The sequence below is a fragment of the SAR202 cluster bacterium genome (assembly GCA_009392515.1).
In the GTDB taxonomy this organism is placed as follows: domain Bacteria; phylum Chloroflexota; class Dehalococcoidia; order Lucifugimonadales; family UBA6952; genus UBA6952.
Genome location: VFGE01000020.1, coordinates 57672 through 105657, shown reverse-complemented (window position 1 = coordinate 105657; position 47986 = coordinate 57672). Strand labels below are relative to the sequence as shown.

Sequence of the window (47986 nt, the reverse complement as noted above, 5' to 3'; positions counted from 1 at the left end):
TTACTCAGTGAATTTATAAGACTCGTCAGTTTTACATTCCGTTTGTTTGGGAATATGACAGCTGGAGAAATACTATTGCTTATGACATCGTTTTTAATTCCTTTTGCGTTTTCATTACCGTTTTATGGTCTTGAATTGCTTGTAGGAGTAATACAGTCATTGATTTTCTCAGCATTAACTTTAGTTTTCGTATCGATGGCTATTGAGCCTCATCATGGTGAGGGTGAAGACCATTGAAAATAGTGTAATTGAAACTTTGTATACATAATTTAACTAGGGGGTTTTTAATGGAAGGTACAATTGCAGAAATGATTACATATTCAAAATACATAGGTGCAGGTCTTGCTGTAGGTATTGGCATGATAGGTCCTGGTATTGGAATTGGTATGATAGGTTCAGGAGCTTTGAATGCTTTGAGCAGAAATCCTGAAGCAAGAGGTCCTATTGCTACAAATATGATTTTAGCAATTGCTTTTGCTGAGGCTCTTGGTATCTATGCCTTGATTATTGGTGTAATACTAGCCATAGTTGCTTAGTTCATAAGCATAGTTTTACTAATATAGAATACTGGAGTAACTTATGGCAGATTTAGGTTTTCACTGGCCAAGTTTAATAGCTTATTTGTTAAACTTTACTATCTTGTTGATAGTTTTATCTAAGTTCGCTTACAAACCAATATTAAAGATTCTTGATGAGCGATCATCGAATATCAAAGATAGTTTGGAGTTAGCTGATAAAGTGCGTGAAGAAAGTGCACAGCAACAAGCTCAACTAGACGATCAACTTGTAGAAGCTAGGAAACAAGGCCAAGCAATTATTGAGGATGCTCGTTCTGCTGCTGAAAAGCTTAGTGATCAGGAACGAGAAAAATCCAAGAAAGAAGCCGAAGAATTTTTAGTAAAAGCTAAAAGTGATATAGAGCGCGAGCGTGATTCTGCAATGGATGAACTTCGTGCTAATTTTGGTGGTTTAGCAGTTTCAGCTGCTGAACAGATTATTCAACGATCTCTTGATGAGAATACGCATAAAGATATTATTGATAATGTTCTTGAAAATGCATTTACTGATAAAACTGAGGAGTCATAGAATAAATGGCTAAAGGACCCAAGGCAAAAAGGTACGCAGAAGCTGCTTTTCAAATTGCAGAGAACTCAGGTGATTTGCAAGAATGGGCTTCTCAACTATCTGATTTATCTCAATTGATGGCAGATGAATCAGTATATTCTTTTGTGAGTTCTGCAAAAGTTCCATTACAAGATAAACTTTCTGTATTGAACACTACAATGAAAGGTTTTAATCCTTTAATAGGTAACCTTGTTTGTTTACTTGCTATAAGAAATTCAATTGGTTTAATTGGAACTATAACAGAAGAATTTAACAAATTAGTTGATGCTGCAAGTGGTGTGGCGAGAGCAGAAATTTATACGGCAGTTGACTTGAATAAAGAACAACAATCCAAAATCGAAGAGAGTATATCAAAAGGGTTAAACTCTGAACTTCAGGTATCGTATAACAAAGATCCTGAGTTATTAGGTGGGTTAGTTGTCCGAGTTAATGATTTAGTCATTGATGGAAGTATACAAGAAAAATTAGTTGGTCTGAAAAGACAAATTGGTAAATAGTTTTAATTTAAATAACGATAAGAAGATTATTTGAGGTGAATTTATGACGACTAGGGGACAGGATATAGCGTCAGTTATAAAAAAACAAATAGAGGAGTATGGTTCTTCTGCTAGTATGGTAAATGTTGGCGTTGTCACTGAAGTAGGTGATGCAATCGCGAACATTCATGGTCTATCAGGAGTTCAATTAACAGAACTTCTAGAGTTTCCTGGTGGTGTTATCGGGATGGCTATGAACTTAGAAGAGGATTCAGTCTCTGCAGTTATTTTGGGTGACGATAAAGAAATTGCTGAAGGAAACGAAGTTCGATCTACTGGAAGAATAGCTGAGGTTCCAGTAGGAGATACGGTTATTGGTCGAGTGATGAATGCACTTGGAGAACCAATCGATGGTCGAGGAGCTATAACAAGTTCAGAATCTAGACCAGTTGAGAAAGTAGCACCAAACGTGGTAAGTCGTCAGGCTGTTAATACCCCTATGCAGACCGGAATTAAAGCAATAGATAGTATGATTCCTATAGGTCGAGGCCAAAGAGAATTGATTATTGGGGATAGATCTACAGGTAAAAGTGCAATCGCTATTGATACTATAATTAATCAAAAAGGTGGAGACCTTATTTGTATATATGTTTCTATTGGTCAGCGTGTTGCTAAAGTAGCAGCTACTGTTGCTCAGTTAGAAGAGTACGGTGCTATGGATCATACTATAGTTGTAGCAGCAAATGCTTCTGACCCTGTAGCACTTCAATATCTTGCGCCTTATACTGGCTGTGCAATTGGCGAATACTTTATGGACCAGGGGAAAGATGTTTTGATTATTTATGATGATCTATCAAAACATGCTTGGGCTTATCGTCAACTTTCCTTATTATTAAAGAGACCTCCAGGTCGTGAGGCATATCCTGGTGACGTTTTTTATTTACACAGTCGTTTGTTAGAACGGGCAGCACGACTTAGCCCCGAATTAGGGGGAGGTTCGATTACAGCTTTACCAATTATTGAAACTCAAGCAGGTGACGTTTCTGCATATATTCCAACAAACGTTATTTCTATTACTGATGGGCAAATTTATCTTGAAACTGATTTGTTTAACTCCGGAACTAGACCAGCCGTAAACGTAGGTTTGTCTGTTTCAAGAGTAGGCGGTTCAGCTCAAACAAGAGCTATGCGTAAAGTTGCAGGACAATTAAGACTTGATTTAGCTCAATATAGAGAATTAGTAACATTTGCTCAATTTGGTACAGATGATCTTGATGATGCTACAAGAACAAGATTAGAACGAGGACAAAGGATTAGTGAAGTATTAAAGCAACCACAATATGTGCCACTGGCAATGAACAACCAAGTAGTGGTTTTATATGCTGCAATTAACGGATTTATGGATCAAGTTCCGGTTGACACAGTTAAAAAATGGGAAAATGATTTTCTCGCATTTATGGCAGCTAGTCATAATGATATTTTAGAAAGCATTACCACAAATGCAGATATAGATGAAGAAACTGAAACTAAACTTAAGGAAGCTATTGAGGCATTTAATAAAGTCAATCTAGCTTAATATACAGTAGGAATCATATGGCAAATGTAAGAACAATTAGAAGAAGAATTAGAAGCGTTCAAAGTACAGCAAAAATTACTAAAGCTATGCAGATGATAGCAGCATCTAAAATGCGATTTGCTCAACTTGCTACACTTGCTGGTAGACCTTATGCTGAAAAAATAGAGCACGTATTATCTGATCTTGCAGCACAACCTATTGAAGGAGAAGAAGTTCACCCATTGTTGGTCGAGCGTGATATTACAAACACAGCTGTAATTCATATGACCCCTGATAGAGGGCTTTGTGGAGGGTTGCCAGGTAACCTTAATAGGTCATGTGGCGATTATATTCTTGGTGAAAGTTCAATAATAACTACTGTGGCAGTTGGTAAAAAAGGAAGAGATTTCCTTACTAGGACAGGTAATCAACCTATGGCCGTATTCACCGATTTACCTGACAGAGCAACTGTTGAAGATATTATGCCAATTGCTAAGCTCGTCATAGATGGATATATGGATGGGAGTATAGATAAAGTAGTATTGAGCTACCCTCAATTTGTTAATGTAACATTACAAACTCCTATTATTAAACAACTTTTACCAGTGATACCATCAGAATTATCAAGCAATGAAACAGTTGGGTATATATATGAGCCATCAAGTATAGATTTAATGGAATTGCTATTACCCAGATATATTGAGACGGAAATTTATCATGCATTATTAGAATCTAGAGCATGTGAACATTCTTCAAGAATGGTTGCTATGAGAAATGCTACTGACAGTGCTAATGATATGATTGATTCATTAACATTACTTATGAATAAAGTAAGGCAAGAAGCTATTACTACAGAACTATTAGATATAGTGGGCGGAGTTGCTGCTCTAAATTAATTAAAAAGGCGGAATGAAATGGCAGAAAATAAAGGTAAAATAGTACAAATTATTGGTACGGTTGTTGACGTAGAGTTCCCTCCTGACAATCTTCCTGAAGTCTACAATGCTTTGACTCTCGAGCACAATGGTGAAGAATTAGTTCTCGAAGTTGAACAGCATGTAGGTAATAATTGGGTTCGTTGTTTAGCAATGGGTGCAACTGAAGGCCTTGCTAGAGGTATGGAAGTTAATGATACTGGACAACCTATTGCTGTTCCTGTTGGAGATGGGTCATTAGGACGATTATTTAATGTAACCGGTAAGGCACTTGATAATATTGGAGAGGTTGCTGCTGAAGAACATTGGCCTATTCATAGGCCTGCTCCTAGCTTTGAAGATCAAAGTTCAAGTACAGAAATGTTAGAAACAGGAGTAAAAGTTATTGATTTGATTGCTCCTTTTACAAAAGGCGGCAAAATTGGAGCCTTTGGTGGAGCGGGTACAGGCAAAACAGTTATTATCATGGAATTAATTCGAAATATTGCTCAAGTTCATAAAGGTTATTCTGTATTTGCAGGTGTTGGAGAAAGATCTAGAGAAGGAAACGACCTTTGGAATGAAATGGAAGAATCAGGAGTATTACAAAATACAGCACTGGTTTTTGGACAAATGAATGAACCACCTGGCGTTAGATATCGAATTAGCCTAACAGGTTTGACTATGGCGGAATATTTTAGAGACCAACAAAATCAAGATGTTTTATTATTTATAGATAACATATTTAGATATACATTAGCAGGTATGGAAGTATCAGCTCTTTTAGGTAGAATGCCGTCGGCTGTAGGATACCAACCAACTTTAGCAACAGAAATGGGTGCTTTACAAGAACGAATTACATCAACAAAGAATGGTTCAATTACTTCATTTCAAGCAGTCTATGTGCCTGCTGACGATTATACTGATCCAGGTGTCGCTACTACATTTGGACATTTAGATGCCAATATTTCTCTTGATAGGGCAATTTCAGAACAGGGAATATATCCAGCTGTTGACCCATTAGCATCTAACTCAAGAATTCTTGACCCATTAATTGTTGGAGAGGAACATTATCAAGTAGCACGAGGTGTACAGGAATACTTGCAGAGATATAAAGATTTGCAAGATGTTATCGCTATTTTAGGTATGGAAGAATTATCTGAAGAGGACAAATTAACTGTATCAAGAGCAAGAAAACTACAAAGATTTTTCTCGCAACCATTTTTCGTTGCAACTCAATTTACTGGTAGAGAAGGTAGGTACGTTCCAATTCAAGATACTATACGAGGATTCAAGGAAATCTTGGAAGGAAAGCACGACGATTTACCTGAGCAAGCTTTTTATATGGTAGGTGATATTGAAGAAGCTAGAGCTTCAGCTAATAGTTAATTATTTATAGGAGAATTTTTCTCAATGAAATTAGAGATTGTTTCAGCAGAAAAAAATATTTATTCTGATGATGTGCGTGGTGTTGTAGCACCAAGTATAGAAGGCGAAATTGCCATACTTGATAACCATGCTCCTTTATTAACGTCGCTTCAACCAGGAGAAGTTCGCATTATTCAAGATGGATCTGAAGATACTTATCTATATCTTTCAGGTGGGTTTATTGAAGTATTAGGCAACCATGTTACTATTTTAGCTGATGCTGCTGAACGCGTGGAAGAAATAGATGAAGCAAAGGTTCAAGAAGCAATAAAACAAGCTGAAGAAAAGATAAGTACTAGTCAGTCTGATATAGACTTGGCGAACGCTGTCGCTTCAATGCGAAGAGCTCAAGTTCGTCTTAAAATAGTTCAAAAAAGAAGATCATCAAATAGACCACCTTCTGTTTCTTAAGAGTTAATAACTTTCAAGTGGTAAGTTAATGATTGTAGGGAGGCTACAGGGTCAATATTCCTTATAATCATATCTTTGTGATCTAGTGGTGTAAATGGTGCATAATTTAAAACAGCCTTGATGCCCGAATCGTAAAGTAGGTTTAATATATCTTTAGTTACATGAGCTGGTACTGCTACAATCGCAATTTTAATTTTACTACTTTGTAAAAAATTAGCTAATTCTACAATATCCTTTATTTTTATTTTGCCGATCTGTTGGCCAATTTGGTCAACATCTGAATCAAATGCTGCAATTATATTAAATCCTTCAGGTGCAAATCCTGGATAACTTAATAAAGCTTTTCCTAGTCTACCAACACCAATTAAGCAAACCTCCCATTGCAAATTCACTCCAAGTATTTCTCTTAATCTTTTTACAAGAATATTTACAGAATAACCTTTGCCTTGTTTGCCAAATTTTCCGAAATAGCTTAAGTCTTTTCTAATTTGAGCAGGCGTGATTTGAGCTAAGTATCCAAGTTGCTCTGAGCTTACAATTTTTGTTTTATCTAATTGTAGAATACTTAATATATTAAGGTAGTGAGGTAATCTTTGAACAACTACCTCAGGAACGATTATTGAATCTCCTTCGATGCTATAGTTCAATATAATATCCTTCATTAAATTTAAGAATAAAAATAATTGACCTGAAATAATACTTCAATAAAAATACACTATTTTGTTAAAAAAATCACTTTAACTTTTTAATTTAATACTATTTTCTATAAGTTTTGTTGATTCTAATTCTTGTATTATAGATTGAACTTCATTTATCTTTTTTTGAGATCCTAAGTTTCCTTTAAGGGCAATTGTATTGTTGAAAATTTTAATCGATACAAATCCGTCGTGATAAATATTGGCATCAGCTAATTTTTTTGCAAGAGCTATTTCAAGCTCAGAATCAGACACAATATTATTTTCTACTGATAAAATGCCATCAAGAGTTTTTATAAAATCTTCTATAGAAATACTTTGCTCATTAAATTGGCAAGTACCAGATAAATCTGCTACTCCTGAATTCACTTCTACTTTTACATTTGATATTGAAGAATAGTTAGCTTCGTAAAATTTTTTTAATGAGTGATTAGCTTCTTTTGTAGCTAATTCATCTGATAAGTAAATTGGAATTTCGTTTATTGTTATATTTGAATCCAAAGTGGGAGCACCTGAGGTTATATTACTTAACAGTTCATGTTCGACACTTATAATTTTTCTCCCTACTTTTACCAAAAAATAACTTGGTCTGAAAGTATTTTGGTCTATTATCAAACCATAAAGTTGAGATTTAATATTATCTTTGGTTCGAATAATCGTTTTTTTCGAAAAATGGATCATTCCTTTTTGGTTAGATTTTTTATTATCAATTGATCTATTTAATGGTATAAATAAATTTGGTGTCGAGTTATTAATCCTAACATTAATTCCGACTATTGATTTGTCTTTTGTTGAAAACAGTATTTCATTTATCTTGGAGTTTTCTCCAGATTCAGTTTGGTAATTCTCACCAAGTATAAGAGTTTTCATTACCATAATGGCTCCTTTTAGATATTCCTAAACTTCTCTATACTCACCTTCTACAGTTTCATCGTCATCAGATTTTGTATCTTCTTGGTTTTCATTTTCAGGATTTGCAGGTTCTTGACTATAAACGGCATTCCCTAATTCCTGTAAAGTTTGTTGTAAATCATCTAATGAAGATTTGATAGATTCATCATTGTTGCTCTCTAGGGCATCCTTTAATGCAGTTACTTTTGATTCAATTTGTGATTTAAGTTCTTCTGGTACTTTATCACTGTTTTCAGCAAGTGTTTTTTCTGTTGTATAGATTAGATTATCTGCTAGATTTCTTGTTTCAACTGATTCTTTTTTCTTTCTATCATCATCAGCATTTGCTTCCGCTTCTTGCACTAACTTTTCAACATCTTCTTGTGATAGCCCTGAACTAGCGGTAATAGTAATTTTTTGTTCTTTTCCAGTACCTTTATCTTTTGCAGAAACATTTAATATTCCGTTTGCATCAAGATCAAAAGTGACTTCAATTTGAGGTATTCCTCTTGGAGCAGGTAAGATTCCATCCAGAACAAATTTACCGATAGAGTTATTTTCTGTAGCCATACTTCTCTCGCCTTGTAAAACATGTATTTCAACTTTATCTTGATTATCTGCAGCTGTACTGAATACTTCACTCTTAGCAGTTGGAATCGTAGTATTTCTAGGTATTAATGGAGTCATTACTCCACCCAAAGTCTCTATCCCAAGTGAAAGAGGTGTTACATCTAAAAGAAGTACATCTCTAACATCTCCTTGTAAAACACCTGCTTGTATTGCTGCACCAATAGCAACTACTTCGTCTGGGTTTACACCTTTATGAGGTTCTTTTGCAAACAGTTCTTTTACTTTATCTTGTACAGATGGCATACGCGTCATTCCGCCTACTAATATAACTTCGTTAATATCACTAGCTTTAATTCCTGCGTCTTCAATAGCTTTTTTACAGGGTTCAACAGTTTTTGTTATCAAATCGTCAACTAGTTGCTCTAATTTAGCTCTAGTTAGACTCATCGCTAAATGTTTAGGACCAGAGGAGTCTGCTGTGATAAATGGAAGATTGATTTCGCTTTGCATCACATTGGATAATTCTATTTTTGCTTTTTCTGCAGCCTCTTTTAGTCGTTGCAAAGCCATATTGTCATTTTGTAAATCAATTCCTTGGTCTTTTTTAAATTCTTCAATTATCCAGTCAATAATTCTTTGATCAAAATCATCACCACCCAAATGTGTATCTCCATTAGTGGCTTTTACTTCAAAAACGCCCTCCCCAATTTGTAATATCGAAATATCAAAGGTACCGCCACCAAGGTCATATACTGCAATAGTTTGATCTCCCTGTTTATCTAAACCATAGGCTAGTGCCGCAGCAGTAGGCTCGTTTATAATCCTCAATACTTCCAAACCGGCTATTTTACCGGCATCTTTTGTTGCATTTCTTTGACTATCATTAAAATATGCTGGTACTGTAATTACAGCTTGTGTGATTGTTTCTCCTAATTTTGATTCTGCATCTTCTTTTATTTTTCTTAACACCATTGCAGAAACTTCTGGTGGCGACATGGCTTTTTCTCCGAGTACTACAGATACATCACCATTTTTAGAAGCTTTTAATTCATATGGGTATTGATTTGATTCAGATTTAGTTTCTGTATGTTTTCTACCCATAAACCTTTTTATTGAAAATACCGTATTCTCTGGGTTGGTTACTGCCTGTCTTTTTGCAGCTTGTCCGACATATCTTTCATCACTTTTTACATTAACACCAACCACTGAAGGAGTGGTTCTCCCTCCTTCGCTATTTTCTAGAACAGTAGGCTCGCCACCCTCCATAACTGCTGCACATGAGTTAGTTGTTCCAAGGTCGATTCCTATAATTTTAGCCATTGTTTTCTCCTTCGTTTTCGCTAGAATTATTTTCATTTTCTATATTTGTATTATCTTTTTCTTTATTAACATTTCTAATTACAGTTACTTGTGCTGGTCTAATAATTCTATCCTTTAATTCATATCCTTGAGCAATTATATCAGCTATAGTCCCTTCATTCTTTGTGTCATCTTCAATCGCCATTATTGCTTCGTGGTATTTGGGGTCAAAATCCATGCCAGTTTTTGCTGTTTGTGTAATGCCTTCAGATTCTATAAGCTGATTCAAACTTTTTTCTATCATCGATAATCCTTGGTACCAAGAATTATCGTCTGGCATACTACTAATTGCTCTATTAAAGTTGTCGATAATTGGCAGTAAGCTTGATACAAATCTAGATACTATCATTACATAAGTTGCTTCTCGTTCTTCAGTTACTCGGTTTTTGTAATTAATGAGATCTGCTTGAGCCCTTTGTGCAATATTTTTATATTGATCTCTTTCATTGATAATGGTATCTATGTCATCAGTTATAGTTTTTCCATTATCTATTTCAGAGATTTCTGCACTATTTTCATCAGAATTTTCATTTGCTTTATTCATAATACTTACCAGTTTTGTATTTGATGTTAATAAGCGGCTTATTTATCAAAGTGTATATTTGTTTAAGATGAGATTCAAATTCAGTTTTGTGAAAAGATCCAACAATATTATTGATATAGCCTTTAGCTTTTTCTAATTCTTCAAGCGTATGTAAAATAAATTCTACTCCAGATAAATTCATTCCAATATCATCCACTAGGTATTTTATTAATCTAATTTTATTAATATCCTGGATAGAATATAATCTTAGCATTCCTATCGTTCTTGATGGTGAAATAAGACCTGCTCGTTCATATTTGCGCAATGTTTGTGGATGCATAGCTAAAATTTTTGCAGCGACACTGATTATATAAACACCTTCTGTGTCGTGTATCTCGTTAGGATTAATGTTTTTTATGGATAGCTTTTTTTTAACTCTACGTGTTTCTGCTTTATTTATATCACGTAAATCAAGACGAGCAATTTTAGAATTATTTTTGATAGAATTTGTCATAATATTACATATGTTTTATATATAATACATAATAGTTCTTGATATAGACCATGTCAAGGTGGTGCTAGTCTAGAATTCTGATTTTTATTGATTGTGATAAAGGTTCTGAACCAGAGATTTCCCAAGAGCCTTTTAGTGTTATATCCCCATTATATTCAGGAGCCTGTTTTGAATCATATAAGCTAATGTTTTCAACTTCATTTGGATCTACTACTATTGTAGTATTGGATCCAGGAAGTTTTGGGGTGACTTCTATAGAAAGCACTACTGAACTGATATTATTGATTTTTAGTGTAAATTCTGAGGTTCCATAAATTAGTTTTGTATAGAAACCATCTTCATCAAAAGTAACTGACAATGGTTCATTGACCGGGTTATTGCTACATTTACCAGGAGCACATTTGTCTGGTTCAGGAGTTGGGGTAGGTGTAGCTGTATCCTCAGGCTTAGCAGTAGCTTTGGGTTCAGGTGTAGGTTCAGGTGTAGCAATAGATTCGTTAGTTTGAATAGATTCTGGCAAAGCTGTTGGGGTAGCAGTAACATCACCTGCAATAGCATCTCCTACTTTTTGACGTATGTTTTGTACAGCTTCTTTACTTTCGTTTGAGCATGCGGAGAATGTACTGACTATCATAAGAGATATTAGTAACAATTTCATTTTCATAGTAATTTCCATATATTTTCTATATTTCTAATTCTAATAATTATAACTGGGATGATTTAAAATTTAAATCTCTGCTCTTTCCATGGGTCGCCATAGGAGTGGTATCCTAAATTTTCCCAAAATCCCAATTCCTCTGTTTCCATAAAATTAATACCTTTAACCCATTTGGCACTTTTCCATGCATATAATTTAGGGACTATTAATCGCATAGGTCCACCATGCTCTGGAGATAGAGGGTTTCCATCATGTTTATGTGCTAATAATACGTCTTCTTCCAGCAATACTTCAGATGGAAGATTTGTAGTATATCCACCATAGCAATAAATTAAAGCGTGTTTAGCATTAGATTTTAAATTATTATGACCTATAAGCTCTTTTACTCTAATTCCTTCCCATAAATTGTCTAATCGGCTCCACTGAGTTACGCAATGAAAATCTTTAGTTAGTAATGTTTGTTTAAGGGACATTATTTCTTCCCAGTTATAGGAAATTTTTTTATTAACTAATCCATCAATCGTAAAGATCCATTCTGATAAGGGGATATGAGGTATATCTCCATAAGTTAGGACAGGGAATTTATCAGTTAATTTTTGCCCTGGAGGTGTTCTGCTAAGTATATTATGATCTTGTGTTTGCATATCAGCTTGTTGATTATTTTGATACATTTATAATTGTCCTTTGATAGAATAGGATGTAATGATTTATTGTTTTAGTCTATTTATTATTTAAATTCTAGAAAGTATAGCAATTGATAGAGAAAAATTCGATCGAAATTAACAATGTAAGTAAATCATTTGGTTCTAATCCTATTTTAAAGGCTTGTTCTCTAACAATAAAAATGTCCGAAAGATATGTGCTTTTAGGATCCAACGGCTCAGGTAAGACAACTTTAGTTAAATTATTAACAACTTTGTATTCTCCAGATGAAGGAGAAGTTATTATAAATGGATATAATTCATCTAATGATCCCGAAAAAATTCGCGAAACTATTGGATATGTAGGACACAACTCTTTACTTTATGGTGATTTAACTGGATATCAAAATTTAAAATTTTTCAGTAAATTTTATCAAAATACTGATTTTGACACACAATTTGAATATCTTACTAGAATTTTAAACTTTTCAGGTCTGATCAACCAAAAAGTAGCAAAATTATCTCATGGGGAAAAAAAGAGACTTTCTATTATGAAAGCAATGATGAGTAATCCTTCTTTATTGATTATGGATGAACCAGATTCTGGATTAGATGTTGGTTCTATAAATAATTTAACTGATAATTTTTTTCCAAACGCCATTAATGGAAATATGACAGTATTTTTGACGACACACAATTCTGATTTTGCATTATCTGTAGCAAGTACCATTGGTGTTTTGCAGTCAGGAAAAGTGAAATTTCAAGTACAAGATGAAGATCAGTTCCCAAATTTAATAGAAAAATATGAATCAATAAATGAAAGTGTATTATGAAAAATTACATCTTATACATATGGTATATTGCAATAAAAGATATCAGAGCTGAATTGCAACGTAAAGATTTACTTGTTCTTACTACAATTTTTTCGTTTACATGTGTTGTGATCTTTAATATATCCATTGATGTAGCAAATGATTCGTATATTCGTGTTCTTCCAGGAATCTTATGGGTTACAATCTTTTTTACAGCCGTTTTAGGACTTAACCGATTTTTATCTACAGAAAGGGATAGTGGTAATTTTGAATCATTATTACTTCTTCCCATTTCGAGAGATATCTTATTTTTAGGTAAAGTTACTACTCTTTTCTTGTTTATGATAGTTTTGGAAATATTAATTTTTCCTATTTTTACTATCATTTTTAATTTAAATATTATTTACACTCCTATTATTTTAGTTGCAGTATTAACAACTCTAGGAATTTCAGTTATCGGCACAATTATTGGGTCAATGACTTCAAATACAGGAGTTAGAGAAACTCTTTTACCAATATTATTATTCCCTTTAATATTTCCTATGCTACTTGGTGCAATTGAGGTAACAACTTCGGTTTTAAGAGGAGAAACATGGGCTGAGTATAATAAATGGATACAATTATTGGCAGTTATTGATATAATATTTACTATAGTATGTTCGTTTTTGTTTACACACGTCATGAAAGATTATTAATTTAATATTTGAATACACATGAAAATTAAATCTATTTATTTTTTAATAATTACCGCTGCAATAATTATATTTGATGTTGCATTAATCACTTTGTTTGCGCCTACAGAAGTTATTATGGGGCATGTTCAGAAGATTTTGTATATTCACGTTCCAAATGCTTGGGTGGGTTTTCTGTTTTTCTTTTTTGTTTTTATTTCTTCAATAATGTATTTAATAACAAAAAATATTCGTTGGGATTATTTTGGTCAATCAGCAGGAGAAATTGGAGTAATCACAACAACTATTATGGTTATTAGCGGTGCTATTTGGGCTAAGCCTGTTTGGGGGGTATGGTGGACTTGGGACCCTAAGCTTACTACTTCATTAATTATGTGGTTGATGTATATTGGTTATCTAATGTTACGAGCCTATTCTTCTAATATAAGGCAAGGCGCAACATATGCCTCTGTTTTGGGTATTATTTCATTTATTAATGTACCCATAGTTTACATGGCATCAGTGTGGTGGAGAACTGTTCATCCAGAAATGATAATTGGTCCTTTAAAAGAATCAGATGCAGGCCTAACAGCTTCTATGGGATTTATACTCATATATTCAACTTTTGCCTTTACTGTTCTTGGGGTATTTTTACTTGTCAGAAGATTTCAATTAAGGATATTAGAAGAATTGAAAAATTAACTAATACTAGAGGTTAAAATGAATTATTTATTTGCGGTTTTTGCTATAACTTGGGTTGTGTACTTTGCATATTTATTTGTTCTTAATAGAAAGATTGAAGATATTAAAGATGAATTGGATAAAGATAGCTCTATTTAATTTTAAATAAATCATTCCAATTTTGTGCTTGATCAGGGTATTTAGCTCCGAATAAATTAATATGATGATCATCTAAAAGCGGTACGGGGTATTTATCTTTTAAATCTTTTAGTTGGGATTCAAAATTAAGCTTGCTAAGCTTTATATTTTTTGAATGTATTAGTGTTTTAAAGTTACCTAACCCATTTGGGTCAACAAGACTTAACATACCCATCCTGTTTGAATTGATTTCATGTTGATTAAGAGATAAGTTTCTCAATTTACTTAATAAGTACTCAAAACCTTGTTGGTATAAAAATTCTCGCTGTGATATTAAACTACTTGATTCTAAATTGTTTTGTGTAGCTTCGCTTATCAATGCTGAAAAATTGACATGGCAGGTTATGTCTTGTTTACCAGGACTTAAAAAAGGGTTTTGTGACATGGTGTGTTCGAAATAACAAGAAAGGGACCCTTTTTTAAATTTAGACAGTAAATTTTCTGATGTATCTCCATAATCGATATTTACAATAACTCCAGTATCCAAAATAGAGGATAAGTTTTTTAGATATTCAGTGCTTTTTAAAGATATTTCATTAATTTGATTTTCGTCTAGTGAAATACTGTGCTCTTGAAGAAATTCAAAAATCTTATTTGAAGAAACAGGTCCATATGTTTCAAAAAAATCCCCGTCTTTATAATCTACATATATTTCTTTTATTTGATTATTAATCTTTATGATGCGGTGGAATGGGAAAGCATCAAAAACCTCGTTGAGGATGATAATACCCGTGAATTTATTGAAAGGTATGGTGTTACTAATAATTGGACTGAAATTGTTATTAGGTTTTTGGGGTTTTCTAATGTCTATTGTGATGTAATCTATTGAATTGTAAAAATCAGTTGATAAATTTTTTGAATAGTTTGTAATATCGTTTGCTAATTGGTAATTTCCTGCTCCAATTTCCATTATGAATAATTTGTTGTTAAATTGCCTACTTTTCCATAGAGATTCTAAATATAAGGATAGTAGGGCTCCAAATGCGGGATGTGCCATAGGCGAAGTGTAATAGTCATCATGAATAATGATGTCATTTCCCGTATAAAACCCGCCTTTTGGCCAATAGAGACAAAGATCCATATAATTTTCAAATGTTATTGGACCATGTTCTTTAATTCTAGATATTAATTCAGATTTTAAATTTTTCATAAATAGAAAAAAATACCAATTTATATATGTGTTTTAATCAATCTCATATTGACAGTAAATAGATTACAGTGCTAAAGTTTTTATGGTCAATATAGTAGCTCAGATAAGTCCATTTTGTCCTAGAAAATTAAAGCTAATTATAAGACTATTTAATAAATTACAACGTGTTCCTATGGGGAGATACATGTCTAAAAGACAAGATTTTGTTGTTCGATTTGCAGGAGAAGGTGGTCAAGGAGTAGTAACGGCTTCAGAAGCATTAGCAAGAATTGCTTCAGAGGTTGGGTATCATTCTCTTACTTTTGCGACTTTTCCTTCACAAATTATGGGAGGTCCAACTTATACTCAAGCAAGAATTTCGACCTCACCTGTGTTAAGTCCAGGAGATGAATTAAATGTTTTAGTAGCTTTGAATGAAGAAGCTTATGAAAATCATAGAGGAGAGGTGGCATCTGATGGAATCATCTTATACGATTCTTCATTTACACCATCAGGTGACGAAAAAGCCATTGGTATGCCTTTCGATGATCTAGCCAAAGAAGCAGGAGATGCAAGAACTGCTAATATGGTAATGATGGGTGCCTTAGCATCTTTAGTTGATATGCCGGTTAAATATTTACAAGAATTTATCGAGAAAAGATATTTATCGAGAGGACAAGAAATTGTTGATGCTAACTTTAGAGCCATTGATTTTGGTATAGAAAAAGCCTCTGAAAGTCCCTTTAATCTAGGAGAATTAGATGCCCCGACACCACCAGATTATAAACAATCTATGATGAAGGGTAATGATGCAATTTCTTTAGGTGCAATAAAAGCTGGATTGAATTTTTATGTTGGTTATCCAATTTCACCAGCTACAACAATTTTGCTCTATATGGAGAGAAATTTGGTACAAGATGGCAAATTTGTTTACCAAGCAAGTTCAGAAATAGAATCAATAAATGCTATTCTTGGTGGGGGGTATGCCGGGAAAAAATCAATGACTGCTACAGCTGGTCCTGGATTTTCATTAATGAGTGAAGGTCTTGGCTTAGCATGGATGGCAGAAATACCGTTAGTTGTTGTTGATGTTCAAAGAGGTGGCCCAGCTACTGGACTGCCTACAAAAACTGAACAATCTGATTTATTTTCTGCAATAAATCCTGCTCATGGAGATGTGTCTTTACCTGTCATTGCACCTGGGAATGTTGAAGAATGCTTTACAGCAGGAGTCATGTCACTTAATTGGGCAGAAAGATATCAAGGTCCAGTTATATTATTAACTGAAATGTCTTTAGCTGAAAGAGTTCAAAATATAAGAAAACCTGATTTGGAATCAGTCAAAGTGGAAAATAGAATTGTATATGAAGGTAACAATGGTTACTTGAGATATGATGGTTTTGAATTATCACCTATGCCTATTCCAGGCAAACCTGGTTCATATATAGCTAATGGAAGTGAGCACGATGCAATGGGTGACACTACCCATTTACCCAGTAGACATATACAGATGACAGAACGACGTTTTAGTAAATTAGATTTGCTAAGAAATGGCGATTATGAAGAAGAAAACCCTAATTCCTCTATTGTCTTGATGCCATGGGGCGGTTCAAAAGGCTCAGTACGTGAAGCATATAATCAGTTAAAAGAATCAGGTTTAGATATTGGGTGGCTTTACACGATGTATCTTAATCCTCTTCCTGAAGATTTATTAGAGAAATTACGAACAAAAGATTTGGTTATCGTTCCAGAATTGAATTACCAAGGTCAATTTTCTTCAATTTTGCGATCTCATGGAGTTAAAGCAAAATCTATAACACAATATACAGGATTACCATTTAAGGTTGGTGATCTGGTTTCAAATATTAATGATTTAGTAAATCAAGAGAATAAGGCGGTGATAAATTGAGTAAGAAAAATCCTGAATATGATTTTGCGTGGTGTCCAGGGTGTGGCGACTTCGGTGTACGAAGAGCTGTAGAGTTTGCTCTAAATGATCGACTTAAAGAGACAGAAGAAATAATAGAAAACACTGTTGTAGTGGCTGGTATAGGCTGCTCAGGAAATTTAGTTCATTTGTTAGAAGATCCGCAACCATATGGTTTGCACGGTATTCATGGTAGGTCATTACCAATTGCTTTTGGCGTAAAAATGGCTAATCCTGACCTTAATGTAATAACTGTTGCAGGTGACGGAGATTTCCTAAGCATTGGTATGGAACATATAGCACCCCAGGCAACTAGAAATTTAGATATCTGTTCTGTAGTAATGGATAATGGCGTATATGGGTTAACTAAAGGCCAGAGTTCTCCAACAACAGATTATGGAGTAAAAACAACTTCAACACCTTACGGTAAAATTGAAGATAAGATACATCCATTAAAATACTATTTGACAATAGGTGCTAGTTTTATAGCTTCTGGTTATTCTAGTAAACCTAGGGATTTAGCAAAATTAATACAAGCAGGTATGGAACACCCTGGATTTGCAGTAGTCCATGTTCAATCTCCATGCACAACCTATAATGATACATATGAAATTCTTAAAGGAAATGCTAAAAAAGGTGTACCTGGTCTTATTTATGATATACCTGAGGAATATGATAGAACAGATAGATTAGCAGCCGAGGAGCTTATTAATTCTCCTGGGATTCCTGTTGGAATAATATATGAAGATAAAACTCGTGCTTCTCTTACGGCAGAAACAAAAAGGATTACAGAAAGTGTGAAATCTCGTGATGTAGCACAATTGCTTTCAGATTACGATTTTTAATAATTATTAAAAATTATAAAACCTGAGTTTTTTCTGTTTCAGCCTCTTCGTATTTTGAGGGACATTTAACAATAATGTTCTCAGCATCAAAAATTGCTTCGTTTAAATTAGTGTATTGTAGTAGGTTTCCTTCAAGAACTATCTCGGATTGTTCATTGAAAAATAGCTCAGGTACCACACCTTCATAGTGAGCAGTTAACATATTAGAACCGTCTTCACTTTGAATCCGAAAAACAGCGGTGGTTGAATCTTTTTCACGATCGAATGAATCATCAACTAATGTACCTACTACTCGTATAGTTTCTGTAGATTTAATATTTGCTTTTGATAACTCATCAATCTTATAGTAAAACACTGTAGAACTATCAAAAGCTAATATAACAAAATATATAATAGTTAAAATTAAAACTATAACTGAAAAATAAATCTTTTTATTTGTGGTAATCATTTTTTATCCTTCAAATATATTTTAACAAATACAATACATATAGGAAAGTTACTCATTAATCTTAGTCAAATCTTTTTGGTCAGCTTCAATTGCATTTTCCATGGCATCTATTGCTATTTCTATTTGATCATCATCAGGTTCTTTTGTAGTAAGTTTTTGCAAAGCCATATTGGGAATAATTAACCATTTCACGAAAATGTTATCGCTGTGTTTTCCTGTAAATCGCAACGTTTCATATGCTATACCTGCAATAACAGGTATTAAAATTACTCTAGAAATTATTCTGAGCCATAAATCAGGTCTACCAAGGAATGCAAAAGTTATAACCGAGATGATCATAACTAGTAATAAAAATGCTGTTCCACACCTCGGGTGTGCGGTAGAAAATTGACGTATATTAGTTATTTCTAGAGGAAGATTAGCTTCATAAGCCTTTACAGTCATATGTTCAGCACCATGATATTGAAATACTCTTTTGATATCGGGCATAAATCCAATCAACCATATATATAAAATGAAGAAAGTCAGCCTGATTATTCCTTCAATTAAATTACTTGTAAATGATATTATTGGTGTTTGGGCACTTAAAATAGTACTGTCTAAAAAATGAACAACTAATAACGGTAAAACAAAAAAAACAAGGATTGTAAACGTTAATGATATACTTAAACTTATTGCAACACCAAGGTTACCAATTTCTTCTTCTTCTTCTCCAGCACTCACATTAGCTGAGTAAATTAAAGACTTTATTCCAAGAAACATTGTTTCTATTAAAACTAATGATCCTCTTATAAAAGGAATTTTTTTTACTGGTCCTGTAAAAATTTGACTAATGACAGTTGTTTTCGACTCAATGTTCCCATCGGGTTTTCTGACAGATACAGACAAATTGTTATTTCCGCGAATCATTACCCCTTCAATAAGAGCTTGTCCGCCATAGAAAAAATTTTGTTCTGGAGGTTTTGTACCGACTTGTTTTGGATTCATATTATACTAGACACGACACGATAATTGGGATTAAATACCGTACCTTCTCTTAAGTCTTTCAACTCGTCCTTCAGTGTCGACAATACGTTGTTCCCCGGTATAAAAGGGGTGACAAGAACTACATATTTCAACTCGGACTTCTTCTTTAGTGCTACCAGTTACTATGGTGACACCACAAGCACAGATAATTTTGGCATTGTTATAATATGTTGGGTGAATATCTTGTTTCATAATAATTTATTTAGCTTGTATATTAACTCTTTTTCGTAATTTTGTAGCATGATCATATACTACTTCACCATCAATTTTTGCATATAGTGTAAAATCTTTTCCCATACCTACATTTACTCCAGGTCTGATTTTTGTACCTCTTTGGCGTACTAAAATTGTTCCTGCAGATACCTGATTGCCACCATATTTTTTTACACCTAATCGTTGTGAATTACTATCACGACCATTTTTACTACTACCGCCACCTTTTTTATGTGCCATTTTAGTTCTCCGATGTTGATTCTGTCTTAGGTTTTGTCTTACGTGTTCGTGGTTTGGAAGAAGCTTCTCCGGCTTCTTCTGCTTTAGGTTTTTGTGCTCTTGTTTGGCGTTTAGCCAATTTATCAATTTTGATTCGGGTTAATTCTTGTCTATGTCCTGTTTTTGTACCCGCACGGGTTTTATTTTTGAATCGAAATACAATGATTTTATCACCGCGCAAATGTTTTTCAACAGTACCAGTGACTTTGGCACCTTTTATTACAGGATCTCCATACGTTAATTGTCCTTTAGAATCACACATTAACAAAACATTATCTAAAGTAATATTTTCTCCTTCAGATATTTCATTAATACGGTCTACATCTAAAATATCACCTGGTGATACTTTGTATTGTTTCCCGCCTGTTTTTATTACTGCATATTCCATTTTTCTTGTTTCCTCCAAAAGAAGAAGCTCTTGCATTAAATCATAGGATTGAAGATATCAGAGCCACAAAGGTAATATTCTAATACATTTTTGTCAATAGGTCGAGTGTTTTTATAAATTAATGAACTGGTTGCTTTATTCGGTTTGTTTTTTGCGTTTTGTCAGCACCATATTTTTTGAATGTCAGAGATCCGTTTTTAATATCAATCTTTATTTGATCACCTTTGTTATAATTATGTAAAAGTATTTCTTTTGACAATGGATTTTCTATTTTACGTTGAATAATTCTTCTTAATGGCCTAGCTCCATAATCTTTATCAAATCCATTTTCGACTAACCATCTTGTTGCTGATTTGGATAATATAATAGAAATCTCCTGTTCTTTGAGTCGATAATTAACTTCGTTTATGATCAATTGTATTATCTCAGCCATTTGGTCTTCTTTAAGTTTGTTAAATATGACAATTTCATCAATTCTATTAATTAATTCAGGACGAAATGTGGCTTTTAAAGCAGATTCTATAGAGGCTGTTAATTTTTCTCTATCACTGATAGTATCAGTAAATGATTTGAAACCAATATTATCCTTAGGATTTTCTGTTGTCCCTAAATTACTAGTCATAATAATTATTGTATTGGTGAAATTCACAGTTCTCCCACTTCCATCGGTAAGTCGGCCATCTTCAAGTATTTGTAATAAAATATTAAAGACATCGGGATGAGCTTTTTCAATTTCATCAAAAAGAATTAGTTGATATGGTCTTCTTCTTACTAATTCTGTGAGTTGACCGCCATCGTCATAACCAATATATCCTGGAGGAGATCCAATTAGTCTTGATACAGAATGTTTCTCCATGTATTCAGACATATCAATTCGAACCATATTTTCCTTATCATCAAACATGAATTCTGCAAGTGTTTTAGCAAGTTCAGTTTTTCCAACTCCTGTTGGTCCTAAAAAGATAAAACTTCCTATAGGTCGTTTAGGGTCTTGTATTCCAGATCTAGATCGGCGAATAGCATCAGATATGGTAGTAATTGCATTATCTTGTCCAATTACTTTTGTTTTCATTATTTGTTCCATATCTAATAACTTATTAGCTTCATCTTGAACAATCTGGGAAACAGGTATACCTGTCCAGCCTGCAATAATTTCAGCAATCGTTTCTCTTTCTACATTTGTAGTAATTTTTTCTTTTTTTAGCCAAATCTTTCGTTGTTTGTTGTAGTTTTCCTCAGACTGAAGTCGTTCCATTTTTAATTGTGCAACTTTTTCATAATCTGCGGTCTCTGCAGCAGCTAGTTCTTCGTCATTTAATTGGCGTATTTTTTCTTCTAATATACGCAAATCTTTTGGCATGCTTTGTGTATCAATACGAACTTTACTTGCAGCTTCATCGATTAAATCTATTGCTTTATCTGGGAGATTACGTTCTGTTAAATATCTATCACCAAGTTTACTAGCAGCTATTATAGCTTCATCATAAATTTTGACCTTATGGTGAGCTTCATATTTAGGACGTAAAATTTTAAGCATTTCTATGGTTGTTTCTACATCAGGTTCTTCAACCCAAACTGGATGAAATCTGCGTTCTAGAGCAGCATTTTGCTCTATATTAGACCTATATTCCTCTGGGGTGGTAGCTCCAATACATTGTAATTCACCTCTTGCTAATGCTGGTTTCATTAAATTACTTGCATCTATAGCACCTTCCGCTGCTCCGGCGCCTACAACATTATGTAATTCATCGATGAATAATATTACTTCTCCCTTTGCATTTTTTACTTCATCCATTACGGTTTTTAATCTTTCTTCAAATTCTCCTCTAAACTTAGCTCCAGCTACCAATGAGCCCATATCTAAAGAAAGTATTTTTTTGTTTTTTAAAGTGTCTGGAACATCATTTGAAATTATTCTTTGTGCTAATCCTTCTGCGATTGCAGTTTTTCCGACACCTGCATTTCCTATTAAAACAGGATTGTTTTTTGTTCTTCTGGTGATAGTCTGAATTACGCGTCTAATTTCGCTATCTCTTCCAATAACTGGATCTAATTTATTTATATGTGCTAGGTGAGTTAAATCAACAGTGTATTTTTCTAAGGATCGATACTTGGATTCTGCTCTTTGGTCAGTAACGCGCGCATTGCCTCGAATTTGTGCGAGTGCAATATAAATATTTTCTTGATTAATATTAAATTGTTGGAAAATTTTATAAGAATCACCATCTTCTACAGATAATATTCCAATAAGTACATGTTCTGTACCAATAAATTCATCGTGTAATCTTTTAGTTTCTTCATGGGCTTTTTCAATTGCGTCAATAGCTCTTGGAGTGGCATATATTTGTGAGTTTCCATTATTCTTTGATGTTAAATGGATTCTTTTATCTAGAGATTTTTCTATTTCACGTCGTATATTGTCTATATCAACCCCTAGAGAATCTAAAATTGTTGATGTGAGTCCTTCTTCCATGTTTATCAAGGCTAAAAGTATATGTTCCACATCCCAGTTTGAATGTTTGTACTTTCGTACTAAATCTTGACTTTCTGTAAGCATTTCTTGAGCTTGCTCTGTGAAATTTTCTGGTTTTAACATTACTATATTCTCCTAATATAATACCTAGAATTGTGTTGAGTTTGTTCCATCACCTAATGCTCGTGGATTGGATCTAGATTCGAGCATATTTAATTGATAGCGCATTTGTGACATGGAATCTTCAAGTTTTTCAATTTTATCCATAAGTTTTAAGGCTATTTCAGCCCCAGCAAGGTTGACACCTAAATCATCGATTAGAGTTTTAATTTGTTTTAATCTTTCTAAATCTCTCTGGGAGTAGTATCTCCTATTTCCATCCGAACGACTCGGGTCTACCAGTCCAGCTCTTTCATAGTATCGTAAGGTTTGTGCATGAACTCCAATCATTTTAGCTGCAACACTTATTACGAATATTGGTTCATCTATTCTTTCATTCATTATTAACTCCAGGTTTTTCTCTGAGAGATTTTAAGGATATAAATATTTCTTTTTCTGATTCGGATAAACTTGTGGGGAGTATGGATTTTAATTGCACAAAACAATCTCCATATTTTTGTTGTTCTCCTAATATAGGCATACCCAATCCTTGTAGCTTGAAAATTTGGTCATTTTGACTTTCTGGAGGGATTTTAAGCATCACTTTTTTTGATAAAGTTGTAACTTCTTTTTCAGAACCGATTATTGCATCATAGTAGGGGACTGCTAAATCGATATATATGTTATTACCTTTTCTGAGATATTGATGATGAGGAGTAACTTTTATGTTCAGATAAACATCTGTTCCTGATAAATTGATATGTATTTTTGAGCCATTATCAACTCCCGGTGGAATTTTAACTTCAACTGATTTTGCATTCGAAGGAGTTTTTACAATTCTTTGGCATCCAGTAAAAGCTTCTAAAAGGCTTACCTCTACAGATACTTCAGAAGGTTTTGGTTTTGTTTGATTATAAGAGGATTGCCGGTTTTGTGTTCGGCCTCCAAAGAATCCATCAAACATATTTCCTAAGTTAATATTTTGAAATCCTCCAAAATTAAAACCCATATTGCTATGAGTGAATGGGTTAAATCCATCACCATTTATACCCTCAGCTTGTTTCCAATTTGGTCCATATGAATCATAAAGTTTTCTTTTATTTTTGTCAGAAAGGACTTCATATGCTTCATTGATTTGTTTGAATTTTTCTTCTGCACTTTTGTCATTTTTATTAACATCAGGATGATATTGGCGAGCTAAACGTCGGTAAGCTTGCTTAATTTCTTTGTCAGTAGATGATCCCTGAATGCCTAGTATTTCATAAAATCCTTTTTCCATAAGATAAATATACTTTAATTTATATTTGTTGTCAATAATAATAATTATCTTTGTATCATAAAACTTGACAATATCATGTTAACTTATATAATGTGTTTATGTTACTTAGTTAAAAATAATTATTAAAGGAGAATATTATGTTGAGAAATATTTCTTTATTAAGAGGGCAATTGTTTGATAATACTCCCAATCCTACATACTTATCCGCAGATAAGTTTTGGTCAAATATTCAAAACTACCCAATAAAGTATCAAGAGCATGACGATGAGTTGTCGATTGAACTTTTAGTTCCTGGGATTACCATGGAAGAATTATCTGTCACAACGAAAGATAATACTTTAAAAATTGAATCTACAAAAGACGAAATAATATCTGATTTTCGTAAAGTTATAAATATACCATCCACATATGATATATCAACTGCAGATGCTTTGTTACTTAATGGAATACTTACCGTTTCATTTCAAAAACTAAAATCAGCATTACCTAATAAGGTTAAAATTCGTAATAAACAAATAACAAAATAAATAGAATCCTTATATATTCTACATTTAAGCGTGAGACTGTAACTTTCTTTGTTAAGAAAGGTAGGCCGAAAAATGTTTTTAGAACAGCTTAAGGAATTTTTAGATAGATTTATTGAACTGTACGCAAAAAATTCTTCTTATGATGATTGGTGGATGTAAGATGTAATAAGTTATAATCTCGGATTTAGATTACGCATCTAAATCCGAGATTGCTTGTTGAACTATTAGGGGTATTATTTGATCTAGCAGCAATTCTATATCTATTACAATATGATTTGTGACACAAATATGACCCACCTTTTATTACTTTTGATTCTCCTGAGCTTGGACCCAAAGGATTATTATTATCTCTAATTTTAGGATATGAGGCACTAAACCAGTCTTGTGTCCATTCCCATACATTACCTACTATGTTGTAAAGACCATATCCATTTGGCTTGTATGAATTTACGGGAGCTGTAGATAAATATCCATCCTCTAACGAATTATCTTCAGGAAATACTCCTTGCCAAATATTACACTGATGTTCATTATTTGGTGTTAGTTCATTCCCCCATGGATATATAGAATTCTCTAAACCCCCTTTTGCTGCATATTCCCATTCCGCTTCTGTGGGTAATCGTTTATTTGCCCATGTACAATAGTTCATGGCGTCATTCCATGATATGTGTACTACAGGGTGATTTCCTCTATTTTTTATATTAGACCCAGGTCCTTCGGGCCTACGCCAGTATGCATTTTTAACAACACACCACCATGGAGTAGAGGTTACTTTGTATTCAGTTTTGGATAAATTTATTTTGGATAATAATTTATAAAAGACAAACGACCATCCATACTGTTCAGCTTCAGTTCTATATTTGGTTTCAGTGACAAATTTTTCAAATTCTGAATTTGTTACTGAATATATATCAATATTAAAATCTTCTAAGGAGATATTTTTTTCTGGTCCTTCTCCATCTTGAGGAAATCCAATATTTGAATTTGTCCCCATGATAAACGAGCCAGCTGGTATTGAAACCATATTATTAAAAATTGAACTTTTCTGCCTGGGAGTAATAAGTTGATTATTAAAATTTGTATTCTTATCTGTATTTTCGGGTGTACAGCAATTCATAGTATTTTAATATTTACCTTCCATCAAATCTGGGTACATTTTCGATTGCTTTTCTCCAGTTTAATGCTTCAGTTTTTAGATCTTTTACAATTTCAGGATATTCATCTTTCAAATTATTTGATTCAGAGAAGTCATCTGTTAAATTACTTAAATAAATATCTGCTATAGGGTTTTCAAATTCAACTAATCTACCATTCAGTACTAATTTCCAATTATCTTTCAAAATGGCTGTTTGGTTACTAGGACTACTCATAAAACTATCTTGTTCCCAATATAGACTACGATTTAAAACGGGAGTTTTATTCTCTAAATGTGACTTTATACTGATACCGTCAAGTTTATATAGATTTAGATCGACATTTAAAAAATCAAGAATTGTTGGTAGAAAATCCATTGCTATACATGATTCATCAGATACCCAGTTACCAGAAATTTTATTAGGGAAACTTATTATATTTGGCACTTTGATACCTCCATCAAAAAGACTAAATTTATGACCTTTTAGTTTTCCAGATGTACCCCCATAATAGGGGTCTAATGTTCCATCAAGCCAGTTTCTTGTTTCTCTTGAAGGTCCGTTATCAGAAGTAAACATAATTATTGTATTCTCAAATAAGTTATTCTTTTTTAGAAAGGTAATTATTTCTCCCACAGAGTCATCAACAGCACTAATCATTGCAGCCATAATTTGTTTATCCCAAGGTAAATCAGGATATCTGTCTACATACTTTTGTGGTGCATGCATAGGGTAATGTGGTGCATTGTAAGGAATATAAAGAAAAAAAGGATTCGATTTCTGTATCGAGGAATAAAGGTATTCCATAGATTTTTTTGTAATGAGTTCAGTGAAATATTCTCCATTTTTCCAGACTTCAACATTATTTTCCCAAAGATCATGAACTGGATTTAAACGTTGATTGTTTTCATTTCTACCACTTGCGTAGTACCAAATGTGAGAATAATAATCTATACATCCAGCTAAGTGGCCGAACCATTTGTCAAAACCGTGATTGTGCGGACGATTTTCTTCTGATACTCCAAGATGCCATTTCCCAGCCATATAAGTATCATACCCGATATTTTTTAAGATAGACGCTATAGTTAAATTGGTCGTAGGAAGCCCCGGAGAAGTTCTATGACCTCTAAGAATAGATCGGACTCCTGTATTACCAGGATATTTACCGGTTAATAATGATGCTCTTGATGGACTACATACAGGACTATTTGAATACCAATTATTGAATATTATTCCTTGTGATCCTAAAGAATCAATATTGGGAGTTTTGATATATTCAGATCCTAGACAACCTAGGTCACCATATCCTAGATCATCAGTCGAAAAAATAATTATGTTTGGTTTATCTGACATTCAAATTATATTTGATTTAGTATGGAGTTCAGAGTACTACTTGGGCGCATTGATTTCGAAGTTAGTTTTTCGTCTGGTTGATAATATCCTCCAATATCTACAGATTTCCCTTGGATATCAATTAATTCCGAAACAATTTTATCTTCATTATTTGAAATTTGGTCTGCAACTTTTACAAATATGCTTTGGAGTTCAGAATCTTCTGTTTGTTTAGCAAGTGCTTTTGCCCAATAATATGCTAGATAAAAGTGACTTCCTCTGGTATCTAATTCATTTACGCGTCTTGATGGTTCCCGTTGGTTTTCTAAATGTTCTCCTATAGCCTCATCTAAAGTTTTGGCTATTATTTTTGCTCGTTCATTGTTGTGAACTTGTGCATAATGTTCAAAAGAGGCGACTAAGGCACAGAATTCGCCAAGCGAATCCCATCTTAAGTGCCCTTCTTCTACAAATTGTTGCACATGCCTTGGGGCTGATCCGCCAGCGCCGGTCTCAAAAAGACCTCCACCCGCTAGTAATGGAACTACGGAGAGCATTTTTGCACTAGTACCTAGCTCTAATATAGGGAAAAGATCTGTAAGATAATCTCGAAGTACGTTACCGGTAACAGATATTGTATCTTTATCTTGTCTACTTCGTGCCAATGTATAATTCATAGCTTCGATAGGTGACATAATTTGTATGTCTAATCCATTTGTATTATGGTTAGGTAAATATTTATTAACTTTTTTTATTTCTTCTGCATCATGTGGTCTTTTTGAGTCAAGCCAGAATATTGCTGGAGAACCAGTAATTCTTGCTCTATTCACTGCTAATTTTACCCAATCTTGAATAGCAATATCTTTTGTTTGACACATTCGAAAAATATCATTTTCTTCAACTTGTTGCTCCATTAACGTGGCACCATTTGCATCTTTTACTCTAATAAGGCCATTACCTGGAGCCTTGAATGTTTTATTGTGGGAACCATATTCTTCAGCTTGCGCTGCCATTAAACCAACGTTTGATACACTTCCTATTGTTGCAGGGTTAAATGCACCATGTTTTTGACAATCTTCAATTGCTGTTTGATAAATAGTTGCATAAGATCGATCTGGAATCATTGCAATAGTATCGTGTTGTTCATTATCTGGGCCCCACATTTGGCCTCCATCACGAACGATAACAGGCATTGTTGCATCGATGATCATGTCGCTTGGGACATGGAAATTTGTGATACCTCTGCTTGAATTAACCATAGCTAGTTCTGGTCGTAGACTATATGTGTTTTCTATATCTGATTCAATTTCTTTACGTTTGTCGTCAGGTAATGTTTGTATCCTAGAATATAATTCAGCTATACCGTTGTCTGGATTAACACCTAGTTCATTAAAGGTTTTTTCATATTTTTTTAATAGGTCTTCAAAGTAGACTGAAACACAATGTCCAAAAATAATTGGATCTGATATTCGCATCATTGTAGTTTTCACGTGTAGTGAAAGAAGTATACCTTCTTCTTTAGCTTTACTCATTTCTTCTGCATAAAATTGCCTTAATGCTTTTACATTCATTACAGAACAATCGATGATTTCATCAGCAACTAACTTAATGTCGTCTTTTAAAATAGTTTTATTTCCACTATTAGATTCAAATTCAATTATTCCAGTCCCTGAATTAGAAATAGTGATTGATTTTTCGCTTCCATAAAAGTCACCTTCTCGCATATGTGCAACACGAGTTTTAGAAATTTCTGGCCATTCCCTCATCATTTTATGGGGATTGCGTTTCCCGTGTTCTTTTACGGCAGTTGATGATCTTCTATCTGAATTTCCTTCACGAAGTACAGGATTTACGGCACTTCCCAATACCTTTGAATATGTATTAAATATAGCTCTTTCTTCATCATTTTGCGGTTCATCCGGATAATCTGGGATGTCGTATCCTTTATCTTGTAATTCCTTTATAGCTGATTTTAGCTGTGGAATAGATGCACTTATGTTTGGAAGCTTTATTATATTAGCTACTGGATCCAAACATAGTTCACCAGCCATTGTTAAATAATCTGGAATCTTCTGATCAGTAGTAAGTTTATCAGGAAAATTTGCGATAATTCTTCCGGATAGGGAAATATCCCATTCCTTTAATTCAATACCAGCGTGCTTTGTAAATGCTTGGACTATCGGCAATAAAGAATATGTGCCAAGAGCTGGTGCTTCATCTGTTTTGGTATAAATAATATAGGATCCTTCTGCCATTACTTTTCTCCTAATTTATATTCAATCTTAATGTTTTTGTATTTATTTTTGCCAGAATAATACGACTTGAATCCTTACATCAAGCATTTTTAAGCTTGGTATAGAATATTTCTATAGATATTTTTGTTTATCTGACGAACTTTTAACATTTAGAAAAACTTTTTCGAAAAATGATATAGTATTCAAATATATTAAAACATGTAAATTATGAAATCAGATTTACCCAAATTACTACTAGATATCAAAGATGGAGTTATAGACCTTGGATGGGGGCATCCTTCAGCAAGGTTACATCCATTGCAAAAAATAAAACAATCTACACTTAGCATGCTTGGTTATGATCATGCTGAATCATTACAATACGGTGCTTCCCAAGGATATGGTCCATTCATAGAAACATTGGCAAGATTTTTGTCTCAGCAAAAAGGGTATTCTAAAAATAAAGTATTCTCCAACCAATTATTCATTACAAGCGGAGCTTCGCAAGCTATAGATTTTATCTGTACCTTACTTACTGTTGCTGGAGACAGTGTTCTCGTTGAAAACCCAACTTATTTTGTAGTTGAAGGAATGCTTAATACTCATAAATTAAATGTTATAGGTGTTAATTGTAATGAGAATGGACTAGATTTAGACGATCTTGAACATAAATTAAAGTCAGGTTTAAAACCAAAATTTTTATATACAATACCCACTTTTCATAATCCAACAGGAACAACTATGCCGTCACAAAATAGGCAACGGTTAGTTAGTTTAGCAAATAAGTATAATTTTCACATTGTTGCTGATGAAGTTTACCAATTTATTTATTTCAATGAACCTCCTCCGACATCATTATTGGATTATGATACACAAGGAAAGGTGATTTCATTGGGATCCTTTTCAAAAATATTAGCTCCTGGATTAAGGCTTGGTTGGATTTATTCTAACCCTCAATTAATCAAAACCTTTACAGATTCTCCATTAGCCTTTAGCGGGGGGGGCTTGAATCACTTTACCTCAACAATTGTAAATGAATTGATTGGAATGAATCTTTTAGAGTCTCATATTCATGAATTACAACATGAATATTTACGTAGGGCTACAGTAATGGATAATTCTCTCAAACAGTATTTTGATAATTCAATAGAATATATATTTCCAAAGGGCGGATACTATTTTTGGATAAAATTTATTGAAAAATTAAACACATCAAACTTTTTAGATAAAGCAGAAGAACTAGGGGTTTCATTTAGACCAGGGAATTTTTTTACTCATACTAGTGATTACGACAACTTTTTAAGGCTTACTTATACATTATACGAGCCATATGATTTAGTAGAAGGTGTTAAAAGGCTAAGTAAAGTTTTTTCTAAATAGCCATCCTTTAGGATATGTTAAACTGCTGCTGTTGCTTCAATTTCTACCTTTACTTCAGGTTTGAATAGTTTAGAAACATATATCCAGCTCATTGCAGGTCTTGGTTTATTCAAATGTTCTTCATTAGCCTTTCCAATTGAATTCCAGTCTGTTGGTTCGTCAGTAAGAAAGACCGTAATTTTAGCTAAATTTTCTTTAGTACCACCTTCAGATTCTATAATAGAATTTATGTTACGAAGTGCCTGATCATATTGTGCTTCTAGTCCTTTTAGAATCTCTCCACTTTTTAAGTTTCCAATTTGGCCAGCTATAAAAAGCAGTTTGCTTCCTTCAGGTACTACTGCGAGGTTGCTATATCTTCCAGCTGGTGGTGGGGCATTTTCAGGATTTTTAAGCTCTAAATTCAATTTATACTCTTTCTAAATATTGATAAATAAATTCGCTGTAAATTTATCTATGCCATAAACTTACAAATAGCAAGGCCGAGCATAGCACCTACTAACATAGCTGTAATGTAGGACGAGATATCTTTAATATAAAATTTTTCTACAAAGTTTCTCATATTCATTAATTATATTTCATAAGTTGTTTTCCCGCCAACAACTGTTTGTAAAACTTTTATATCTTTGATAGCAAACGGATCAACTTTTAATAAATCTTCTTCTAGTACTACGTAATCTGCTAATTTACCTACTTCTATTGATCCTTTAATATTTTCTTCAAAAGAAGCATAAGCGCCATTTAGAGTATATATTCTTAATGCATCTTCAACAGGTATTTTTTGGCTTGCACCCCAAAGAGTTCCGTTTATATCTGTTCGAGTAACACAACTTTGTATTCCTAGTAATGGTTCGTATGGACCTGGAGGGTAGTCAGTAGCTCCTGTAGATACCACTCCGTAATCCATAAAAGATTTTTGAGCAAACATCCATTCTAATCTTTGATCACCATAATATTGCATTTTTTCACCATGGTAATAGACATAAGTACAAAAAGGTGTAGCTATAGTACCGGTGTTTTTCATTCGTTTTAAGATTTCAGGGTTTACTAATGTACAATGTTCGATTCGATGTCTGGGGTTTTTTCTTGGAAATTCACTTAATGCAGATTCATATGCATCTAGAACCATAGATATAGCGAGATCTCCATTTGCATGAATACATACTTGAAAACCTGCATTATGTATTTCTCTTACTGATTCATTAATTTCTTCAGCACTCATAGCTTGTATACCACAATCGTCGTGATCGGACCCGATATAAGGTTCAGAAAGGTATGCAGTTCTTGCTGCTATAGCACCATCTGATACCATTTTTATCCCTCCGACTTTTAAGCGATTGTTACCAAATCCTGTCCTTATACCTGCTTCTTTTAAATCAGGAAAATGAGCTCTATGCATTAACATATAAACTCGTAAACCTAATTCATCATTGTTTAGACCTTCCTGGTAGGTTACAAATTCGTCATTTGAAACCATTGCGTCATGAACACTTGTAAGACCTACTTCACTAAGCATGGAATTAATTAATGTTAATCCTTTTTTTCTATCGTTAGAGCTTATTTGAGGAAGGAGATTTCTAATCGGTTCTGCTGCTCTTTCATAAATTACGCCATTTAACTTTCCTGTATTTGGATCACGTCCTAATTTACCTCCATGAGGATCAGGGGAATTATCGTTATAGCCAGCAAGAGCTAGGGCTTTACTATTTGCATAATAAACATGTCCTGCACGGTGAGCAACATAAATTGGAAGTTCGGTACTTACTTTATCTAGGTCCGTTGAAGTTAAAAATCGGTTATCTTCAGTTTTAGTATCGTCATATTTAAACCCTTGGACCCAATTACCTTTTTCAGTTTTATCAGCTCTTCTTTTTAAAGCATCTTGTACGTCAGAAATGCTTCGTAAATCACAGTCTGCAGCCATTACATGCCTTGAACCACTACTCAATACATGTATATGTGCATCAATAAAACCAGGAACAATAGTATTTCCTGATAGATCAAAGACTTTTGTATTTTGACCTATCAGCATTGTTGTATCTGAATTATTGCCAACAACAACAAATCTCCCGTTTTTGACGGCAAAACTTTCTGCTTTTGGTTGTTTCTTGTTTACGGTATGGATATTAGCATTAGTTATTACTATATCAGCTATATAATCAGTCATTAGTGTCACACTTTTCTAATATTTAATTCTTTCTAAAACATCTCTAGTGGTATTTACTAAAGTATCTATTTCTAATTCAGTTGATAATATATTTAAAGATCCTGCTGCTTGGCTTTGTAATAATATTCCGCTATTTATCAGACTTAAAAAGAGTAATCTTCTCATTGATTTGTTTGAATCAAAAGTTGAACGATAGTCAGTAATTTCATTATCTCGGAAATGTATTCCAAAAAACGAACCAATACCTGATATGACTGTTGGTATTTCAAATTCAGCAAACACAGATCGTAATTTTTGTCTTAATATTTCTCCTAAGTTGTTTAGTCGATCATATACTTCTGGGGTTAAATGGTTCATTGTTACAAGCCCAGCAGCTAATGTCATTGGGTTTCCATTAAAAGTTCCTGAATGGGGTATATATGACTTACCTTCGGATTGATCAAATATAGACATGATATCTTTACGGCCACCAAAAGCGCCTACTGGCATACCGCCACCAATAATTTTCCCCATAGCTGTTAAATCTGGGATTACTCCAAAATATTCTTGAGCTCCTCCTGATGAAATTCTTAAACTTTGTACCTCATCAAAAATGAGCAAAATATCTAAGTCTTTCGTTATTTGGCGAATTCCTTCTAGGAAATTTAAATTCAGAGGAGTGTAACCAAAAGCAGATACTATTGGTTCTATTATTACACAAGATAGATTATCTTTATGTGAACGCAAAATCGTTTCACATACATCTAGATTGTTGTAGGGTAACAGTACAACATCTTCTAATATATTAGTAGGTTGGCTTTCATACCCTTGGACAGGATTATATTCCGTTTCTGATAAATTCTCTAATTGGGGATTTACACTAATAACAACAGATTCATGAGTTCCATGGTAACCGCCTTCAAATTTGGCAATCTTGGATTTTTTTGTATAAGCTCGAGCAGCTCGTATAGCTAGAAGTGTTGCCTCAGTGCCTGAATTAGTAAATCGCAAAGTATCTACTGAAGGGATTCTTTTACATAAAATTTCAGAATAATCAATTAATTTTTCTATAGGAGCACTAAATGCGGTTCCTAGTTCCACTTGTTTTTGAAGACTAGTAATTATTTCTGGATGCGAGTGACCTAAAATTAAACTGGTGGCGTTGATAACAAAATCCAGATATTTATTATTGTCTACATCGAATAAATAATGTCCCTCTCCATGGTTAGCAAATATTGGGTATGGGTCAAAGTATTGAGCATCTCTTGTACTACCACCGGGTAAGTAATTTGATGCCCTATCTTGTAAAGATTTTGATTTAATCGTTCTGGAATAATATTGTGTAATTTCATGATCTATTTTTTTTTGCATGTATTCCCCAGATAATAAAAAAATTAATTTCCAATTGCATCGCATTCTAATCTGAATTGTTAGTAAATATCAATATGACTAGTAATCTAAGACAAACCAATAAGGAATAAATATATACACTTAATAATTCGAAAACGAGATATTTTTAAAATATAGGTTTATTTTGGATTAATATAATTAGTAGAAGAATAGTTAAATGATTGTTTGAGAATCCACACAATTACAAATATTGATGCTGCGGTTAAGGCCATAGATGGACCTGAGGGAAAATCCAAATAGTAAGATAAATACAATCCAATTACTGATGCCGTTATGCCGAAAATACTTCCAGCTACTATAGAACCAACAAAAGTTTTCATAATTAATTTTGCAGCTGCAGCAGGTGTAATGAGCATACTTAATACCAAGATGATGCCTACAGATTGCAAGGCGCCAATTATAGCCAAAGATAAAACTATCAAAAAGATATTATCCAGCAAATTGACTCTTAATCCTGATACTTTTGCTCCAATTGGGTCAAAAGATATAAATAAGAATTGTTTATAAAATATTAATGATGTAATTACAACAATTAATAACAAAACGAAAGTTATTAAAACATCATTATTAGATACACCCAAAATTTGACCAAATAAGACATCTTCAATATTTAAAGGAATAGTATCGTATATTGATAATAAAATAAAACCTAAAGCAAATAAACTTGAGAATAGTATTCCGATTGCTGTGTCTTCACCAATTTTGGATCTATTTACAATATATCCAAGTAACAGAGCCATAATTACAACTCCTGGAATGGCAGCCACGAAAATATTTACGCCTAGTAATATCCCCAAAATCATAGCTGGAAAAGCTGAATGGGCTAGGGCGTCCCCCATAAATCCCAAATTTCTATTTATTACATATGCACCTAAAAGCGGTAGCATGAATCCAACGGCTATGGCAACTATTAAAGATCGCAACATAAAATCATATGTAAATGGTTCATATAGAAATTCAATCCCCATAATTCTGCCCATGATTACTCAAAGTATGGTTTCTAAACATAGAAGTATGGGATCCATAGAGTTCTGCTAATACCTCTTGGGTTAAAACCTTGACTGGATCCCCGTAAGCACAGCAATGCCTATTAAGACACAATACTTCATCAAATCTTTCATTAATTGTATTCAAATCGTGAGTAGACATTAAAATTGTCTTTCCTTGATTTGCTAGATCTCTTAAGACATCAATTAATTGTTCTTGTGATCCAACATCTACTCCGCTAAAGACCTCATCTAGGAGTAATATTTCTGCACCTTGAGCTAAAGTTCTTGCTAAAAAAACTCTTTGCCTTTCTCCACCAGACATATCCTCAACCTGATTATTAATCATAGAGAGTAATGATACTTTCTCTAAACATTCTTCTATTAAATCTCGATTTTTTTTTGTTGAGAATGGATTGAAGGATGAATTTTTTGTAATTCCCATTTGTACAACTTGTCTAGCTGTCATTGGGAAATTCCAATTCAACTGATCTTTCTGTGGGACATATCCTATGATTCCTTTGACATTATTTGGATTCATACCATTTATGGTCAGGGAACCTTGAGTAATTGGAGTGAGTCCTAATATAGCGTTAAATAAAGTTGTTTTTCCACCACCATTTGGACCAACTACACCGACTAAACTACCTTCTTTAATCGTGAAAGATACATCGTCTAAAATCATTGCATTACCCACGGTAACACAACATCCATTTGAAATTATTTGATCACAAGCTTCTTTTAACATATTCGTAATTTTTTATAATATCAATTATGTAGGGATATGGATTCCCTGAATTTTTCTTATACATTTATAATGAAATGACTCTACTACTCAGAGTCTAACTCAAATTTGGATAAAACAACAATGAACAAGAATGATTAGATAGATTGGAAGTATAATTTATATCTTGTATACATTCAATTCTACCAGTAATTTGTTGTATATTGATGTATAAGAGAGGAGTCCTTCAAGGGAAGTGGAGGAGAAGGACTCCTCTTTTTACCTAGGTTAAACTTTTAAGTTTTCCACAATTATATTGACATTACTTTTCATAAAATCGACATAAGATTGACCTTCTTGTAACGTCTCAACCCATAATCCTGAAACCAAAGTAATTCCAGTTTCTTGTGCAATAACTTCAGCAGCTTTGGTTGGGCTTTCTGATTCCATGAATAAAACTTTAATTTCATGTTCTTTGATTTCTTCAATCACTTCTACAAGTTGTTTTGGTGTTGCTGTATCCTCTGTTGTAATACTTGGAATTATTGTAGCTTTAACTTCTAAATCATATCTAGCTTCTAAATAACCCAATGCTTCATGAGTAGTGATAAATATTCTTTGATCTGATGGGATTGTAGCTATTAAATTTTTAGTTTCCACATCTAAATCAGTCAGTTTCTCTTTATAATTATTAGCTGATGTTTCGTATGAATCTTTATTTTCTGGGTCAATATTTATTAATTCTACTTTAATGGCATCAACTGCTAATGCGACTCTTGTAGGGTCAAACCAGAAATGAGGGTCATATACTCCATGATCGTGGCCTTCATGTCCATGGCCTTCATGGTCATCTTTATCTTCATCATGACCATGGCCTTCGTGTTCGTCTTTACCATGTTCATCTTTATCATGTTCATCTTTATCTTCATCATGACCATGGCCTTCGTGTTCGTCTTTACCATGTTCATCTTTATCATGTTCATCTTTATCTTCATCATGACCATGGCCTTCGTGTTCGTCATGACCATCTTCTTCAAATTCTATAGGATTAATTTTTTCACCGATTTCAATTAAAGCCTGTTTTGAATTAGATGAGTTTTCAAGTAGTTTTAATAGCGGGGCTGTTTCGTATTTCAAACCTACATAGAATACCAAGTCAGCTGATTCGATTTTTGTGACATCCTGTGGTGATGGTTCAAAATGATGAGGGTCTGCCGAATATGGCATCAAAATATCAACATTAATATTATCCCCAGCAACCTGCTTAACATATTCACCAAGCATAGGTGTTGTAGCTAATACATTAATCTGCTTTTCTGGGCTTTCTTCAATCTGTATTTCTGAGCTTTCATCGTCATTTCCACAAGCTATCATAAATATAGCAATAGAAATTAATGAGAATTTTTTAAGTAAATTTAATAAACGCACAATACTACCTCCAATTATTGAGAATGATTCTTATTCTCAATAATACATCGTAAATTTAATATGTCAACCTATTGCATATGGTGAAATTACCTAGTTATAATGGCATCATGACTAATGACCAAACAGATTTAACTCAACAATGTAGACAGTTATTGATAGATAATGACATACCTATAACACGCCCTAGAATCCTTTTATTAGAAATTTTGTTACAGCATAAAGGGCCTTTAAGAATCGAAGATGTAATTAAGATGTCCGAAGGGAAACTTGCCTTGTCATCTTTATATAGAATTATAAATTTTTTAAAAAGTACTAATTTAATTAGTGAATTCCAAACACCGGATAATACTAAAGTTATAGAATTATCAAATTTGAAGGATAACCATCATCACCATGTTTTTTGTCAGACGTGTGGGTCAGTTGAGGATTTTGAATTAAATGAAGTAATAGAAACAAGTTTACAGAAAGAAATACAAAAAATTGAATCTTTAAATAACATTTCAGTTCTGTCACACTCGTTGGAACTTTTAAGTATTTGTAACCCTTGTCAATCTAAAATTTAGCTCAGTAATTATTAAGTTATAGCCCAAGAATCTACTGATTTAAACAATATGTACAAATAATAGAGTTATATATGAACAATGAAATAAATGATGAAAAGCACTCACTTGAAGAATATAATAGTATTTTGGAAGTTTTAAACAATGCACATGATACAGCAGTAAAACTAAGTGGTGAAATTAGAGAATTTATGCTTAGGTGTGAACAAACAAATCATTCGAAAATCCCTAATCAACAATTGCAAGATATGCAACTTGAACCTCAGGTTAAATATTTACAACTACATCTAGAGTTTATTCTAAATAGACTAAAAAAATAGATTTAAAATATTAATAGATAAGTGGTGGAAAGGGGACCAATCAGTGACGCAATCAACCCAAAGGCCTAATATTGTTTTTATATTTGCGGATGACTGGGGAAGGTATGCAAATGCTTACGCCAAGTTCGAAGGCCCTGATTCTATAAATGCACTTATCGAAACACCTAATTTCAATAGAGTTGTAGATGAAGGCGCTATATTTACCAACGCTCATGTCCCTGTGCCAAGCTGCACTCCATGTAGGAGCTCTATTCTGTCCGGCACATACTTCTGGGAGACAGGATTGGGGGCTATACTGGAGGGTGGTCGTTGGGATGAATCTATACCTACCTACCCGCTAATCCTTGAAGAAAAAGGCTATCACATTGGCTATACGTACAAGGTCTGGTCTCCTGGAATTGCGGAAGACGCACCACATGGGGGCTACCGGGCTAAATACGAACCATCAGGTAACAAATGGCGGGAATTTTCAATTGAAGCTACCAAGCTTGTTCCCGAGATGGGTGTGGAAGCGGCCAAGGAAGTCCTGTATGACGAAACCCGTAGGAACTTTGCTTCATTTCTGGAAGATGTCCCTGAAGGTGATCCGTTCTGCTACTGGTGGGGACCCGTTAATACTCACAGAGTATGGGAAAAAGGATCTGGGAAAGACTTGTGGGGTCTGGATCCGGATAAATTAAAAGGGAAAATGCCGGATTTTCTGCCAGACGTACACGAAATACGGGAAGATTTTAACGATTATCTTGGCGAAGCTCAGGCTGTTGACGCAGGAATCGGAATAATACTCGAAGAATTGGATAACATCGGAGAATTGGACAACACATTGATTGTAATTAGTGGCGACCACGGGATTCCGGGGTTTCCTCGTTCAAAGGCAAATCTCTACGATATTGGAACCCAAGTTACCCTTGCTGCCAGATGGCCCCAAAATATACAGCCAGGAAAAGTGATACACGAATTCGTTAATCTAATGAACCTTGCCCCAACTTTTCTCGAAGCTGCTGGTGAAACTCCTCCTGATCAAATGGTGGAAAGTCTTCTTCCTTTAATGACAGCATCGACCTCAGGTGAATCAAGTTTTGGCTCCGGTTACGTTATTACAGGTAGGGAACGGCACGTTGCGTTGTCTCAACAGGATGGCAAACCCTATCCTTCTAGAGCCATCAGGACTCAAGACTACTTGTATATACGTAATTTCGCTCCTGATAGATGGCCGAGTGGGCATCCGGGAGAATTGATTGATCCGAACATAGTGGACCCAGAGAAAATGGCCGAATTAGGAGCTTTTCGTGGCATGCGCAGTTCAGTTTATCACGACTTAGATGGTGGCCCGACAAAAGAATGGCTCCTAACGAATCGAAGTAAGCCCGACGTGAAACCGAAATTTGACCTTTGCTTTGGAAAGAGGCCTGCAGAAGAGCTATATGATTTGAAATCTGACCCAGACTATTTAATCAATGTGGCAGGAGATCCAGAGTACTCTGAAACTGTGAAAGAGCTTTCATCTAAACTCCTCAAAACGTTACAAGATCGCAATGATCCGAGACTCGAAGGGGAAAATTGTAAATTTGAACATCCCCCTTTTGCAGGACCAGTGGAAGCAAAATGGTATGAAGAACGTTATAGTCAAATTGAGGATAGAAAACGCAGAGCACGTGCTAATTCATCTAAGCATCTCAAATCACAATAATGTCTAAGATATAGAATTGCGGCATATCATGCATTGAGGGCTCTCAGTAATGTAGTATGCACTTGGATGTATAAATTGATTTTTCTGAGCAAACCTAACAAGTACTGCTATAAAGCTATTAGAGAATCCTAATATTCAGAATAAGGAGAATGAATTGTGCAAACAAAATTGGAGATTTACTGAAGAGTGGAACATTCTCGTTGCATTAAAAGACCATGATCAGGTTTTAGCGGAAGAAATAGATGGGCTACGATTTGAACTTGGTAAAAGGGGAAATATTAGCAGTAGGTTGCCAAGTAAGATTGTAATTAATAGCCCAACAAATATAACTGCCTCTTTTTCAGAATCTATTAAAACTCATTTAATCCTTAATACTAGTGCTAGCTGGGAAAGCTATTTAGGGGCACTCATCGACTGGAAATCAAAAAATAATGGAGACCCCTCTAGCGGAACAAGGCATAATAACTTGGGCATAGGCGACTGGCTAAATAGACAAAGAGTGTATAAACGAGCAGGAACTCTTGATCTTAATCGTGAGAAACGATTAAAAGAAGCTGATATAGATTGGAAATTAGGTTCAAATCCTAAAAATCCTAATTAAAATCTAACTATTACGTTCAGCGATTTGTAAAAATAAAAGCACTTAGACGAATCTCTAGGTGCTTTTTAGTTTCAAATTAATGGTGGAGCTGAGGGGACTCGAACCCCTGACATCCTGCTTGCAAATTACCTGTAATCCATCGCTAGCTTTGGGATAGATTATCATGGCTTTGCAAATAATATTCATGTCATACCTTGCAGTCGCTAACAGTCGCTTAGGCATTGTAGGACTGTTGTAGGACAAAGATAATTTGTAGACAGTGACAGACATAATAAAAAAAGTTTTTTAGTTCAAGCTTTCAATAATTTGAATGTGATTCCCACAGGTGTCATTGAAAATGGCAATTTTAACAGGTCCCATTTCAGTTGGTTTTATGCTAAAAACAACACCTAATTTTGTGAGCCTTTTATATTCAGTATCAACACTATTTACATCTAATTGAGTATATGGAATTCCAGCTTCCATTAGTGCATCTTGGTAGACTTTAGAAGGTTCGAAAGTTTTTGGTGCAGGTTCTAATAATAGTTCAGGACCATCTTCCCACTCAGGTGAAACTAGTGTTAACCATCTGTTTCCATCACCAATTGGGACATCGTTTTTTAGTATAAATCCCAGCTTTTCAGTATAAAAGATTAAAGCTTTATCCTGATCTAAAACTGGAATACTAATAATTTTTACTTTCATTATTTTAACCTTTTTCGCCCTTTCTATTCTTCGATTAATACACTCAATCTTTAAATAAGGAATTACCTAAGAGAGTTCTAATTCTACAAAAGATTAGGTTATAGAGAAAAGCAGAAATTATTCCATAAAAAAAACCTATCAATGAAAATAAAAATGGCATACCAATTATTGCTCCAAAAGCTAACAATGTTCCAATACCTAATCCAGACGTTTCGTTTGAATTTATATTTCCATTACTGACGAGAATATCAATAACCAAACCACCAACAGAATATAATAAGCCTAATATTAAACCTAAAAATCCCAGTACAACAGCATTTATTTTTGCAAATAAAAGAACCTCGATTGTATTAGGCATATTCATACCCCTCTTTTCATAATGCCGAGATTATATCACAGGGTCGACATAAGAGTATGGCTTAGAGATTTGATATAGGGGTAATAGGATATGAGTGACAATTTCATTTTTTATAAAAAAGGTTATTCTTCTTTGTAATTCTGTTCAAGAATTCCTTTTGCTTTTAGAGTTTTTATTAATTTTTCAACACGAACTAATGCTACTATCCCCATCATTCCAAAAACAAATCCGATTACAGCCAATCCTTCCATAAATAACTCCTAATTTATTTTTTCTAAAAAGGTCTTTCAAAAAATAGTAATTGTTGAAAAATTTACATAATTAAAAGTGCAATTTATTTGACCAAAAAAAAGCCAGTTGTAGGACAAGGTGTAGGACTTTGATAAAAATAGCGATGACACCTAAGCTGAAAAGGTGACAATTTGAACCTAAATTAATGGTGGAGCTGAGGGGACTCGAACCCCTGACATCCTGCTTGCAAAGCAGGCGCTCTCCCAGCTGAGCTACAGCCCCAAAGTAAGAATACCAGAACAATAGTATAAATCACTTGTGATTATAGTCAATAGACATAATAAAATGCTAAGACTATAATGTTAAACAATAAGTTAATGATTTGGAGTGTGTAAATTGCCTAGGATAGGTCCTACAGAATTAATAATTATTCTATTTATAATCTTAATTGTTTTTGGCGCAGGTAAACTGCCTGAGATTGGCGGAGCATTAGGTAAAGGTATAAAAGCTTTTAAAAGAGGCCAAGATGAAGAAGAATCACCAGAAACAGTAGCACAAAAAGAAGACGTTACTGAAACAGAGAAATCATCTGAATCACCTAAACCTTAATTCTATTAAACAGTTTTAATTTCGTTAGATCTCGGGGATATAACCCATGACAGAAAAATCCCTAACTCATATAGAACTATAATAGGTATAGCAACAAGGATTTGATTGATAGGGTCAAATGTAGGTGTTATAGCTGCAGCAAGAATAAAAGCAAGAACAATAGCATATTTTCTTCCTCTTGCAAAAATACGAGAATTAGCAACATTTATTTTTGTTAGTAGACACATTATAAAAGGTGTTTGAAAGATAAATCCTAACCAGAAAAGCAAGTTGACCATTAAATTAATGTATTGGCCTATACGGATCATCGGGCTTGCTATATCTGAATTAAAAGTTAGTAAAAAGTGTATTGCTGGAGGTAGTAGTACATAATATCCGAATAATATTCCTGCAATAAAAGTTATTGTTATAAGAGGTAGGGAAATAAATAAATATTTTTTCTCTTGCCGAGTCAAACCTGGAGAAATAAACATTACTGCATTATAAATAATTACAGGCATGGCAACTATTAATCCTGCAGTAAAAGATATTTTCATAGAAATTCCTAACATTTCTGTTGCATTGGTATATACCAATTCTATGCTTTGTAGGGTAGTTCCATCTTGATTGACTCTTTCTAATGTACGAATTGGTTCAGATAATATGGTCAGAATGTCACGATGGAAAAAAAACATCACAATTGTAGCACCAAATATGGAAATTGCTGAAACTATGAAACGATTTCGCAATTCAGTTAAGTGGCTTTTTAAGGCAATTTCTTCCTGATTATTTTCCATAGTTATTCTGGGTTATTTTTTGATTTTTCATTCTTATCTGATTCTTCAAGATCTTCTAATGCAAGCATTTTAGGCAATTCATTTGCAGTATTTTGAAACTGTCTAAGCATGCCACCAATTTTTTGTGCAATTTCAACCATTTTGCCAGGTCCTAAAAAAACGAGTGCAATTAAAAGTATGAAGATTAACTCAGTAAATCCAATTCCTATAATATTCATATATTTCCAATCCTTTGGTATTTACTTGAGTTGCATAACTCATGTGTATTATCTCTATTTGATAAATATAGACTATATCCTAATTGTACAAATAATTCATCTAATAGGCATAGTGGTAGTCCAACTACATTTAAATAACAGCCGTGTATAGTTTCGACAAAATTATATTCTGTATCTTGTATAGAATATGCACCTGCTTTATCAAAACCCCGACCAGACTCTATATATTTTTCAAGTAATTCATTTGTAATTGTTTTCATAGTAACAGTAGTTGATAATGATTTTGATATTTTGGTGTTGTTGTCCAAATCAATAATGCTTATCCCTGTGGTAACTTTATGATTATTTGCAGATAAGGATTTTAACATGGATCTCATATGTTCAATTGTTTTTGGCTTTTCGAGAATTTCATTATCTGAATAAACAATAGTATCTGATCCAATAATTATCCCAGAATTATGAGCTGCTGCTATTTCTTTTGCTTTAGACATGGATATATCTTCGACATATTTTTCTGGATTAGTTAGCGATGAATATTCAGGCTTTATTGGTTCTTTGATGTTAAACTTGATGTTCGCAAGTTCGAGTATTTTTTTTCTTCTTGGTGAAGATGAGGCCAAAATTATATCTGAATATATTTGCTTTGTGAGAATCACTATAGTTTCTACATGATGAGTATGAGGAAACATATCTAATGGTTGAATAAGATCAATTTTATACATTCCATTTAAGAGTAATTGTAGATCCCTAGCTAATGTGTCTGGGTCACATGAAATATAAATTATATTCTTAGGTTCCATTGTTAATATAGATTTTATAGACTGGACATCACAACCTTTTCTGGGAGGATCAACGATTATAGCATCAATATTTTCAGTAATATTATCTAAAACTAATTCAGTTTTACCTTGTAGGAACTCTATATTTGTCTGTTTAATCAAGCTGTCTTTCCCGTCTTGAATCGCTGAAGGAGATTCTTCAATTGCAAATATTTTTTTAACATACGGGCTCAATAATCCGGCAAAAGTACCAACACCAGCGTATGCGTCAATGATTATTTCATTACCTTTAAGGTCTAAATGGTTTTTTATTATTTTTCCCATAGTTGGAATCTGTGCAGTATTAACTTGGAAAAAAGAAGGTGATGCAACTTTAAAAGGTATTTGATCGACTGTTTCAAGATAGTGTGATTGTCCTGTTTCTACAGTGATCTGATTGGATTTTAAGGTAGGTTGTATAAGAAAAGAGCTAGTTATATTAGAGTGCCTTATAGACAGTTGTGAAGTTTCTTCACATTTATCCTGTAATTGATTGATTTTTTCATTTATTCCTTTGTTCATTATCTTACATTCATCAATTTGAATGAATTCACGAGTGTTTTTATTAACAAATCCTAATTTACCTCCATATCTGACAGTAAAACGTGCATGATTTCTATAATGAGTAATTTCAGGAGCAGGTAGGGTGTTTTTGATCTCTACATTGGATAATTTACTGATTTTGTTTAATGCTTCTTTGACCCTTGTTTTTTTCATAACAAGTTGTTCTTCATATTGTATATGCTGTAATTGGCATCCTGTACAAGACCCATAATATTTACAAAAAGGTTTCACTCTTTTAGGTGAGGGCTTTATTACATCTATAACCTTACCAGTTTCATAATTTTGGGCTCTGGTCGTTTTTTGTACGATTACTTCTTCACCTTCAATAGCACCTTCAATAAATAAAGGTAAATCATTTTCAAGAAATACTCCTTCTCCATACTTACTAGTTGAAGTAATTGTTAATTGTAGTTTTTCTTCATCATCTTGTATTCGTTGAATTTTATATTTTTTACGCATAAGTATTTATTGTTTTAAATTATCTGCAGCTCAGTTATAATATTTATAAGGTGTAACATATGGAACGTCGAAATAATAATAATCGAATAGCAGGCAAGACAACAAGGGTTGAACTTAAAACTCGCCCCCGTTTACCAGAATGGTTTAAAGTTAAAGCTCCTGGTGGCGAAAATTATATACATTTACAGAATTTACTTAAAGAAAACGACTTGCATACTGTTTGTCAGGAAGCTAGATGCCCCAATATTGGTGATTGTTGGGAAAGAAAAACTGCAACTTTTATGATCTTAGGAGATATTTGTACTAGAGCCTGTAGATATTGTGCAGTAAAAACTGGAAGACCTACAGCATTAGATGTCATGGAGCCATTCAAACTTGCAAAATCTGTAGATACCCTAGGTTTGAATTATTGTGTTATTACCTCTGTTAACAGAGATGATTTACCAGATGGTGGTGCATCTGTTTTTGTTGAATGTGTAACAGAAATAAGAAAATTGCGTCCTAATTGTAAAGTTGAATTATTAATCCCTGACTTTTCATTTGATGCTTTAGAAAAAATAATTGAGATAAAACCAGAAGTTTTAAATCATAATATCGAAACTGTTAGAGACGTATTCAAAACAGTTCGTCCGAAGGGTGATTATGACTACTCAATTGAATTATTGAAGAGGGTAAAAGAAATTGATCCAAACATGATAACAAAATCTGGTATGATGGTTGGCTTGGGCGAAAATCTTTCTCAAATTAAGTCAACTATGCAAGATCTTGTTGATGTTGGTTGCGATATATTAACAGTCGGTCAGTATTTACGACCTGGGGAAATGTATGCTCCACTAAAAAAATTCTATACCCCAGAAGAATTTATAGAAATAAAAGAGATTGGGCAAAGTTTAGGTTTAGGCCATGTAGAGTCAGGACCATTGGTTAGAAGTTCGTATCATGCGGATGAACAACATACAAAACTATCTGAGCCTATATCTATAAAAAGCTAATTTTCAAACCTATTATAGGTTGGATTGATCAAAATTTCATTAAGAGTGACATGCGGTGGTTGTTTTGCAACATATAAAATTAATTCACCAAGGTCGTCAGATTGAAGTATTCTTGCTCTATCTTCGTCACTAACAGGAATTGGTCTTTTATCTAGAATAGGGGTGGCCACTTCTCCTGGACAAATAGCTGTTGCTCTAATCCCATTATTTCTTTCTTCAATTATCAAACTTTCTGTCATTGCATTTAAGGCATGTTTAGCTGAAACATAAGCAGGTCCAGTTAAGGCACCTGCTCGTTTGCCTGCCATAGATGAAATATTAATTATTAAACCACTCCCTTGTTTTCTCATTGTTGGTAAAATTGATTGGCAACAATAAAATGCACCATTTAGGTCAATATTTATAACACTATTCCAATCTTCAATCGATACATTAGGCCAATTCCTTTTTGTAACATTGATACCGGCACTAAATACTCCAATATCAATTTGACCGTATTGTTTAATTATTTCATTTGCAGTCTGCACAACTGATTCATTATCAGATACATCTAATTGATGAATTGATACGTTATTTGAGTTAATCTTTGAAGCTACTTCTTCAAGTACAGAAATACGTCTGCCTGAAAGAGCAACTTTACAACCAGCTTCGACTAATTTTATTGCTGCAGATTCTCCAATTCCACTTCCTGCACCAGTAATCCATGCAACTTTGCCTTTGATATCTTCTAACACTGTAAACCTCCTTCGAATATAGTTATGCCTCTTCATGTACCCACGGTACACGAGTTTTTTCAAGATTTAATGTGGCACTAAAACCACTTTCTGAATTTTCAAATCCACCAGTAAAAGTAACTGATGTTGGTCCTTCTTTATATTCTATTTCACCATTTGGTTTTATAGCGAAAGGTCTGTCATGTCCAGGATATACTACAGATGCAATTTTTCGTATTTTTTCAACGCTTTCACTCGCTTCTTTTTTACTCCAAAATATTAACCCAGGAGTGCCTCTTTGTAACGAAAAGGCATCAGTTAATGAATCTCCAGCTATAACAGTATTTCCATCATTTGTAGATACAACTACACTAATATGGCCACGGGTATGACCAGGTGTTTCAATTATTTGTATTCCTGGCTCTATTTCAGTTTCTTGTGTAATAATTGATACATTATGATTTTCAATTGTTTTATTAAAATACTTTGGTGTTGCCCAATCATTATTTCTTGGGTTATTGGCATATTCAATTTCTTTTTGATGGACATAAAGTTTTGCGTTAGGAAATAAATCAACATTCTGGCAATGATCCCAGTGAGAATGAGTTAGTATTATACTGGAAATATCTTCTGGTTTTAATCCTTCTTTTTCTAATGACTCGACAAGTAATATTCTTCTACCAAAGTGACCTACATCTACCAATATATTTTGTTCTCCTTGAAGTAGTATCACTGAGGATAGCCCTAATCGTGCTTGATTAGATCCAACATTCATTCCATGAGTCAATACTTTTATTGTATACATATTAAACTCCTATCTATTTTGATAAATTTTCCAACCTTTGTTTTATTATGTAAACTATAT

General features: G+C 33.7%; 54 protein-coding genes and 1 tRNA gene. 22 read left to right on the top strand and 33 right to left on the bottom strand.

What is annotated here, in order from left to right; genetic code table 11:
• The 8 genes from FI695_02215 to atpC all read left to right on the top strand — a co-directional run.
• On the top strand, nt 1-237 hold a 237-nt coding region (locus FI695_02215; protein ID MQG50779.1), incomplete at its 5' end, for a F0F1 ATP synthase subunit A.
• 50 nt (nt 238-287) lie between these two features.
• Entirely contained in the window at nt 288-536 is a 249-nt protein-coding gene (locus FI695_02210; protein MQG50778.1) for an ATP synthase F0 subunit C, read from the top strand.
• Between the two features lie 43 nt (nt 537-579).
• Nucleotides 580-1086 carry a F0F1 ATP synthase subunit B gene (gene atpF, locus FI695_02205; protein MQG50777.1) on the top strand — a complete coding sequence of 169 codons (507 nt, stop codon included), beginning with the start codon at nt 580-582 and terminating at the stop codon, nt 1084-1086.
• Nucleotides 1087-1091: 5 nt separating this feature from the next.
• Nucleotides 1092-1622 carry a F0F1 ATP synthase subunit delta gene (locus tag FI695_02200; protein ID MQG50776.1) on the top strand — a complete coding sequence of 177 codons (531 nt, stop codon included), beginning with the start codon at nt 1092-1094 and terminating at the stop codon, nt 1620-1622.
• Nucleotides 1623-1665: 43 nt separating this feature from the next.
• Entirely contained in the window at nt 1666-3177 is a 1512-nt protein-coding gene (locus FI695_02195) for a F0F1 ATP synthase subunit alpha (GenBank protein MQG50775.1), read from the top strand.
• 17 nt (nt 3178-3194) lie between these two features.
• Nucleotides 3195-4052, top strand: coding sequence for an ATP synthase F1 subunit gamma (gene atpG / locus FI695_02190; GenBank protein MQG50774.1), 858 nt, complete (start codon nt 3195-3197; stop codon nt 4050-4052).
• 18 nt (nt 4053-4070) lie between these two features.
• Nucleotides 4071-5459 carry a F0F1 ATP synthase subunit beta gene (atpD, locus tag FI695_02185; GenBank protein MQG50773.1) on the top strand — a complete coding sequence of 463 codons (1389 nt, stop codon included), beginning with the start codon at nt 4071-4073 and terminating at the stop codon, nt 5457-5459.
• A gap of 24 nt (nt 5460-5483) precedes the next feature.
• Entirely contained in the window at nt 5484-5909 is a 426-nt protein-coding gene (gene atpC / locus FI695_02180; protein ID MQG50772.1) for a F0F1 ATP synthase subunit epsilon, read from the top strand.
• On the opposite strand, the gene FI695_02175 is transcribed toward atpC, so the two are convergent.
• The 7 genes from FI695_02175 to FI695_02145 all read right to left on the bottom strand — a co-directional run bounded on the left by FI695_02175 (nt 5906) and on the right by FI695_02145 (nt 11763).
• Nucleotides 5906-6571, bottom strand: a complete 666-nt coding sequence (locus FI695_02175; protein MQG50771.1) for a redox-sensing transcriptional repressor Rex — start codon at nt 6569-6571, stop codon at nt 5906-5908. The two genes, atpC and FI695_02175, sit on opposite strands and share 4 nt — an antisense overlap.
• 75 nt (nt 6572-6646) lie before the next feature.
• Nucleotides 6647-7480 carry a BON domain-containing protein gene (locus tag FI695_02170; GenBank protein ID MQG50770.1) on the bottom strand — a complete coding sequence of 278 codons (834 nt, stop codon included), beginning with the start codon at nt 7478-7480 and terminating at the stop codon, nt 6647-6649.
• Nucleotides 7481-7501: 21 nt separating this feature from the next.
• Nucleotides 7502-9385, bottom strand: coding sequence for a molecular chaperone DnaK (gene dnaK, locus FI695_02165; GenBank protein ID MQG50769.1), 1884 nt, complete (start codon nt 9383-9385; stop codon nt 7502-7504).
• Nucleotides 9378-9968 carry a nucleotide exchange factor GrpE gene (locus tag FI695_02160; protein ID MQG50768.1) on the bottom strand — a complete coding sequence of 197 codons (591 nt, stop codon included), beginning with the start codon at nt 9966-9968 and terminating at the stop codon, nt 9378-9380. Before FI695_02160 ends, dnaK begins: the two co-directional genes overlap by 8 nt.
• Nucleotides 9961-10461 (bottom strand): MerR family transcriptional regulator, encoded by a 501-nt coding sequence (locus tag FI695_02155; protein MQG50767.1) that lies wholly within the window; start codon nt 10459-10461, stop codon nt 9961-9963. Before FI695_02155 ends, FI695_02160 begins: the two co-directional genes overlap by 8 nt.
• Before the next feature lie 64 nt (nt 10462-10525).
• Nucleotides 10526-11125 (bottom strand): hypothetical protein, encoded by a 600-nt coding sequence (locus tag FI695_02150; protein ID MQG50766.1) that lies wholly within the window; start codon nt 11123-11125, stop codon nt 10526-10528.
• A gap of 56 nt (nt 11126-11181) precedes the next feature.
• Nucleotides 11182-11763, bottom strand: a complete 582-nt coding sequence (locus FI695_02145; protein MQG50765.1) for a sulfite oxidase-like oxidoreductase — start codon at nt 11761-11763, stop codon at nt 11182-11184.
• Nucleotides 11764-11873: 110 nt separating this feature from the next.
• Here FI695_02145 and FI695_02140 point away from each other — a divergent pair, with 110 nt between their 5' ends.
• The 4 genes from FI695_02140 to FI695_02125 are packed head-to-tail and all read left to right on the top strand — an operon-like array spanning nt 11874 to nt 14083.
• A complete protein-coding gene (locus FI695_02140; GenBank protein MQG50764.1) occupies nt 11874-12593 on the top strand; it encodes an ABC transporter ATP-binding protein in 720 nt (239 codons plus the stop codon).
• Entirely contained in the window at nt 12590-13267 is a 678-nt protein-coding gene (locus tag FI695_02135; protein ID MQG50763.1) for a hypothetical protein, read from the top strand. Before FI695_02140 ends, FI695_02135 begins: the two co-directional genes overlap by 4 nt.
• Before the next feature lie 18 nt (nt 13268-13285).
• A complete protein-coding gene (locus FI695_02130; GenBank protein ID MQG50762.1) occupies nt 13286-13945 on the top strand; it encodes a cytochrome C assembly protein in 660 nt (219 codons plus the stop codon).
• A gap of 18 nt (nt 13946-13963) precedes the next feature.
• Complete coding sequence (locus tag FI695_02125) at nt 13964-14083, top strand: CcmD family protein (GenBank protein MQG50761.1); 120 nt, start codon at nt 13964-13966, stop codon at nt 14081-14083.
• Here the strand turns inward: FI695_02125 and FI695_02120 are convergent.
• Nucleotides 14076-15272: a hypothetical protein gene (locus tag FI695_02120; protein MQG50760.1), complete on the bottom strand. Its 1197-nt coding sequence runs from the start codon at nt 15270-15272 to the stop codon at nt 14076-14078. The genes FI695_02125 and FI695_02120 overlap by 8 nt on opposite strands.
• 82 nt (nt 15273-15354) lie before the next feature.
• Here FI695_02120 and FI695_02115 point away from each other — a divergent pair, with 82 nt between their 5' ends.
• Complete coding sequence (locus tag FI695_02115) at nt 15355-17160, top strand: 2-oxoacid:acceptor oxidoreductase subunit alpha (GenBank protein ID MQG50759.1); 1806 nt, start codon at nt 15355-15357, stop codon at nt 17158-17160.
• Nucleotides 17157-18023 carry a 2-oxoacid:ferredoxin oxidoreductase subunit beta gene (locus tag FI695_02110; protein MQG50758.1) on the top strand — a complete coding sequence of 289 codons (867 nt, stop codon included), beginning with the start codon at nt 17157-17159 and terminating at the stop codon, nt 18021-18023. The genes FI695_02115 and FI695_02110 overlap by 4 nt, the downstream gene beginning before the upstream one ends.
• A gap of 13 nt (nt 18024-18036) precedes the next feature.
• Here the strand turns inward: FI695_02110 and FI695_02105 are convergent, their stop codons facing one another.
• The 8 genes from FI695_02105 to FI695_02070 all read right to left on the bottom strand — a co-directional run bounded on the left by FI695_02105 (nt 18037) and on the right by FI695_02070 (nt 24228).
• A complete protein-coding gene (locus tag FI695_02105) occupies nt 18037-18471 on the bottom strand; it encodes a cytochrome c maturation protein CcmE (protein MQG50757.1) in 435 nt (144 codons plus the stop codon).
• A gap of 48 nt (nt 18472-18519) precedes the next feature.
• Entirely contained in the window at nt 18520-19458 is a 939-nt protein-coding gene (locus tag FI695_02100) for a DUF1385 domain-containing protein (GenBank protein MQG50756.1), read from the bottom strand.
• A gap of 30 nt (nt 19459-19488) precedes the next feature.
• Nucleotides 19489-19689, bottom strand: a complete 201-nt coding sequence (rpmE, locus tag FI695_02095; GenBank protein MQG50755.1) for a 50S ribosomal protein L31 — start codon at nt 19687-19689, stop codon at nt 19489-19491.
• Nucleotides 19690-19695: 6 nt separating this feature from the next.
• Nucleotides 19696-19950, bottom strand: a complete 255-nt coding sequence (locus FI695_02090) for a 50S ribosomal protein L27 (GenBank protein MQG50754.1) — start codon at nt 19948-19950, stop codon at nt 19696-19698.
• Nucleotide 19951: 1 nt separating this feature from the next.
• The gene (gene rplU, locus FI695_02085) at nt 19952-20377 is read right to left on the bottom strand and encodes a 50S ribosomal protein L21 (protein MQG50753.1); all 426 of its coding nucleotides are present in this window, start codon (nt 20375-20377) and stop codon (nt 19952-19954) included.
• A 118-nt stretch (nt 20378-20495) separates the two neighbouring features.
• Nucleotides 20496-22973, bottom strand: a complete 2478-nt coding sequence (locus tag FI695_02080) for an AAA family ATPase (GenBank protein ID MQG50752.1) — start codon at nt 22971-22973, stop codon at nt 20496-20498.
• A gap of 24 nt (nt 22974-22997) precedes the next feature.
• The gene (locus FI695_02075; GenBank protein MQG50751.1) at nt 22998-23351 is read right to left on the bottom strand and encodes a MerR family transcriptional regulator; all 354 of its coding nucleotides are present in this window, start codon (nt 23349-23351) and stop codon (nt 22998-23000) included.
• Entirely contained in the window at nt 23344-24228 is an 885-nt protein-coding gene (locus FI695_02070) for a J domain-containing protein (GenBank protein MQG50750.1), read from the bottom strand. The genes FI695_02075 and FI695_02070 overlap by 8 nt, the downstream gene beginning before the upstream one ends.
• Before the next feature lie 137 nt (nt 24229-24365).
• Here FI695_02070 and FI695_02065 point away from each other — a divergent pair, with 137 nt between their 5' ends.
• Nucleotides 24366-24755, top strand: coding sequence for an Hsp20/alpha crystallin family protein (locus tag FI695_02065; protein ID MQG50749.1), 390 nt, complete (start codon nt 24366-24368; stop codon nt 24753-24755).
• 184 nt (nt 24756-24939) lie between these two features.
• Here FI695_02065 and FI695_02060 read toward each other — a convergent pair whose 3' ends face one another.
• Genes FI695_02060 through FI695_02050 form a run of 3 tightly spaced genes read right to left on the bottom strand, consistent with a single transcriptional unit; the run spans nt 24940 to nt 29475 of the window.
• Nucleotides 24940-25872 carry a formylglycine-generating enzyme family protein gene (locus tag FI695_02060; protein MQG50748.1) on the bottom strand — a complete coding sequence of 311 codons (933 nt, stop codon included), beginning with the start codon at nt 25870-25872 and terminating at the stop codon, nt 24940-24942.
• 13 nt (nt 25873-25885) lie between these two features.
• On the bottom strand, nt 25886-27241 hold the full coding sequence (locus FI695_02055; GenBank protein MQG50747.1) for a sulfatase: 1356 nt from the start codon (nt 27239-27241) through the stop codon (nt 25886-25888).
• A 5-nt stretch (nt 27242-27246) separates the two neighbouring features.
• Nucleotides 27247-29475, bottom strand: coding sequence for an NADP-dependent isocitrate dehydrogenase (locus FI695_02050; GenBank protein MQG50746.1), 2229 nt, complete (start codon nt 29473-29475; stop codon nt 27247-27249).
• 207 nt (nt 29476-29682) lie between these two features.
• On the opposite strand from FI695_02050, the gene FI695_02045 reads away from it, so the two are divergent.
• Nucleotides 29683-30834, top strand: coding sequence for a PLP-dependent aminotransferase family protein (locus FI695_02045; GenBank protein ID MQG50745.1), 1152 nt, complete (start codon nt 29683-29685; stop codon nt 30832-30834).
• A gap of 17 nt (nt 30835-30851) precedes the next feature.
• On the opposite strand, the gene FI695_02040 is transcribed toward FI695_02045, so the two are convergent.
• The 6 genes from FI695_02040 to FI695_02015 all read right to left on the bottom strand — a co-directional run bounded on the left by FI695_02040 (nt 30852) and on the right by FI695_02015 (nt 37528).
• Nucleotides 30852-31241, bottom strand: coding sequence for a RidA family protein (locus FI695_02040; GenBank protein MQG50744.1), 390 nt, complete (start codon nt 31239-31241; stop codon nt 30852-30854).
• A gap of 164 nt (nt 31242-31405) precedes the next feature.
• A complete protein-coding gene (locus tag FI695_02035) occupies nt 31406-33001 on the bottom strand; it encodes an amidohydrolase (GenBank protein MQG50743.1) in 1596 nt (531 codons plus the stop codon).
• Nucleotides 33002-33016: 15 nt separating this feature from the next.
• Entirely contained in the window at nt 33017-34396 is a 1380-nt protein-coding gene (locus FI695_02030; protein ID MQG50742.1) for an aspartate aminotransferase family protein, read from the bottom strand.
• A gap of 113 nt (nt 34397-34509) precedes the next feature.
• A complete protein-coding gene (locus FI695_02025; GenBank protein ID MQG50741.1) occupies nt 34510-35370 on the bottom strand; it encodes a metal ABC transporter permease in 861 nt (286 codons plus the stop codon).
• The gene (locus FI695_02020; protein ID MQG50740.1) at nt 35348-36124 is read right to left on the bottom strand and encodes a metal ABC transporter ATP-binding protein; all 777 of its coding nucleotides are present in this window, start codon (nt 36122-36124) and stop codon (nt 35348-35350) included. The genes FI695_02025 and FI695_02020 overlap by 23 nt, the downstream gene beginning before the upstream one ends.
• 264 nt (nt 36125-36388) lie before the next feature.
• Nucleotides 36389-37528, bottom strand: coding sequence for a zinc ABC transporter substrate-binding protein (locus FI695_02015; GenBank protein MQG50739.1), 1140 nt, complete (start codon nt 37526-37528; stop codon nt 36389-36391).
• A gap of 77 nt (nt 37529-37605) precedes the next feature.
• Here FI695_02015 and FI695_02010 point away from each other — a divergent pair, with 77 nt between their 5' ends.
• The 4 genes from FI695_02010 (at nt 37606) to FI695_01995 (ending at nt 40699) form a co-directional block, all read left to right on the top strand.
• Complete coding sequence (locus FI695_02010; protein MQG50738.1) at nt 37606-38091, top strand: transcriptional repressor; 486 nt, start codon at nt 37606-37608, stop codon at nt 38089-38091.
• Between the two features lie 71 nt (nt 38092-38162).
• The gene (locus FI695_02005; GenBank protein ID MQG50737.1) at nt 38163-38408 is read left to right on the top strand and encodes a hypothetical protein; all 246 of its coding nucleotides are present in this window, start codon (nt 38163-38165) and stop codon (nt 38406-38408) included.
• A 7-nt stretch (nt 38409-38415) separates the two neighbouring features.
• The gene (locus tag FI695_02000) at nt 38416-40098 is read left to right on the top strand and encodes a sulfatase (GenBank protein ID MQG50736.1); all 1683 of its coding nucleotides are present in this window, start codon (nt 38416-38418) and stop codon (nt 40096-40098) included.
• 109 nt (nt 40099-40207) lie between these two features.
• Nucleotides 40208-40699, top strand: coding sequence for a hypothetical protein (locus FI695_01995; GenBank protein MQG50735.1), 492 nt, complete (start codon nt 40208-40210; stop codon nt 40697-40699).
• 285 nt (nt 40700-40984) lie between these two features.
• Here the strand turns inward: FI695_01995 and FI695_01990 are convergent, their stop codons facing one another.
• The 3 genes from FI695_01990 to FI695_01980 form a co-directional block, all read right to left on the bottom strand.
• Nucleotides 40985-41383, bottom strand: a complete 399-nt coding sequence (locus FI695_01990) for a VOC family protein (GenBank protein MQG50734.1) — start codon at nt 41381-41383, stop codon at nt 40985-40987.
• 43 nt (nt 41384-41426) lie between these two features.
• Complete coding sequence (locus FI695_01985) at nt 41427-41741, bottom strand: hypothetical protein (protein ID MQG50733.1); 315 nt, start codon at nt 41739-41741, stop codon at nt 41427-41429.
• Nucleotides 41742-42178: 437 nt separating this feature from the next.
• Nucleotides 42179-42254: transfer RNA gene (locus tag FI695_01980), tRNA-Ala, on the bottom strand.
• A gap of 114 nt (nt 42255-42368) precedes the next feature.
• Here FI695_01980 and tatA point away from each other — a divergent pair.
• Nucleotides 42369-42581: a twin-arginine translocase TatA/TatE family subunit gene (tatA, locus tag FI695_01975; protein ID MQG50732.1), complete on the top strand. Its 213-nt coding sequence runs from the start codon at nt 42369-42371 to the stop codon at nt 42579-42581.
• Nucleotides 42582-42586: 5 nt separating this feature from the next.
• Here tatA and tatC read toward each other — a convergent pair whose 3' ends face one another.
• Genes tatC through maf form a run of 3 tightly spaced genes read right to left on the bottom strand, consistent with a single transcriptional unit; the run spans nt 42587 to nt 45416 of the window.
• Complete coding sequence (gene tatC, locus FI695_01970; protein ID MQG50731.1) at nt 42587-43357, bottom strand: twin-arginine translocase subunit TatC; 771 nt, start codon at nt 43355-43357, stop codon at nt 42587-42589.
• A 2-nt stretch (nt 43358-43359) separates the two neighbouring features.
• Nucleotides 43360-43575, bottom strand: coding sequence for a twin-arginine translocase TatA/TatE family subunit (locus FI695_01965; protein ID MQG50730.1), 216 nt, complete (start codon nt 43573-43575; stop codon nt 43360-43362).
• Nucleotides 43572-45416: a septum formation protein Maf gene (gene maf / locus FI695_01960; protein MQG50729.1), complete on the bottom strand. Its 1845-nt coding sequence runs from the start codon at nt 45414-45416 to the stop codon at nt 43572-43574. The genes FI695_01965 and maf overlap by 4 nt, the downstream gene beginning before the upstream one ends.
• 59 nt (nt 45417-45475) lie before the next feature.
• Between maf and lipA the strand changes: the two genes are divergently transcribed.
• On the top strand, nt 45476-46408 hold the full coding sequence (gene lipA / locus FI695_01955; GenBank protein MQG50728.1) for a lipoyl synthase: 933 nt from the start codon (nt 45476-45478) through the stop codon (nt 46406-46408).
• Here the strand turns inward: lipA and FI695_01950 are convergent.
• Together FI695_01950 and FI695_01945 are read right to left on the bottom strand one after the other, a co-directional pair.
• Nucleotides 46405-47142 carry an SDR family oxidoreductase gene (locus tag FI695_01950; GenBank protein MQG50727.1) on the bottom strand — a complete coding sequence of 246 codons (738 nt, stop codon included), beginning with the start codon at nt 47140-47142 and terminating at the stop codon, nt 46405-46407. The two genes, lipA and FI695_01950, sit on opposite strands and share 4 nt — an antisense overlap.
• 22 nt (nt 47143-47164) lie before the next feature.
• Nucleotides 47165-47926 carry an N-acyl homoserine lactonase family protein gene (locus FI695_01945; protein MQG50726.1) on the bottom strand — a complete coding sequence of 254 codons (762 nt, stop codon included), beginning with the start codon at nt 47924-47926 and terminating at the stop codon, nt 47165-47167.
• Between the last annotated feature and the right edge of the window lie 60 nt (nt 47927-47986).

Bases quoted from the DNA above. Each gene is read 5' to 3' on its own strand.
- FI695_02210 (MQG50778.1), top strand. From the start codon at position 288: ATGGAAGGTACAATTGCAGAAATGATTACATATTCAAAATACATAGGT.
- atpF (MQG50777.1), top strand. From the start codon at position 580: ATGGCAGATTTAGGTTTTCACTGGCCAAGTTTAATAGCTTATTTGTTA.
- FI695_02200 (MQG50776.1), top strand. From the start codon at position 1,092: ATGGCTAAAGGACCCAAGGCAAAAAGGTACGCAGAAGCTGCTTTTCAA.
- FI695_02195 (MQG50775.1), top strand. From the start codon at position 1,666: ATGACGACTAGGGGACAGGATATAGCGTCAGTTATAAAAAAACAAATA.
- atpG (MQG50774.1), top strand. From the start codon at position 3,195: ATGGCAAATGTAAGAACAATTAGAAGAAGAATTAGAAGCGTTCAAAGT.
- atpD (MQG50773.1), top strand. From the start codon at position 4,071: ATGGCAGAAAATAAAGGTAAAATAGTACAAATTATTGGTACGGTTGTT.
- atpC (MQG50772.1), top strand. From the start codon at position 5,484: ATGAAATTAGAGATTGTTTCAGCAGAAAAAAATATTTATTCTGATGAT.
- FI695_02175 (MQG50771.1), bottom strand. From the start codon at position 6,571: ATGAAGGATATTATATTGAACTATAGCATCGAAGGAGATTCAATAATC.
- FI695_02170 (MQG50770.1), bottom strand. From the start codon at position 7,480: ATGGTAATGAAAACTCTTATACTTGGTGAGAATTACCAAACTGAATCT.
- dnaK (MQG50769.1), bottom strand. From the start codon at position 9,385: ATGGCTAAAATTATAGGAATCGACCTTGGAACAACTAACTCATGTGCA.
- FI695_02160 (MQG50768.1), bottom strand. From the start codon at position 9,968: ATGAATAAAGCAAATGAAAATTCTGATGAAAATAGTGCAGAAATCTCT.
- FI695_02155 (MQG50767.1), bottom strand. From the start codon at position 10,461: ATGACAAATTCTATCAAAAATAATTCTAAAATTGCTCGTCTTGATTTA.
- FI695_02150 (MQG50766.1), bottom strand. From the start codon at position 11,125: ATGAAAATGAAATTGTTACTAATATCTCTTATGATAGTCAGTACATTC.
- FI695_02145 (MQG50765.1), bottom strand. From the start codon at position 11,763: ATGCAAACACAAGATCATAATATACTTAGCAGAACACCTCCAGGGCAA.
- FI695_02135 (MQG50763.1), top strand. From the start codon at position 12,590: ATGAAAAATTACATCTTATACATATGGTATATTGCAATAAAAGATATC.
- FI695_02130 (MQG50762.1), top strand. From the start codon at position 13,286: ATGAAAATTAAATCTATTTATTTTTTAATAATTACCGCTGCAATAATT.
- FI695_02125 (MQG50761.1), top strand. From the start codon at position 13,964: ATGAATTATTTATTTGCGGTTTTTGCTATAACTTGGGTTGTGTACTTT.
- FI695_02120 (MQG50760.1), bottom strand. From the start codon at position 15,272: ATGAAAAATTTAAAATCTGAATTAATATCTAGAATTAAAGAACATGGT.
- FI695_02115 (MQG50759.1), top strand. From the start codon at position 15,355: ATGGTCAATATAGTAGCTCAGATAAGTCCATTTTGTCCTAGAAAATTA.
- FI695_02105 (MQG50757.1), bottom strand. From the start codon at position 18,471: ATGATTACCACAAATAAAAAGATTTATTTTTCAGTTATAGTTTTAATT.
- FI695_02100 (MQG50756.1), bottom strand. From the start codon at position 19,458: ATGAATCCAAAACAAGTCGGTACAAAACCTCCAGAACAAAATTTTTTC.
- rpmE (MQG50755.1), bottom strand. From the start codon at position 19,689: ATGAAACAAGATATTCACCCAACATATTATAACAATGCCAAAATTATC.
- FI695_02090 (MQG50754.1), bottom strand. From the start codon at position 19,950: ATGGCACATAAAAAAGGTGGCGGTAGTAGTAAAAATGGTCGTGATAGT.
- rplU (MQG50753.1), bottom strand. From the start codon at position 20,377: ATGGAATATGCAGTAATAAAAACAGGCGGGAAACAATACAAAGTATCA.
- FI695_02080 (MQG50752.1), bottom strand. From the start codon at position 22,973: ATGTTAAAACCAGAAAATTTCACAGAGCAAGCTCAAGAAATGCTTACA.
- FI695_02075 (MQG50751.1), bottom strand. From the start codon at position 23,351: ATGAATGAAAGAATAGATGAACCAATATTCGTAATAAGTGTTGCAGCT.
- FI695_02070 (MQG50750.1), bottom strand. From the start codon at position 24,228: ATGGAAAAAGGATTTTATGAAATACTAGGCATTCAGGGATCATCTACT.
- FI695_02065 (MQG50749.1), top strand. From the start codon at position 24,366: ATGTTGAGAAATATTTCTTTATTAAGAGGGCAATTGTTTGATAATACT.
- FI695_02060 (MQG50748.1), bottom strand. From the start codon at position 25,872: ATGAATTGCTGTACACCCGAAAATACAGATAAGAATACAAATTTTAAT.
- FI695_02055 (MQG50747.1), bottom strand. From the start codon at position 27,241: ATGTCAGATAAACCAAACATAATTATTTTTTCGACTGATGATCTAGGA.
- FI695_02050 (MQG50746.1), bottom strand. From the start codon at position 29,475: ATGGCAGAAGGATCCTATATTATTTATACCAAAACAGATGAAGCACCA.
- FI695_02045 (MQG50745.1), top strand. From the start codon at position 29,683: ATGAAATCAGATTTACCCAAATTACTACTAGATATCAAAGATGGAGTT.
- FI695_02035 (MQG50743.1), bottom strand. From the start codon at position 33,001: ATGACTGATTATATAGCTGATATAGTAATAACTAATGCTAATATCCAT.
- FI695_02030 (MQG50742.1), bottom strand. From the start codon at position 34,396: ATGCGATGCAATTGGAAATTAATTTTTTTATTATCTGGGGAATACATG.
- FI695_02025 (MQG50741.1), bottom strand. From the start codon at position 35,370: ATGGGCAGAATTATGGGGATTGAATTTCTATATGAACCATTTACATAT.
- FI695_02020 (MQG50740.1), bottom strand. From the start codon at position 36,124: ATGTTAAAAGAAGCTTGTGATCAAATAATTTCAAATGGATGTTGTGTT.
- FI695_02010 (MQG50738.1), top strand. From the start codon at position 37,606: ATGGTGAAATTACCTAGTTATAATGGCATCATGACTAATGACCAAACA.
- FI695_02005 (MQG50737.1), top strand. From the start codon at position 38,163: ATGAACAATGAAATAAATGATGAAAAGCACTCACTTGAAGAATATAAT.
- FI695_01990 (MQG50734.1), bottom strand. From the start codon at position 41,383: ATGAAAGTAAAAATTATTAGTATTCCAGTTTTAGATCAGGATAAAGCT.
- FI695_01985 (MQG50733.1), bottom strand. From the start codon at position 41,741: ATGCCTAATACAATCGAGGTTCTTTTATTTGCAAAAATAAATGCTGTT.
- tatC (MQG50731.1), bottom strand. From the start codon at position 43,357: ATGGAAAATAATCAGGAAGAAATTGCCTTAAAAAGCCACTTAACTGAA.
- FI695_01965 (MQG50730.1), bottom strand. From the start codon at position 43,575: ATGAATATTATAGGAATTGGATTTACTGAGTTAATCTTCATACTTTTA.
- maf (MQG50729.1), bottom strand. From the start codon at position 45,416: ATGCGTAAAAAATATAAAATTCAACGAATACAAGATGATGAAGAAAAA.
- lipA (MQG50728.1), top strand. From the start codon at position 45,476: ATGGAACGTCGAAATAATAATAATCGAATAGCAGGCAAGACAACAAGG.
- FI695_01945 (MQG50726.1), bottom strand. From the start codon at position 47,926: ATGTATACAATAAAAGTATTGACTCATGGAATGAATGTTGGATCTAAT.